Here is a 56,976-nt window from a genome sequence, read left to right as displayed (position 1 = left end):
ATCCAACGGAAGACCGGCCAGTTCGCAGCCGACGCGTGTGACCTGTCCCGTTGCATCCAGGGCACCGAGCTGCTCTAGCTCGGCGCGAGCGCTGTCGAGCGCGTGCTCGGCGGGCGTGTCCACGAACTGCAGGTCTTCCACCCGCCGCCCAAGCGCCGCGCTCGTCAGCACGAGAGGGACCAGGCTTTCCCTGCGGATCTCTGGCGGCGTCAGCGCCTCGAGCACGGCAGCGGGAGACCAGAGCCGAAAAGCCACCCCAGGCCCGGTGCGTCCGGCGCGCCCCGCGCGCTGCTCCGCGGAGTCGCTGGCGATGGGGGCCAAGCTCAAGAAGCCACGTCCAGCGTGATAGCGAGTTCGCCTCACTAGCCCGGAGTCGATCACCACCCCCACACCCGGGATCGTTAGGCTGGTCTCAGCGACGTTGGTTGCCAGGATAAGCTTGCGCCGCTCGCTCGGCTCGAACACCCGCGCTTGATGTTCGAGACTGAGGCCACCGTGGAGTTCGACCAGCTGATAGCCGAGATCTCGGCACTCCGCGCCGATCGCGGCGATCTCCGCCTTGCCAGGCAGAAACACCAGGATGTCGCCTGCAAGTGACTCAGCACGCTTCAACGCCTCGCGAACCCTTACCTCCAGGCCTCCACGTTCGGGCAAGGGCTCTCGACCGGGGAGGTACTCGACCCTCACGGGAAACGCTCGGGAAGTCGCCTCGAGTAACGTCGCGCCTAGCGCTTGAGCGAGGCGCTCCGCCTGCAGCGTCGCGCTCATAACTAGCAGATCCGCTTTTGTTTCCTCGCGGTATAAGGCGAGCAAGAGATCCACGTCCAACCGACGCTCGTGAAACTCGTCGAGCACGACACTCTCGAAGGATTCGTAAGCACCGAAATCGTTGAGCACCATGCCCGGTGTCGCAAACAAAAGCCGCGTCCGTGGCCCACGCCGCACGTCGTCACGTACCGCGTACCCAATCTCGGCCCCAAGCTCCACGCCCTGCAGGCTGGCTACGCGGGCGGCAAGGCTACGGCAGGCGACTCGGCGCGGCTCCACGACGAGCACCGAGCCAGGAAACCAGCGCGGAACCTCGGTGCTCTTACCTGTGCCTGTGGGGGCGCTGAGCACGATCCGCGCCCCGCGCCCCCCTCGCCGCGCCTGCTCCACGCTGGCGTCGAAGGCTGCTCTGACCTCGTGAATAGGTAGCCGTTCGTCAGGCACGCCCCTGTTTGCCCAGGGCGCGCGCGCGGCGCAAGCACCCGGAAACGAGCACACGTCGGGGTTTGCGGTAAGTTCTGCGGATGTCCTCCCCCATCGACGCGCTGGTCGACCAACTCCGTACCTCCCTGCATGCGCAACGCAGAGACACCGCGGCGCGAGTCGAAGCGATTCAGAGTGCCGCTCAGGCGTACCTCTCGGCGGTCGAGCAACAGATCGTACGCGACTTCTCCACCAGCCATGGCTTTGGCAACGCCCCGGGCGGTGCCTCCCCCAAGCAAGCCGCTGAGCGCCTGCTGAGCGCGGTCCGCCAGCTCCCAGAGCTCAAAGATGCGCCCACGGCACCGGTAGACCCGACGCCGAACGTCGAGCCCAAGCGAGCTGCAGCGCGCCTCACCCCCGAAAAGAATCCTCCGGCCGCCAGTTCGCTGGCCCCCAAGATCGAAACCAAGGAACCAGCGAGCAAGCCTCGGCTCGCCCTCCTCGCGCTCACCGAGCAGCGTCCCTTGGTTTTGGTGGGTCGCCTTGGCAAGAAGGAGCGGCTGGAAGCGCTCGCGTCGGAGTTACCCAAGCAAGTCGAGTGGCTCGACACCAACCAGCATGGGATGGCGGCTATCGGCAACTTGGACAGACGCCTCCGCGAGCGCCGCGTCGGAGCGCTGGTGTTGATGGAGGGCTCTCTAAGCCACAAGCACACGGAGCCACTCGTTAGTGCCGCACGGCAACATGGGATTGCTTTCGCCTACGCCAACAAGGGCGGAAAGCAATCCATCTTGCGTGCGCTTGATGAACTGGAGAAACAGCTCGCCTCAGGTTGAGGCAGAGCCCTCTTCCCGCTTGTTCAAGAAGTCCATCAGCGTTTTCACGAGTTCATAGGGGGGTGTCACCTCCGGCGCCTCGACGGAGTCTTTCTCGTGCTCGAAGCGCAGAAGGTCCATTTCGGCGAAGGCAGCGCGCACCTTCGGCGTCAACAAGCCAAGCCGGCGAAGGTTCGGGACGATCTTCGAGAACATCATCTGGCGGAAGCCCTTCTGGATCGGTGTGTTCGTCATCCACGGGACCCACACGTCGGGGTCCCAACCCAGGCGCTCGAACACCTGACGGTTCAACAGCCGCGTGCGCAGTAGCCGAGTCGCTTCGATCACGAACTCCTCGCGTTCCGCCAGTTCTCGCGCGCTCATTTCCTCGCGGTACACCTTCTCCAGGCTCATCACGCCGAAGGCCACGTGACGCGACTCGTCCGCCATGATGCGCGCCGTGATATCCTGAATCAACGGCTCGTTCTGCATGACCAGGCGCAAGGTGCCAAAGGCCGCAAGCGCAAGGCCTTCAACCAGGATCTGCATCCCCAGGTACGTGATGTCCCAGCGGGAATCCGACACGATTTGGTCCAGCAAGGTGCCCAAGCTCGGCTCGATCTCGTACGAGAGGCCGAGCTTCTCCGTGAGGTAACGATGGTAGACCTCCACGTGTCGAGCCTCGTCAGCCACCTGATTCGCGGCGTAGAACTTAGCCTCAGCCCACGGCACGGTCTGGACGATCTTCGCGGTGGCGATCAACGCGCCCTGCTCACCGTGCAGAAACTGAGACAACATGAAGGCGTTGGTGTGCAAGCGCAGCAGGATGGCTTCGTCCTGACTCAGCTCCCGAGGCGGCTGCATCACCTGGTTCATGAACACGTCGACGCCGGACTCGAGGCTGAGCTTCGCGACATCTACGTCCTGGGACCAATCAAGCTCGTTGGCGTTCCAGGAGAGCGCCTTGCCCTTTTCGTACAGGTGCATGAGCTTCTGCTCTTCGAGGGCGTACTGCCAGTCGAACACGGTCTTGATGGTGCCCTCTACCTCTCTGTAGGCGCCGGTGTCCGGTATCGGCAGCGGATTCTTCTGTTCGTAGTCCATCGTCCCTCCCAAATGTATTGGCGCTGCCAGCTAATAAAAGCCGCGTGGATTTATCGATGCACCCGTAGGTACGCGAGGATCACGCTCGTGAATTCCTCGACCAGCTCCGCATTGGAGAGCGCGCGTTGCTGCACTCGCACATCCCCAAGGATGGCCTTTTGCTGCAACACTCCGAACACCATTTGAAGTCCCAGCTCGAGCGCCTTCGCGGGCTCCGGATGAGTGATCTGATCCGCGTGACGCAGCCCAAGCTCGATGAAGTGTCGAGTCGCCTGACCGCGGAGCCTGCGTCCATCTCGCCAGACCTTCTGAGAACGAGCGGCGTGGGCCACGAAGGCTCTAAGCAACGGCCCGGCGTCGCTGTAGACCTGGACCATGACCTCGAGCAGACCGGCGATGGTTTGCTCGAGGCTCTTGTCCTCCCACCTCTCGGGGCGCGTCACCTCCTCGAGCAGCGACCCGACGCGCGCCAGGAAGCGCTCTTCGAGGGCACGCATCAGCGCGTCCTTGTCCTTGAAGCGACCGTAGAAGCCGCCGACGGACGACCCGGCGCGAGCGACGATTTCCGGTATGGAAACCTCGACGAGGCCTTGCTCCAGAATGAGCTGCTCAGCCGCGTCGAGCAGGCGCTCGAGGGTGCGCTGACTCCGCGCCTGCTTCGGGCGCGACACGCTGGAGAGTTCTTCAGCAGTGCGCTCCGCCTCACCGAGGTTGGAAGCACTCGAAATCATTGAAGATCGCCCCGAGACCGTCATATTGAGAACCAGAATGCGAATCTGATTCTAATTTTTGCAGCGCGTACGTCAAGCGCTGCGCCGGGCCACCGCAGCATCCAGCAGCAGCGTCCAAGCAGCAGAGTGCTCCGTTGCGCCGGGTGTTGGGCTCAGCCTTGGCGGCCGCGAATGTCGGCGAGGCGACCGTAGTGGCGGTAGCCGAGCTTGCTCAGTGCTTCCGCTGGGGCAAGGCCAATGTCGACCAACGTCTTGATGCTGTACGTGCCTGCCAAGACCGGCGGTGAGTACGCGCGGATCGATTCCTCGGAGGCACACTCATCGAGCGGCTTGAGGATCTGGTAGCTGTGAAGGTGAACGAAGTGCGCAGCGCTGCAGCGCGAGTACCCGGGAGTACCCGGCGCCGTGATCACGTGCGGTGTCGCGAGGAAACGACCACCGCTGAGGATCTCGAGTTGCTGTCCAACCTGTGCCACCAAGCAACCGGCAGGCGGAGTGCCCTTGATCAGCATGCCGTCAGGGAACTCGGCGCTCGGTCGAGTCCGCAGATAGAGCCCAGAGCCCTCATCGGGCCGCGGACAACGCACCCCGCTCGGATCGTGAAAGCGCCCGCCGGGGAGCAACGTGACGAGATTGAAGTCCGTGTGCTCCTCACCCCATAGGATGCCCTGGTCCACCTGCTGCTGATTCAAGGGGAGATAGCGCAGCAAGCGGAAGACGTGGGGCGCCCCTTGAATCCGCGAGGCAAAGGTATCGCGACTCAGACCGAGCGCAACAGCGCAGCCTTCGAGCAGCTGCGCCCCAACCCCGTGGACCTGTTTTCCGACCTCCAGGTACAGGCGCTCGAACTCCGCGTAGCCCTCCGGCCAGCGATTCTCCGCGTAGATCTCGGGATACTGGATCTCACACTCCGAGTCGGTCTCCACGGGTGCGGCGAAGTAGCACTCTTTGAAGTCCGGCTGTCCGCCAGCGATCACGGCCTTCTCCGTGTTGGGCGGCGTCCAGCCGCGCTGGTACCAGATGTCCCCGCTCGAGAGGCGTTCCTTCACCGCCGCGTCCTCAGCCGTGAAGCGTAAGAACTCGTCGTACAGGCGATGAACCGCCTCGATGTCTACACCGTGACCAGCGATGTAGATCAACCCGTAGTTCCCGAACGCCTCCGCAATGGCAGCTCGGGCACGCTCTTGAGCGGCGGAATCGCCTCCCAGATCACCTAGGTTCAGAGTCGGGATGTCTACAGCTTGAACGCCTGCGCTCGGGTCGATGGGAGTCACGGCCCAGCCATAGCAGGGAGTCGCCAGAAAGGCGACGCTCGCGGCCGTCAGCACGGCGCTGAAAACACTGCCGAATCAATATCCGTCTAGAGCTTGGGTCCGGCGGAGAGCGGCTCCGCGGCAGGCCTTCCGATCAGGTATCCCTGAGCGTACGTCACGCCGCGCTCACGAAACCATGCGAGCTCTTCGATGGCTTCAACACCCTCCACCACGGTGGCGATATCGAGGTGCGCCGCAAGCTCGAGAATTTTCGTGGCCACGACCGCTTTGTAGCTGTCCTCGTGAATGTCACGCGTCAGATCCATGTCGAGCTTGACGACGTCAGGACGCAATTGGTGCAGCAGGTTGAGGTTCGAAAACCCTGCGCCCACATCATCCAGCGCGACCGAGAAGCCAGCCGCTCGGAAGCTATCGAGTCTTTCGACGGTACCCGGCATATCCGCGATGCTCTCGGACTCGATCAGTTCGAGAACGACGCGGTCTGGGGCTACTCCCTGCGATAGACAGTCCTGTGTCACTCGCTCGGCAGTGAACGAGTCACGGGTGATGGTAGACGGAGTGACGTTGAGAAAGAGCCGCGTCTGGAGCTGACGCTCATTTGCCGCACGGAAAGCCCTTGAGATACTCAGTGTGTCCAGCACGCCCATCAGCTTCGCGTCGCGGGCGGCGGTGATCATGCGAAACGGAGGGATCAACCCGCCCTCGGTGTCGTGACCACGCATCAAGGCCTCGTGGGCGTAGACTCGGCGCGTGTCCTGCGCATCGACGATCGCCTGGAAGTGAGTGTCGAGACGGTCGTTGTTGAGGAGCTCCATCAGCCAACGGGCTCGCGCCTGAGCGATGAAGCTCTTGAGTGACTCCGCGCGGGGGATATCCATCAGCCCTGGCGCGGTTTGCCCGTGCATCAGTAGCACCTTGGTCGACTCGAGCTGAGAGTCGTTGTGGGCGTGCCGCAGGCGATCCAGCAGCGCGACGATGCAGTTGTCGTCCACCGCTACCGTCATACAGCGCGCGAGTTCGAGCACGTCGTAGTGCACCTCAGCAGCTTCCAGCTGCAGAATCATGCTGGGCGCGTCTGCCCAGTTCGCGGGCCAAAGGTAGAGCTTGCCGACCCCAGTCAGTGGACTGGGCATCTGTAGACTCACTTTCGCGGCGTTCAGATGGCGCATAATTCTCCTAGCTCTGGAGTCGAACGGCCCTCCCGCGAAAGACTTGAGCCCTTTCCCTGATCGCGGGTTGGATGGGCTCGACCAGAAGGCGCCCGCCTCGCTTATGTCGCGCCACTTTTGCGCGTCTACTCTGGTGTTAGGCTGCCTTCCGGAACCTCATGTCACGCTTTCGCGTCACAAGCTTCATGCAGGCCATGCAGAGCCGCACCTGGCCCCTTGTCGTTGCTGCGGCGACCGCCTGTGCCAGTGGCCTCACACCAGCGCCATCGCCGCGTCCGCCCCCGGAACAACCGCGCCTGGCGCCGAGTGTGTCGAGCACCCCGTCAGTCGCACCGCCAACGGAGGTTGCCGTTCCGCCCGATCCGGGAGAGCCGCTGCGCGTACCGTTCGCCAAGCTCAGCGAAATCGAGCAGGCCATCCAGGGCAGTATTGACCGCGGGGAAATAACAGGCGCGGTAGTCGAGCTCGGGCGCCACGACGGAGTGCTGGCGCGGCGCGCTCTCGGGCGCATCCAGACCTCCCCGCCCCGTTGGTATCTACCCGAGACGCGGTTCGACCTCGCGTCGCTCACGAAGCCCTTCACGGCTTTGACCTGTCTCTTGGTCATGCAGGAGCAGGGGGTGAGGCTCGACGCCCGAGTCGCCAGTTACCTCCCAGAGTTCGCCGCCCACGCTAAGGGTCAGATCACCATCCGAGATCTATTGCTCCACCAAAGCGGCCTACCGGCGGCGAATCCGCTGGGAGATCTACGCGGCGACGAGGCGACACAGCGAGCACACATCTTGGGCATCGCACCCAGCGGAAAGCTTGGCGATTTCGTCTACAGCGACGTCAACTTCATGGTGCTTGGACTATTGACCGAAAAGCTCGGCGGGGCGCCGCTAGACCAGGTGATGCGCGCCAAGTTGCTCGCGCCCCTCGGGCTCGAAGAAACCGGGTTTCGCCGTCCAAGTGAGAAACCTGGGGAGGCCGAGCGATTCGCGCCCACTGAGATCGCCAACTTAATCCCCACGGATCCGTCGAGCCCGAAGGTGCGTCTTCAAGGGCTTGTGCATGACCCTCGTGCACGCGCGCTGGACGGCGTCGCGGGGCACGCCGGGTTGTTTTCCACAGCAGCAGACCTGGGCAAGCTCGCGCGCGCACTGCTCAACCACAGCGGTCCGCTCAGCCAGGCGCTCACGAACTCCATGCTCGAGCCAAAGCGCTTCGGCAAAAAGGTGCGCGGCCTAGGCTGGGAGCTACGGGCAAGCGATCCGCGCGTGTTCGGCCACTATGGGTTCACCGGTACCTCGCTCTGGGTAGACCCAGCGCGAGATGGCTATGTGGTGGTACTCACGAGCCGCCTGTATCCGAGCGGCAAAGGTACCGCTGACCCACTACGTGGCGCCATTCATCGCTTAGCCCATGGCGCCTACGCAGCCGACTTGGGTAAGCACTTCGAGCCCGTAGTGGGCGCTGACGCGCTACGCCTCGCGGACTTTGCGCCACTGCAAGGCGCAAAGGTGCTGCTACTCACCAACGAATCAGCACGTTTGCGGGACGGCCGCACCAGCATCGAGCTATTTCGAGACGCGCCGAACGTCGAGCTCGTCGCGCTGCTCAGCCCGGAGCACGGAATCGACGGACGACACTCGGGGTTGGTGAAGAACGCAGTCGATCGCTTCACGGGTCTCCCGGTGCGCTCGCTGTATGCGGATCCAAAGCTCGACGTCGATCCGAAGCAGCTCGCTGGCGCGGACACCATCGTGTTCGACCTGCAAGACGTCGGAGTGCGCTTCTACACCTACTTCTCGACGCTGCACTCGGTGCTACGCGCTGCAGCCAAGACCAAGCAGCGCGTGGTGATCTTGGACCGCCCCAATCCCCTTGGAGGCAAGACGGTCGCCGGCCCCATTCAGGACTTCCGCAAGCCGACGTTCGTGCACCACTTGCGGCTACCGCTGATCCACGGACTGACAGCCGGAGAGTTCGCGGGCTATGTCGTCGAGCAAGAACGACTCGACGTGCGCCTCGAGGTGATCCAGCTGCGAGACTGGCAACGCAGCACGATTCTCAGCCAGGCCCAGAGTTGGGCGCCCCCGTCGCCTAACTTGCGCACGCGGAACGCGGTGCTGCTGTATTCCGTGCTGGGTCCTTTCGAGACCACCAGCCTCTCAGTTGGCCGTGGGACGGACACGCCCTTCGAAGTCATCGGCGCGCCCTACATCAATCCGTCGGTGCTGCTCGGCGACCTCGGCAACACTCCGGGGCTGCACTTCGAGATCGTGAGCTTCGTCCCCCGCGCGAGCACTCAGCGTGGGAAAACCTGCAAGGGGCTCGCGCTCAGCGTGGTCGATGCGAGCCAGTTCAACGCCACAGACACGTTGATCAAGCTCGCTCACGCGCTGCTCAAGTCGTACCCCCAGGTCGACCCCAACCGTTTGGACGATCTGCTCGCGAACCGTCAGGTCGTGGAAGAACTCAAGACGGGCCGCGGCTTGAACTGGTTCGAGATGCGCTGGAAGAAGGACCTCGACGAGTACCAGGATCGGCGCCGCAAGGTCTTGCTCTACTGAGGCTCAGTTCACGGGCTCGCCAGCCAGCAGCTTATCTAGGCGAGGCAGAATGTTCGCCGTCGCACCCGGCCCTTTGATCGATCCCGAGATGCGCTGCTCGGTCCCTCTGCCTGCGGCGTCAGGCAGCGCGAACAACGGGATCATGCGACTCGCGTAGCCAGCGCTGGCGAGCGCATCCCGATCCTGATCGAGGTCGAACTCGACGAAGGTCACGCCCTGAAGCTCGCGGTCGAGTTTCCCCTCGGTAACGGCTTGATGGAAGTACTGGCACGGCTCACACCAGGTCGCGCCGACATAGACCAGCACGCGGGTGTACCCCCCCTTGCCCGCCTTCTGCGCAGCGTTCGCCTCCGTAAGCTTCTCCCGAACGAAGCTCGAGATGTCCGCGCCTCCCGTGGGACCGCGTAGGAACCGCGGCGGTGCGCCAACCTCCACCTTGGCCGTCGCGCTGGCGCTCGCGGGCTCCGGCTTGGCTTGGTGCTCAGTGGAGTCGCAGCCGAAGAGCACGAGGCAGGGCAGGGTGAGCAACCAGGCGCGACGCATCAACCACAGCTACCAGCCGCAACGGGTCGGAGCAAGCCAGCGCTGATTCAAAGCAGGCACGGGCGTTGTTGATCGGCAGGGTGTTGTTTCAACACCGCGCTAAGCCTCCAGCAGCCCGTACGGCGGAGCGGGGTCGTACTGAATCGCCCGCTGCACGCCCTGAGCAAATTCCGGTGACTCGAGCTGACCCACGAGCCACAGCGCGGCGTCGATCCCTGCGGATACCCCAGCAGCGCTGAGTAATCTGCGCTCACCCCGCGGCCCACACGCGAGATCATCCGCAACGTAGCGCACGTCGCCGCGCACCTTCAGGTCGCTACCAGCGCGCCGCTGGAGCTCGTCGACGAAAGCGAAATAGGTGGTCACTTCTCGGCCGCGGTTGACACCGCTCGCAAAGAACAACAGCGCGCCGGTACAAATCGAAAAGCTCCAGCTCGCACCGGCAGACTGCCGCGCCAGAAACTCCAGCAACGCCGGGTCCTCCGCGCCCCGTCGGGTCCCCTGACCGCCGGGCACCACGAGCACGTCGCACTCTCCTGCCCCCGCAAAGGTTTGATCTGGACACACCCGCATGCCCTTCGCGGCGCGCACGGGCTCGAGCGTTGGCCCCACCAGCTCGCACGTCCACTCGTCCCGGTCCGCTGGCAAGAGCCGCGACGCCATACGCAGCACTTCCCACGGCCCCACCAAGTCCAGTTCCTCGAAGTCCTCGAACAGCACAAACCCAAACTTCATCGCCGGCTCCCTTCGCTGTGCTCACAGGCTGCACCAAGGCGCACTGAGCAGCACGGACCTTCACGCCACACGCTCGGCCAAAAACACGGCCCACCTAGTGTCCTGTCTCCGTAGTTCGCTACAAAACTCCCGCGCCCCCTGAGGGTGTGGGCGCACGAGTTTTGCGCCTTCGTACTACTCTTGAGACGAGGAAACGCTGTGTTGACTTGTTCAGCGAATCACAGATTCGCCTCACTAGCAGGTTGTTGTTCATTGGCAGGGTGTTTTTCAACACCTTGCTCGTGAGGCGAATACGGAGACAGGACACTAGCGAGCTGACTCGTGTCAGAGTGTGGGAGATGCGCCGCTCGGCTCTGCTGCTCTGTGTCCTCCTGTGTGCCGCATGCGCGCCATCCGGCGCTGGGGACTCGACACCGCGGCAGATCGAACTCGAAGGCGACATGGGTTTACTGGAGCCGTTCCGCGCCATCTCCCCGAAGGAACCCGTGCCCCACTTCATGGTGATGGATACCGAAGGCGGGGTGCACGACTCCCGCAGGATGCTCGGCCAAGGCCCGATTCTGATCAACTTCTTCGCTTCCTGGTGCGAATCGTGCGCGGCCAAGGCGCCGTTGGTCAACCAAAGCCTGAAGAACGCGCCGCCTCACACTACCGCCCTCGCCGTCTCCCTCGACGACAATTCTACCTGGAAATATGTGGAGAACTACGTCGACGATCACGGTCTCGACTACCCAGTGATCCGCGGGGCAGAGTTCGCCAAGTTCGCCCTGGCATTCGATCCAGTGCAGGCGGTCCCCACCCTGGTCGTCGTCGGTGTCGATGGCTACGTGGTGGACTTCCAGGTTGGGCTGCGCGCTGGCGACGCCGAACGCCTACCGCGAGCGCTTCAGCGCGCCGCAACGCCCGCGGGGCACCCGACGGCGGACCTCACCCCCCACCCGACTACCGCCAAGGGCGCTTCCGCGAGGTAATTGGCAGACGCGACGTTCAGGGACTCAACGCAGCTCGTCGTCGTGCCCTGGGCGTTCTGAGTAGGGCTCGAGCGCATCTCTGCCGGCGCGCTCGCGTAGCCCGTTGACCAACTTCAAAACTCGCGGCTTGAACAGCAGGCGGCGCTGCAGCGCTCGCTTACCTGGTAAGTCCAGGAGCCCGAGGGCGACGATCAAGGTGAGCAGGCCCTGACCAGGACCGACCAGCATGATCAAACCGGCAACGAAGAGCGCGAAACCGATCAGGTTCTTCAGTAGCCGCAAACCGAGCCGCAGCGGCGAGAGCCCCCTCCAAGGTTGAGGCGGGCCAACCAGCAGCGCGGCTGGAGCCCGCGCGAGGTACCAGGGGATCGCGATGATGCACACCACGAAGCTCCCCACGGAAACAAGCGTAAGCCAAACCCAGGTTGGGTGCTGCTCGAGCCACGCCATGGATCACATCAAGCCGAGCAAGATACTCTCGAAGTCCTCCGGCAAGACGCCAGGAGCGAACCACACCACCTTGCCCTGCTTGTCGAGCAGCATGTTCACTGGTGTCACGCCGAGACTCAGGAACTGCAGGGTGTTGCTCTGGGGGTCCACGTACACCGGATAGCTCAAGGTGAAGGAATCCCGCCAGGTGCGGCAGAACTCTGGTCCAGGCAGAAAGCCTTCGGCGTCTGCGTACATGAATTGCACGACGTTCAAGCCGCGTGACGAGTAGCGGTTGTACAGGTCCTCCATCACGAGCGCCTCCTGCTGGCAGGGCTCACACCAACCCGCCCCGATGGACACCAGGGTCAGCTTGGACTCGCAACGCATCTCGTCGACGGTGATGGTGTTGCCGTCGCAGTCGAGGAGCAAGATGTCCGGCAGGCTCTCGCCGAAATCTGGATCGGTTCCGTACGGTTTCGCCGCCTTGGGGCAGCTCGGCTCGGCGTCACGCACGGGCACATCGGGGAAGCTCCCATCCCAGCCAGGCAAGCCGCCGCTGTCACTCTCGGGGATCGGCGAAAACCGCTCCTCCTTGCCGCTACAAGCGCCCGTCAGCACGAAGGCAGCCAGCGTGCAGACGAGCAGCCACGCAACGCGCCGCCCCCGTCGGAGGCTGTGACTGACCGAACTGAAGGACACTGCTGGGAGCATAGCAGGCCGCGCGGGCGCGTCAGGCGGACGCCGACTTCGCCTTGGCCGCTTCCACCCGCTCCTTCAGCGCTTGATTCACGCGGGAATAGCCGACTTCGAGCTGCTTTTTCATGCGCGGCCAGAGCAGCGGCACCACCGGCCCCCGAAACTGTTCCCCGTGCACGAACACGCAACGCTCCTCGCCGGCTTCTGCTGCCCCGGCGGTGAGCGTTCGCAGCGGCTCGAGGCTGAAGTAATGCTCCCCGCCCATCACCTTCGCCATCAGCGAGCTCCGTGGCCCGCGCCAGCGGAAGTCGTGAAGCGGCTCGACGCGGTGCATGCGGCACGGGATCGGAACCGCGAGCTTGCCCTGGCGGATCTTGATGTCGACGTTTGCGCCTGCCCGCAGGTCGCCCTTCACGCTCACGATCACCGGATTCCACTCCGGGTAGCGCGCGAAGTCGGTCAGTACCTCCCACACTTCTTCACGGGAGGCAGCAATCTCGATCTGGGTTCGCACTTCTCGCATGGCGCGTGGATCTTCGCCTCGACGCCGCGGAACGCAACCAACAAAAACCATCAGGCCCTGCGCTTCCGCGTTCAAACGGAACTTGCAGGGCCTGCCTCTGAGCTTTTCTTTGGGGGGAGAGGAGCGCTACACGCCCACGATGAAGGTGACACTCGTGGTGCCGCTACCACCGATGTTGAGAGTCGCGAAGTTCTTCGCGCCTTCGACCTGGTAGTCGCCAGCCGTCCCGGTGACCTGCTTGTAAGCGTCGAGCAGCTGGCGCACGCCGGTTGCCCCCACGGGGTGCCCCGCGCCGATCAAGCCACCACTTGGGTTGATTGGACACTTACCGCCGATTGCAATCACGCCTTCCTCAACTGCCTTCCAGCTCTCACCGGGCTTCGTCAGTCCGAAGTGATCGATCGCCATGTATTCGCTGGTGGTGAAGCAGTCATGAGTCTCGATGCCGTCGATGCCGCTGACATCTGCCATGCCGGCGCGCTTGAACGCATCGGTGACGGTGGAGCGCACATGAGGCAACACGTACTCCGAGTCCTTGCTCTCAAGGACCTTGTCTTCGAAGCGTAGCCGCGCCGTGTGGTGTCCCCAGCCTTTGATGCGCGGGATGCTCGCGAGGGGGATCCCCTTCGCCTTGGCGTACTTTTCCGCGTAGCTTTTCGAAGCCAGGAAGACGGTGGCTGCCCCGTCAGTGACCTGGGAGCAGTCGGAGATACGGATCCGACCACCGACGGCGGGGTTGTCATCCGTGCGGCACATCGCGTGCCCCTGGTTCATGTACCACGTGCGCGTCTGCGCGTTGGGGTTCAGCTTGGCGTTCGCGTAGTTGATGGCGCTGATCCCTGCCAGGTGCTCGTCCTTCAGACCGTAGCGCTTGTCGTATTCGTCGCCGAGCTTGCCGAATAGCTTGGGGAACGGGAACTCGATGCCCGCTGCCTCGAGCTCATACCACGCGGCTGTGCCGAGGAAGTCACCGCCAGTCGCCGAGTCGACGGTCTTCATCTGCTCGATGCCGACGACCGCGGTCACGTCGTAGCGACCCGCTTCGATCTCCGCGCTGGCCGCGAGGAGCGCGATGCTTCCGGACGCACACGCTGCCTCATGACGACCTGTCGGCAGCCCACTGAAGAGCGGGTGGGTCTCCACGAAGAACGCACCAAGGTGCCCCTGCTTGCAGTAGAGCTCCGCCGCGAAGTTGCCGACGTGCCCGGTCTGGATGTCCTTGGGCTCGAGGCCGGTGGTCTCCAGCGCGCCGCGCACGACCTCGCGCATCATGGCGGAGAAGTGCTTGTTTTCCTTGCTCCAGTTCCGCGCGAAATCAGTCTGATAGCCGCCGAGGATATATACTTCTTGTGACATTGGCTGTGTCTCCTGTTCCTGTGCGACGGTTCAGCGCGCGACGAAGAAGCGCCCGACGTTGACGGTTGGATGGTTGAAGAAGCGCTGCCCGGGTAGTGCATCGGCCAAGAGCTTCGGCACGGGCACTCCCGCTGCCTTGAGCATGTCCACCGTGCGGGAGACGCCGATGGTGTCCACCAAGACGCTCGGCGGCGCCCAGTTGAAGCCGGTGCCCATGATCAGATCGATGCCGGTGATCGCCTCGGTGCACTCACCGGCGCGGTGGAAGCCGTAGCTGATGTAGCCGGCGATGACCTTTCGAGCGAGCGCAGCCTCGTCACCCGGTGCGCTGACGAAGGCCGCCATCGCTTCCTCATAGCGCCCCATGCGGTGCAGCGTGGCGATCTCTTTGATGAAGCCGAGGTTCGGGAGCTTCACCTCTTCGAGCGGCGTGTACTCGCCAGTCTTTGGGTTCAGCACGAGCTTCTTTTTGTCTTTGGTGCGCTGAAAGAAGCCGCCGCCGGTCTTGTTGCCAAGCGTGCCCTTGTCAATCAGTCGCTGCATGTAGGCGGGCAGCTCGAGCGTCCCGTGTGCCTCGTCCTTCGTCAACTTGTAGATATTGTCCACAATTGCCTTGTGGATATCCCAACCGACGAGGTCGATGGTGCCGAGCGGCGCCAGCGCACGGCCGGTGTAAGGCCCTACCAGCTTGTCCATCAGCGCCGGACCGTGCTCTTCCGCCAGCTGGGCGACCTCGTTCAGCACCTTGAAGCCCACTCGGTTACCGGCAAAGCCGGGGGTGTCTGCCGTGCGGATCATCGTGCGCCCGAGCAGCTTCTCGCAGTAGGTCTCAACGAAGTCGAGCAGCTCTGCGTCGGTATCTTTGCCCGCAACCAACTCGGTGCCAACGATCACGTTCGGCGGGTTGAAGAAGTGGATCCCCATGAAGTGCTTGCGAAAGGACTCACTGCGCCCCTCCGCCAGCTTGTTGATCGACAACCCGGAGGTCACCGTACCGATGATGCTATCGGCGCGCCTCGCCTTGTCGATGCGCTCGAAGAACTGCTGCTTCAGCTCGAGCTGCTCGGTCACGGCTTCGAAAATCAAGTCAGCGCTGGCTACCGCCTGCTCGAGGTCATCCTCGTAGCTTCCGCACTCCACGCGGTCCGCTACCGTGGGGGAACGAACCTGACGGATGGCCGCCTTCAGGCCGTCCTCCGCCTTCGCCTTGGTGCGCGCCAAGAACGTCACCTTGGGGACCGCGTGGGTGAACAACGCACCGCTTCCGAAGCCCATGGTTCCGTTCGCTCCGAGCACGACCACGTGCTCGATGCGCCGCTTGCCCAGGATGTCGCTTGCCTTGCCGCGTGCGCCTTGGGTTGCCAACTGATTCATCGCCTCGCTCCTTGTGGGCGTCGACTTGTGTGCTGCAAGGGCGCTGGCCGGTCGTGGCTCGCACGTTTACAGCTTTACATTCAACGCGCTGCGTAGCTTGACTTGCGTAAGCGTCGAAATCAACGTTCGAACGCTGCGCTGCTCGATTTTGGCACGGGAATTTAAGTGATTCGAAGCAAATCAGCGCTTTGTTGGGGCGTTTACAGCATCATTTACAACGTAAACAGCTGGCGGCGTCCAGGCACACGGGACTGGCGCTCTCGAGCAGCGCTTGGGTGCGGGGATGAGCGAAGCGCTTGGAGCGACCTGGAAGCGCCGGTAAGCGCGCTGCCATGAGTGAGACCGACGCGCCCCATAGTCCCCCTGCCTGGCAACCCGAGTTGCCCAAACTAGGAGGCGTGATCGGAGAAGCTCCAGAAGACTTCGAGGTCGAAGAAGTGCCGCTGTACGCCGCGAGCGGTGCTGGCAGCCACTGGTACCTGTGGGTGGAGAAGCGCGGGCTCAACACGCGCGAGGTGGTGCGATTGTTCGCCGAAGCCGGCGGCGTCGATGAGGGCGAGATCGGCACGGCAGGGCTGAAGGACAAGAACGCGGTAACGCGCCAGTGGGTCAGCGTCCCCGAGTCGGCGAAGGCACCAGAGACCTGGCAGCTCCCAGACGGCGTGCGGATCCTCGAGGTAACACGCCACACGAACAAGCTACGCACCGGGCACCTTCTTGGGAATCGTTTCCAGTTGCGGCTATTGGGCTGCGACCCGGACTGGCAAGGTCGCTGGGGCGCGCTCAGCGCGGCGCTCGGCTCACACGGCTACTTCAACTACTTCGGCCCCCAGCGCTTCGGTATCAACGGGCAGAACCTGGGGCGCGCGCTTTTCTGGTTGAAGAAGGGCGCCAAGGGCCGAGGTTTTCAGCCACGCCTCTACGCGAGCGTGCTGCAGTCGGAGGCCTTCAACCGCTACTTGAGCGCGCGCCGCGAAGTCGGCTTCGAACAAGCGCTGCTCGGGGAGGTGGTTCGCCTGGCGAACACCGGCAAGCACTTCAGGGTCGCCGATGTCGAGGCAGAGCGTGAGCGCTGGGAGACCAAAGACATCCTGCCCACGGGTCCGATGGCTGGCCCCAAGATGGTCGCGGCAGACGCGGCCGCGGGCGAGCTCGAGCAACAGGCGATCACAGCGCTCCGCCTCGACTCCCCACCCCGCGCATTCGTCAAGCTCGCGCCTGGCACTCGGCGCGACCTCTTGGTGTTCCCCGAGAACGTCAGTCTGGAGCTGGATGGCGACGCGTTGCGCCTCAGCTTCGGTCTGCCCTCAGGTTGCTACGCCACTGAGCTGGTGAGCGCCCTGACCGGGGCGATGGCGCGCCCCAGTCCACACCGAGACGCGGTCTAGGGGAGAAGCCCAGCGCAAAAGTTCAAGGCGGCCACAAGGGCACTGCCTCGCAGCGCTACAACAGCGGCGAACGAGGCCGGAAAGGCATTGGTGTCCAAGGCGGCCTCGCTATACTCCCGCGCCATGGCGCACACCGATCCAGCCTTCGTCCGTGACTTCGACGACCCGAAGCTCGAGGCGCTCACCGAGATGATGTTCTTGGCCGCCTTCGCTGACGGGGAGATGAGCGATGAAGAGCGCCAGCACTTCCAGACCAGCGTCGAGTCGCTGACGGATGGGCGCTTTGGCGGTGCGAAGTTCGATCTGTTCTTCGCCAACATGCAGCAAAAGCTCGAAGCAGAAGGTCGGGAAGCCCGCCTCGCCAGCGTGAAGGAGCGCCTGACGGATCCCAATGTGCGGCGCGTCGCGCTCAGTCTCGCGGTTCAAGTCACCGCCGCTGACGGCATCATCCGCACCAGCGAGCGTGAGCTGATCATGGAGACGGCAGAGGCCCTCGACATCGACGTGGACGTCGCGGCAGACATCGTCGCCGAGGTTGAGCGCGGTACCAAAGCCTAAGCCGAGCTGGCGCGGGCTCCCGTCAAGCGGCGAAGTCTCCGAAAAGAACGAAGCCCCGCGGAAACACCCCGGGGCTTTTGTCGTTCGAGCGCTCGCGTGAAGAGCTCAGCCGAGAGCGTTCAGACGATCGCGCGCTTCGCGCATGCCTTGCTTCAGCTCCCGCATGACCTCGGCGACAGGCTTGACCTCGTTCATGCGACCGACGATTTGCCCGACTGGCTGCATCAAGAGCGTGGTGTCCCCGGTTGCCTCCACGTGGCGATGAATGCGCGACTGCGCCTCAGCGATCAGCATGAACTGTAGCGGCATGGGTAGCGGCTTGGGATTTTTCGGATCTTCCCAAGCGTCGGTCCACTTGGTCTTGAGCTGCCGCGCGGGCTTTCCGCTCACCGCCTTGGAGCGCAAGGTGTCGTCGTAGCCGGCGTCGAGCAGCCGTTGCTTCACCGGTGCCGACTCCATGGCCTCCGCCGTGGTCAGCCAGAGCGAGCCGAGCCAGCAGCCTTGTGCGCCCATGGCTAGAGCAGCCGCAACTTGCGAACCGCTGCCCACACCGCCCGCCAGCAACACCGGTGTCGGGGCCAAAGCCTCGACCACCGCTGGGGTGAGCACGAAGCTCGATACCTCGCCGGTGTGACCACCCGCCTCCGTACCCTGGGCGATGATGATGTCGACGCCCGCTTCGACCTGCTTCTTGGCGTGCTTCACCTTGCCGGTGAGGGCCGCCACTTTGACGCCGTGCTGATGCGCGAGGTCGATCACCTCCTTCGGCGGCGGGCCCAAGGCGTTGGCAATCAGCTTGATGGGATACTTCAGCGCGATATCGACCTGCTTCTTGCTGACCTGATCGGTCCAGCCTTGCATCGCCTGAGCCGCCGTGGATCCCTCCGGAAGCGGCGGAACGTTGTGCTCGGCGAGCAGCTGATTGAGGAAGTTCCGGTGCTCCTCCGGCAGCATCTGGTGATACTCCGCGGCGCTCGCCATGCCTCCGCTGTCTGCTCCAACGAAGCCCGCTGGCATGACCACGTCGACACCGAACGGCAACCCATTCAGCTCCTTGTGGACGAGCTCGATGGTCTCGGCGAACTCATCCGTGGTGTAACCAATCGCGCCCAGCACACCGAGCCCGCCGGCGCGTGAGACCTCGATCACCACCTTGGGGCTGCGCGTGAACGCAAAGATCGGAACCTCGATCCCCAACTCCTGACACAGCTGCGTCTTCATCCGTCCTCCAGTACCCGCGATCCCGCGGAGACCAGCAAAGTAGAACGTGTTCTACTTCGGAGACCAAGGGAATGTGCGACGAAACCCCGCCCCGGAACTCAGGGGCGGGATTTGCGGGTATTCGCGCCCGGGAGGCGAGAACAAACAACAATTCACTTGGTGCAGCGTTGGCCGAACGCATCCACGGACTGCTTGAGCACCTTCGCGTACTCGGCGTCGGACATCGTGCCCTTGAACTGGGCCTCGTAGTACTTGGTGTACCACTTCTTTGCGTCGTCACACTTGCCGGCAGCTTGGAGGCACATCGCAGCCTGGCTCAGTACGGCGTTGGCGGTTGCGCGCGGGGGCAGATGCTTCGGCATCGGAAGCGTGGGGATCAGCTTCTCGATGGCCTCTGCCTCCTCGATGCAGCGCGCGGTCTCGCCCCGCTGCTGAGCCTGTCCGATGGCGCTCATCGCACGGGTGATTTGCTCTTGGGGGGTGCCACCGCGAGACGCCGGACAGTAGGTGTTGGCGGAGCCGCTCACCTGCTGATCCAGCTCCTTGTCCGTCTTCTTGCGTCCCGTGTCTTGTGCCGCGAGGAACTCACGCATGTGCTTCTTTCCGGTCTCGCACATGCCAGCCAGCATCTCGCACACCGCCTTGGTGTACTCCGCGCCCTTGTCGGCGCCGTGGGGGTCGAGCTTGTCGGCGCGCTCCAGGTCCGCCAAGCAGCCTGCGCCATCGCCGTTGTCGCGCTTCTTGTTGGCTTCGAAGCGTAGAGTGCGCGCCTGACCTTCCGGAGTCTGGTCGACCGGCGGTGGAGCCGGGGGTGCCGCAACCCCGAGCTTCGCGTCTCCCGCCTCCGCACCGGCGCCAAGCTCTTGGAGCACCACGCGGATCGGCACGCGACAGGCGCGCTGCGCCTGGGTTTTGCAGTCTTCCATCTCGCCGCCGCGCTTCAGGTTCTTCTCGTCGCGCTTGTGCTCTCCACCGCCCCCGATGTTCCCCACCCCAACATCGGCGGACGCTTCAGTCGACTTCTGGCTGTCGAGCTCGAAGGCGCCGAGGTTGTAGCTGGAGACGAAGTGCGTCGCCTGAGCGCACTTCGGGTTCGCTTCAATTTCCCCACGGCTTATGCTCTCACGAGAGGCGCTTGCAGTGCCCGTAACGTAGTAGTTCAGCTTCAGGCTCTCACCCATGGACAAGCGTCCGCCGAACGTTGCGACGCCCAGCGGGAGCTTCGCATACAGCTCGTCCTCGTTCTTGATCTCGAAGCCCTCGAGGGTACCGCTGGTGAACTGCGGTGGCTGATACCGCCCATACTTGCCGGGGACGCCAGCATCGCTGCAGCCTTCGAGCACCGTCAGCTCGCAGCCTTCGTACTTCACGAACACGATGTCGCGCGCCGCCTTGGCCTCGAAGCTCGCGAGGTCCGTCGCGTCCCACTCCACGATGAACGGGCGCAATTGGTTGGTCGCGGCATCCGCGCAGCGGTTCTTGCCAATCGCCGTCGAGTCCGCGAGGTTGCCCTGCTGGCCGTTCTGCGCGCCGCCACACGCGCTCACTCCGAGCACCAGCACCGAGCCGAGCAGCGCGCCGGCCCCGAAGCGCCGTACGCCCTTGGATAGCGGCGAACGCGGCACCTCACCCCCAAACCGAGGGGAGCGAGACGATGTGGAAAGCCTGGATTGGGATTCTACGGAAGCAACGCGCGATTGTGACATGGGAAAGACTCCTCGGGAGGCGCCGCGAAGGGTCGGCGAAGGAGTCGGTCCCGTCAACGAGGATCTCTGCGGGTCGTTTTCAGCGCAGCGTGACCAGCTCTTCCGAAGCGGTTGGATGGATGGCGACGGTGCGATCCAGGTCGGCTTTGGTTGCTCCCATGCGCACCGCCACAGCAAAACCCTGAATCATCTCGTCGGCACCCATGCCAATCACGTGGATACCTGCAACCTTCTCCCGAGCGCCGACGGTCACGACCTTCATCGCCGTAGCACTTTTCCGCTCGGTAATGGAGTGATACATATTGGTGAAACGCGCGGTGTAGCAGCGCACGCCGCTCAATCCGTATAGCTCGTGGGCGCGCTCCTCGGTCATGCCAACGGTGCCAATGGGCGGATGGCTAAAGACCACCGTCGGGATGTCCTCGTACTCGAGCCGCGCCTCCGGTTGCCCGCCGAACAGCCGATCGGCCAGGCGCCGTCCAGCGGCGATCGCCACGGGGGTCAGCTCCCACTTACCGGTGATGTCTCCCACGGCGTAGACCCCAGGCACGCTCGTGTTCTGGAAGTCATCCACCGGGATGACGCCGTTCGCCTCGACGGCGACTCCCGCGGTATCGAGCCCGAGGTCGCCGGTGTTCGGATCGCGCCCGATCGCCCACACCAGTTGATCCATCCCGCCAAGCTCTTGTCCTTCGGAGCCCTTGAGGTCGAGCTTGCCGCTCGCGTTCTTTTCAACCGACGCCAGGTGGATGCAGGTCTCGATGTTGACGCCCGCCTTCAACATCTCTTCCATCAGGGTGTCACGCAGCATCGAGTCAAAGCCGCCGAGCATTTGTTCCCTGCGGATCAAGAGGGTAACTTCCGACCCGAGGGCGTTGAAGATCCCGGCGAGCTCCACCGCGATGTAGCCAGCGCCTACGACGGCGACGTGCTTCGGGAGTTCTTCGAGTTCGAAGAAACCGTCGCTCGTGATCCCGAGTTCTTCGCCGGGGATGCCAGGGAGCCGCGGACGCCCGCCTGTGGCGATCAAAATGTGCTTCGCCTTCAGCACCTGGCTGCCTCCGGCCGACTCGACGACGACCTCGTTCGGCCCCTGCAGGCGTCCCCAGCCGTCAAACAAGCTCACGCCATCGTTATCGAGATTCCGCGCGTAAATTCCGTTCAGTCGCTCGACGTACGCGTCTCGCTTGCGCTTGACCGCGCCCCAGTCAATCTCAGGAACTTCGCCGAGAGCGAACCCGTAGTCGTTCGCGTCGTGCAGGGCTTCCGCCACGCTGGCGGCGTTCCACATCACCTTCTTCGGTACGCAGCCCACGTTGACACAGGTGCCTCCAAGGCGGCCAGCCTCTACCAGCGCCACCTTGGCCCCGTGCTTTGCGGCCCTCCGAGCGGATGCCAGTCCTCCGCTGCCGCCACCGATCACCACATAGTCGAAGCTCTCCACGTCTGCCCTTCTCCGCACACCAATCGCGGCGCGGTTACGCGGTGGATAGTGCTGCAGGCCGGCTAGCGCAACCAACCCGCCGCCTAAAGCCATGGGCAGCCGCGGGAGCTTTTGAGTAGGGTGTGGGCGATGAAACGGCTCGGTCTCACGCGCTACATCTGGCCCGCGCTGCTCCTGCCAAGCGCGCTGTTCCTGCCGAGTTGCGGGAGCCCCCCTGTCCCCAAGCCGTCGGAGACAATCCCCAAGGCGAACCCGGCGGGCTGGGCGTGCCCGTTGTGGCTGCCAAAGGACGCGGGGGCAGGCACGAGCAACGAGCGACTCGCCCAACTGCTGAAGCAGGAGTTCGAGAGCGAGCTGAAAAGTGACCCGCTGTGGGCGAGCGATCTGGGCGTGACAGAGCTGCAAGCGGAGCTGCCGGACCACTCCCGCGCGGCCCTAGCCGCCTGGCGCGGACAACAGCGTTCGTTCTTGGCTGAAGCGCAGAAGCTCAAGGATGATGAGCTCTCGCCCGAAGACAGGCTAACGAAGCGCCTGTTCGTCGAGATGCTCTCAACCCGCGTCGCGGGCTTCGTGTGCAAGTCTGAGTACTGGTCCATCGACGCGCGCAGCAACCCGCTGGTGAACCTGAATCGGCTGCCGGAGCTAGCGAAGCTCACCTCCCTCGCGAGTGGGAAGGATCTGCTGGAGCGCTACCGCGGGGTGAGCGGGCTCGTCGATCAAGAAATCGCGAATCTCAAGGTGGGGCTCAACTTGAACTTGGTCACGAGCCGCGCCATCCTGGAGCGGGTCATCAAACAGTACCGCACGGAACTCGCCAAGCAGCTCGACACGTGGCCGCTCTACAAGGCCGCCGACGAGCTACCGGAAGAGTGGCCCGCTGACGAGCGGGCTGAGCTTGGACGAAAGTTGCGGCACGAGGTGGAGCGGCAAATCCGCCCTGCCTACACGCGCTTCGTGACGTTCCTGGAGCGAGAGCTGTTGCCCAAGACGCGCGACGGACAGCACGAAGGCATCAGCGCGCTGTCCGTGGGCAAGGTTTGCTACGAAGCGGAGATCCGCCGCCATACCACGCTGGAGCTCAGCGCCGACCAGCTCCACCAGCTCGGCAAAGACGAGCTCAACAAAATCCACAAAGAAATTGTCGAGCTTGGAGGCAAGGTCTTCTCCGACCAGGCAAAGCCGGAAGACATCAACCTCGCCTTCATCCAAGGTAAGCTGCGGGACGACCCAGCGCTCTTCTTCAATAGTGCTCAGGAGATCCAGGACGCAGCAAACGCCGCCCTGAAGCGCGCTCAGGCGGAGGTGCCGCAAGTTTTCGGGCGGCGGCCGAAGGCGCCTTGTGTGGTCAGGCCGATCCCTGACTACGAAGCGCCGTTCTCACCCATCGCCTACTATCGCCCCCCGGAACCGGGAGGCGGCAAGCCGGGCGAGTACTTCGTGAACTTGCTGAACCCGCCCACACGCCCCCGCTATGAGGCGGAGGTGCTGGCGTTTCACGAGTCCGTGCCGGGCCATCACCTGCAGATCGCCATCGCTCAAGAGCTGCCGGAGCTGCCGGCGTTTCGCAAGCACGCCTACAACACCGCGTATGTCGAAGGCTGGGGGCTCTACTCCGAGCGGCTGGCAGCCGAACTAGGGCTCTACTCCGACGATCTCTCGCGCCTCGGGATGCTCTCCTTCGACACCTGGCGCGCGTCTCGCCTGGTGGTCGACACCGGGCTCCACGCCAAGGGCTGGACCCGCAAGCAAGCCGAAGACTTCATGTTTGCGAACACGATGTTGGCAAAGAACAACATCGAGAACGAAGTCGACCGCTACATCAGCTGGCCGGGCCAGGCGTTGGCCTACAAGGTGGGGCAGCTGCGCATCCTTGCCCTACGGAAAGAGGCGGAGCAGGCGCTGGGCGCGAAGTTCAAGCTCAGCGAGTTCCACGACGTGGTACTGGGTGAGGGCCCCCTGCCGCTCCCGGTGCTGAGCGAGCAGGTGCACGCCTGGATCACGAAGGAAGCGGGAGCCACGGCTCCCGCCTCCAAGTAGCGCTGCCTCGTCGCGCGCTACTCCGCGGCCCCGACCGCGGCGGGATCGTCCACCTGCTCCAGACTCTCAATCAGGCGTGCACCGGTGGTCGTGACTTCGTCGTGCATGAAGCGCACGCGAGTCTCTGCGCGGTCCAGGAAGCGCTCGAGCACCTCGGCTCGCTCCGGATCTTGCTTGGCTTGACTTAGCAAGATCTCGGCGACGGCCTCGTCGACGAGCACCCGGCACAGGCGTTCCGCGTGAAGCATCGCAAAGCGGAAGTCCCGCTTCGGATCCCAGCCGTCGAACAGCGTGCTCGGCCACTCGCTGACCGGCTTGCCCACCAGCGCGCGGAACTTAGCACCCGCCGTGCGAGCCAGTAGGTGCTGTTGCACTCCAAGGGACAGCTGAGTGAGCTTCGCGACGCGGCGCTCTAGTGGGTCACGCGCCGACAGCGCCTTCCAGCGGACCTGGGCGACCCGGCGCACGAACTCCTGGGGGCTCTTGATGATGCCCATCAGCGTGTCCTTCATCGCCATCAGGCTCTGGATTTGGCTCGTGCCTTCATAGATTGGCAGCACCATGGCGTCCCGCAGCAGCTTCTCCGCGCCGTACTCGGTGATGTAGCCATTTCCGCCGTGGATTTGGATGCAGCGCCGCGCGTGCTCGACGGCCTTCTCTGCGGCGATGTACTTCAAGAGTGGCGTCAGGCGGCGAGCGATACGCTGGTGGTGCTTCGCCTCACGCTTGAGGCGCTGCTGCTCGAGCTCGTCGCGGGTCAGGTTGGGCAGCACGCGCTCGAGCTTGGTGCCCATCTCCTCGTGAAAGCCAGCCGTCATCGCCAACGCGCGCACCGCCTGGATGTCGGTGCGCATCTCGTCCAGGTAGTCCGCGATCATCTCGTGGCGGTCGATGCTCTTGCCCATCGACCTGCGCTCCTCGGCGTAGGCGATGGCCTTGCGGTAGGCCGCCTCCATCAGGCCGAGGCTCTCGAAGCCCACGCCGACGCGAGCATTGTTCATCAACACCAGCATGTAGCGGAAACCGTCCCCCGGCTTGCCAACGAGCTGTGCCGGGGCGCGCTCGAAGCTCAGGCTGGCGGTGGCTGAGCCGTGGTGGCCAAGCTTCTCTTCCAGGCGGTCGATGGTCACCACGCGGGTGCGGTTGCCAGCTTCGTCCTCGTGGTACGTCGGGACCAGGAACATGCCGAGCCCATCGAGGCCGGTCGTCGGATCCCGATCCGTACGGGCGATCACGAAGTGGTACTTGCCGTGCCCCGAGGTGATGAAGATCTTCTGCCCGGTGACGAACCAGTTTCCGGCGGCATCTTGCTCAGCGTAGCTCTTGAGCGCGGCCATGTCGCTGCCCGCGTCGGGTTCGGTGATATCCATGCAGCCCCAGGCCTTGCCCGAGCTAATCTCCTCAATTTCCTTCTGGAAACGCGTGCTCTTGATCACGCCTTCCTCCGGATCGAACTCCGTGGTCCCTTCGACCATGCTCAGCACCAGCATCGCCATGGCGATTCCAGCGTGAAAGCCGTGGTGAGTCATCATGCTGGTGTCACCGCGGCCAAATAGCTCGGCGTTGATGTAGTAGAGCAACATCGGCGCGTTCTGTCCGCCAAGCTCCCGCGGCGTCACCAAGCCATGTAGCTCCAGATCTGCAATCTGGCTGAACAGCGCCTCGAGCTCGGCGGGCACCTTGGCCTCACCGTGCTCGAGCTCCACGCCTTGAGCGTCGACCTTCGCCGCGATCGGCGGGATCTGCTCGGCGACGAACTCGCCGACCATCTCGGCGACCTGACGGTAGAACTCCGTCGCCTCTTCCGTGGTCTTGAAGCCGTCGGGGCTCTTGAAGTCGTTCTCAGTGACCCGAACCAGGGACTCCCAGTCGATTCCGCGCTCGAAGTAGTACGCGAGGTCGGCGTTGTCTTTGAAGTAGTTGGACATACTCACTCCGTTTCACGTGCGGCGCTCTTCGGCGCTCGCGAGGCTCTTGGTTTGGACTTATTCGTGCGTTTCCCCGAGGCAGTAGCATTTACGGGCGCAGGACTCGACCAAGTCAGTTCGTTCGGTTGCTGCGTCCGCGGTTGAATCAAGCTCGACTTCCCGATCCTGAGCAGCTCTCGCGTCAGGCGCTCCGGGGCTGGTCCTCGCTTTTTTCCGTCGGGCATCAGGCGCTGGAAGCTGTCCGCGAACGCGACACCACTGATGAACAGGTTGATCGCATGAAAGACGTACGCCTCCGCGTCCACGTCGGCGTGAACAACCTTGCCTCGCCCGCGCCGGATCAATTGCGCGAGGCTCCCGACCACGGGCACGACCAGGCGGCTGAAGCGCTCCTGCATGTCCTCAGGCCGGTCCAGCGCCTCACGGACGAGCAGCCGCGCGCGGTCAGGGTCGGTGCTGAAGAAGCGCACGATCTCCCGCGTGACCGCGTCGAACTGATCTTCGCCTGCCGCCGCCGCGAGCACGAGACGCGGCAAGAGCTCGTTCCAGTGCGCGAGCTGTGCATCGAGCACTGCTTGGCGAAGCAGGTCCTTGGAGGCAAAGTGATGGATCAAGCTCGGTTTCTTGATCCCCACGGCATCGGCGATCGCCTGCAGGCTCGTGCCGTCATAGCCGTGCCTCGCGAAGAGCCGGGTCGCCTCGACCAGGATCTTCGCGCGCATGGGTAGGGGGTGAGGGGTCGCCACCATCAGCTGTCCTAACGCTCGGATGGCTGTTCCCTACCACTTGGTAGGGAATAACGCAACGCGACATCCGACCACGGCTCCCGGGCTAGCCGACGAAATCCAGCTATTTCCGCTACTTGTCTTCGCGGTCGGCGCTGTGTTCCATGGACACGCCGAGGCGCTCTGCGCGTTTCGCTTCGCTCTTGCGCTTCGCCTGGTAGAGCCGTTGCCCCTGTTCCGTGATCTGCCCCACCGCGGGAGCGCTCGGATCTTGGAAGCGCTCATCGGGCTCTGGGCCCTGAGGACGCTGGGAGTGCTGGCCAGCTAGCGTCTCCGCGCAGCGCGCCTCGAAGTCACGCTTCCAATCATCGAGGCTGGTGAAGCGGAAACTCGGGTCGCTCTCGTCCTTCAGGATGCGGAGCACGATCTGATCGCGATCGACGAAGACCGGCGCCAGCTCAGCCGGGTCGTAGCCGTTGCCGCGGTCGAACAAGCCACCGCAGATCGTGCGTAGGCTGCAGTGCCCGCAGTCTTCCGAGTAGATGTGCTCCCAGTCTGTCTGCCGCACGGTCTGCTTCTGATCGAGGAAGTGCACGATGCGCTCCTCCCCCTTGACGATCTTCCGAGTCTCCGTGCTCGCCCAGGCGAACTCCGTCATGTAGCAAAGTGGCACTTTTTCCACGCGGAATGTGCGACCGCTGCGATGCAGGAGCCGTAGCGCTTTGAAGAGGCTGACCTCGAAGTCGCGCAGCCGCGGGGTGAACTGTGCTTGATTCACCTCAGCACGCCCCATGGAAGGGTCCAGGTTGTTCCAGACGAAGTGGCGAATATAGGGGTGGTTCTCGATCCAGTACTGGATGTTCTCGTGCAGGTGGTCCGCGTTCAAGCGGTTGATCACGCAGTTGATGTTGACCTCGACGCCATGCTCATGCGCATTCCGCACGGCAGCAAACGCCTTCGGCAGTGTGCCGTCCATGCCCCGCAACACCGACTCCACCTCAGGGCGCACGCTGTACACAGAGACGTGGACGAGCTGCAACCCCGCGTCGCCCATCTGGCGAGCGAAGTCTGGATCCGCCAGGCGCGAGCCGTTCGTGATCATGCGCACGTGGAGCCCGCTGTTGCGAGCGTACTCGCAGATACGCGGCAGCTCTGGGTGCAAGGTCGGCTCGCCGCCGGTGAGGATGACGCCGAAGTAACCTCGCTTCACGAAGTCGTCGACGAGCACCTTCATGCTGTCGAAGGTGTGGGTATACGGCGTCGTCGGATTGGAACAGAACCCACAGAAGTGGTTGCAGTGTCGAACGACCTGGATGTACCCGATGTTAGCCAAGCGCTGCGGTGCCTCGCTGGCAATCTAGCAAAGCTTGCCTCATGGCGCAGCACGGCTGCCTGCCATACTCTGGCTGACCCGCCCTCACCCCCAAAACCCCCGCGTCCCCGATGTCGGACCTCAAGCGACTCATCCAACAGGCCATGCATGAAAACATGCTGGACGAGCTCTACGTCGGCTACGTGGAGGAGCTCTTGCTGCGCGAGGATGATGCGTGGCGGAGCTGTTGTGGGCGAGACTGCGAGCCGTGCATGCGACAGCTGATGCGGGTAGTCGATCGGGTTCGGCAGCTACAGGAGCAAGCCTAGGCGCCGTGCCGAAGGCGATCTGGATCGTGGCTCTGCTGGCCTTCGGCTGCGGTGTGGCGCCTCCGCGAGTGCCAGCATTCAAGGCAGGTCAACCTGCCCTGGAGCAGCGAAAGGGAGCGCTTGCCATCCTCGGGGATACGCAGAGGACGTCGTGGTTCGAACGCGTCGTGCTGTGTCGAGAAGACAACTCCGAGCTGCAACCAAAGTTGATCGCTGACCTGGTCGCCAAGGATCCCGCAGCACTCGTCCTGGTGGGAGATCTGGTGTTCGATGGTGGCTCGAACTCCGACTGGGAACACTTCGACCAGCTGTTTGCGAAGCTCCCGCGTACGACGCCGGTGCTGCCAATGTGGGGTAACCACGAATACTGGCGTTTCAGCTCAGAGCGCACGACAGAGCAACAGCTCGCTGCGCGCTTTCTGGGGCTGGACGGGCAACGCTACTACTCACGTCAGCTAGGGCACATCGGGCTCGTGATGCTGGACAGCAACCTGTTCATTTCCCCAAGGCAACGCATCAAGGGGCTCAAGCCACTCCCCGCACCGCGCCTGCGCCGCCGCGGATCGAACCAGACGACAGACCTGGAGGACTTCTACGACGCGCGGTGGGAGGAGCAGAAGTGCTTCTTCGAGAGTGAGCTAGAGCGCTTCGAGGCCGATCCGGGTGTGAACCAGGTGTTCGTCTTCTCCCATCACCCGGTTTACTCTCTTGGGCCGTGGGGGCACCCAGAGCCGCGCCTGCAAGAGCTGGTGAAGAGCTTCCTCAGCCATGGCAAGGCGCGAGCGTGGTTCAGCGGTCACGCTCACGGCTATGAACGCTTCGGCTTGAAGGACGGTGAGCGCGGAGCCCACGGAGACAAGGCGTTCATCGTCACCGCCGGTGGAGGCGGCCCGAGACCGGCTGCGCTGGAGCTCAGGCCGAGCCCGCTGGCGCCAGCGCGTCGTGGAGAACGCCCTCTGAACTACGTGCTTGCTTCGGAACAGCCTGGGGGCGTTCAGCTACTCGTCCGCGGATTGCTGGGAGACGACCGAGCTGGCGAGCTGGAGCGCGTTGTGCTTAGTTCCCCAGGGAACTGAACCCAGGTCCAGCAGTTCTCAGGGTGTGGCTTGAGCAGCTGCGGCCCGCGCCTGGCTGTCGATGAACGCTTCAACTCGCTCAAACGGGATGTGTTCGCCGATCTCTGGGGCGTAGTAGACGTCGCGGATCACTCCACCCGCATCAATCAAGAAATCCGCAGGCAAGCGAGTGACTGTGCCGTCCGGGACGCCTGGTACGAAGCCGGCGCGAGCGGCCTCCATTGCCTTCTTCAGGTTCCGCGGTGCTGCGAAACCGAGCAGCGAGTTGCCCAAGCCATAGCGGGCGTACAATCCCTCTTCAGGGTCGGCGATCAACGGAAACGGCGGAGCCTGCTTGCCGACGTACTCCGCCATCTTCTCAGCGGGCGACTGGAACACGGCCAGCACTTGTAGCCCGCGACTCTGGTAGGCATCGAAGCGCTGAATCATCTGGTGCACACGGAGATTGCACAGCGGACACGCGGCGTAGCGAAAGAAGGCGAGCCACACAGGCTTGCCCCGCAGGACCTTCAGCTCAATCGGTTGATCGTCCCACGTGCTTGCGAAGAACAGTGGCGCGTCTTGACCCGGAGAGAGCTTCATCGCAGGTGCCTACGCTAGCGGCGGCGCAACGGTTTCAGAAATCCTGGCGACCCCGCGATTCGGGCAGGTGGTAGTGGGCACGGAGGATCTCCGCGGTGAAACGCGCACGCAGGTAGAAACCTTTAGGGTTTGCCAGCAGTCGGGCGCCATCTGCGTCGTGAGCCAGACGCCTCACGCCACCATGAGCTGCTTTGGGGCGCACCTGCAAAAACTTTCCGAGGTGCCCGGTGATGGCCTCGATCTCGCCACGCGCGATGTACAAGCACAGCTCTTCCCAGTCATCTCGCAGCGCCGACAGCTGCGCCTCGCTCGGGCTCCACAAGAGCGGCGTCCCGACGACGCGCGCAGCGAGCGGGATGCTGCGAGTACCCTGAACGGGTACCCAGAGTACGCGAGAGAGCTTGCGCACCACGCGGGACCGCTCGAACTCCACATCCCCAATCTCGAGCAGCGGGATGCTGGTCACGAACGTGGACTCACACGGCAGCCCCCGCTGATCCACCGGCAGCGTCTTCAGCTCGACCCCGAGCTCAGGAAAGTCCGCGTCCGCCTTGGAACCCGCGCTCGCGCCGAGCAGCGCCTCCATCAAGCTCCCCACCCAGCCCTTGTGCCGACGCAAATCCGGTGGCGGCTCGACTTCACAACGTGCCGCAAGCTGCGCAAGCGTCTGGCCCGCCAGCGCCTCAGCGCGAGCCGCTAGCTCGCTCTCGGTTTTTGGGGGTGAGGCCCAGCGCACAGGCCCTGCTTCACACGAGGGCCGCGCAAGGGCAAGCGCCCTGTATGCGCCGCTCGGCCGCCGCGTTATGAACACCTATGGACTTCACGCTGAGCGAAGAGACCCGCGCCGTCCGCGATGCTTTCACCCGCTGGGTGAAGGAGGAGCTGATCCCCCTCGAGACGAAAGAACAGCTAGATCCGGACCAGGGGATCCCGACGGAGATCGTCAAGCGGGTGCGCAAGCAAGCGGCGGATCTCGGCTTCTACTCGCACCACATGCCGGAAGAAGTCGGCGGCGGCGGCTTCTCGAACCTGCAGTCATCGGTGCTGCGCGAGGCGTGCGGCAGGAGCGGTAGCTTCCTCGCGAGCTACGCCATCGCTGGACCCGAAGGTCCTTCTCCGATGCACCTGATGTTCAACGCCGAGCAGCGTGAACACTACCTGACCCCGTTGATCGCGGGCGAGACCAGCGCGTGCTTCATGTTGAGCGAGCCTGGAGCAGGCTCCGACGCGCAGCACATCAGTACCCGCGCGGAAAAACGGGGTGACAAGTGGATCCTCAACGGCACCAAGCACTTCATCACCAACGGCAAGCACGCCGACTGGGGCGTCGTGTTCGCCACCAACGATCCGAGCAAGGGTGCGAAGGGCGGCATCAGCGCGTTCATCGTCGAGCCTGGTATGTACCAGGTCGGACGCGCTCACCGGGCGATGGCGGGCTTCGAAGGGCAAACAGAGATCGTCTTCGAGGACGCTGAGGTGCCAGCAAAGAACCTGGTCGGGCAAGAGGGCATGGCGTTCCTCACGGCAATGACCTTCCTCGGCATCGGGCGCTTGCAGATAGCAGCGAACTGCGTCGGGGTTGCGGACTACCTGTTGAGCCTCGGAGTGGACTACGCAGGTCAGCGCCAGGCTTTCGGGCAGCCGATCGGGGCGCGTCAGGGCGTGCAGTGGATGCTCGCGGACAGCGCTACGGAGATCTACGCCGCGCGCAACATGGTCTACCACACGTCGTGGCTCGTTGACGCAGGCGGTCAAGACCCGACGCGGGAACTTTCCATGTGCAAACTCTACGCAACGGAGATGGTCAACCGTGTGTGCGACCGGGTGCTGCAGATCCACGGTGGCATGGGCTGGATGAAAGACTGCCCAACGGAGCGCTATTTCCGCTCACTGCGGGTGCTGCGTATCGTGGAGGGCACCTCGGAGATCCAGCGCATGGTGATCGCGCGCACGCTCCTCGGAAAGACAGCTCGATAGGGCTCGAGCAGGGAGAGCGCAGCTTCTTCGACAGCGCAGCTTCTTCAGGAGGCACGCTGGTCGCCACGCCTATCGCGACGAGCAGCCTCGCTTGGTCGCTGTCTCGAAACGCGACCTGTGGCATCCTTCGAGTCCCCCTCACTCATGACCTTCCACGCTCCGGATTGGGAAGCCCCAATCGACCCTCAGCTGTACATCGAGAAGGCGTCGCCGCTGGCGACTGCCAAAGGGATGTTCTTCGCAATGGTGCAGCGGGAGCTGAAGAAAGCCGGCAAGCTCAACCGAGTCGCGCGGGCCGAACCCACGTATCGCGCTTTCAAAGACTACCCGTACGTCGATCTGCTGAAGCTCGAAGTGGAAGCGTGTCCTGAGCTGTACCCCAATGCCTCGCTCCGTGAAGGCTTGCGGCGTCTAGGGCACTGCGTGTTCCCGATGTTTCTGGAGCAGATGATTGGCCGCGTGCTGTTCGGCGTCGTCGGTCGCGACCCACAGCAACTGTTGCGCTTGGCGGCGAAAGGCTATGCGATTGCGGCGAGCCACGGCACTGGAAAGGCGCTCGAAGTGAACGGCACGTCGGGTATCCTGCGACTCGAGAATGTGTGTAATTTCCCCACGGCATTTCACGTCGGAGTCGTGGAGGGTACGCTCAAGCACCTCGACCTGCGTCGCGAGGTGGAAGTCGAAGAGCACGCGCTGTTTGACGTCGACATCCGCGCCAGCTGGCGCTGAGGAGCCGCGCGCGCTGCACGGCTCCCCGCGGGATGCTCAGTTGGGGAAGGCGTGCTGATACACCGGTGCGAAGGACAACCAACACGCGAAGTCCGAGCGTCTATTGAACAGCCCCTTGTGGAAGGCGAACTCACCCCCCGCCCTGCCCGCGAACGTGGTGATGACTTGACCGTTGTCCGCGCGACGGACCACACCGTTCAACGTCGGGAACTGCTCCATGATGAAGAACACAGCAGTGCCGATAGTCGAGTCGTCGAGGAACGGCGCGTAGGGCACGCTCTGGGAGGCGCTCATGTCGACACTGAGCTCAACGCGGTACTCGCCGTTGTCGGCGATCATCCAGGTCTTCTCTGGCACGCACTGCTTGGCTCGGCCATCGAAGGTCCAGTTCGGATGGAACCAACCTAGCTCTCCACGGCTCGGGCGGAAGCGCACGTTCCGAGGTTGACCGTTTTCGTCCGGAAACGCGATGTCGAAGTAGTCGATGGTGGTCGAGCGATGGTAGGTCTGGAACATCGTCTGCACCCGCTTCTGGGTGTCGCTGAAGACTGCGAAATCCCAACCATCGAGGGAGAGCAGGTAGCGCCCGAAGGAGTTCTCGCGGTAGCCGCGCGCGTTGATCGGGATCAACTGTCCCGTCGCACGCTCGACCATCGTGCCCTGCACATGGGTGCGCGGCCACACGGCGTCGACAGTCCAGTTCTCCCCCGGTAGGAGCCCCACGTCATCGCCCCGTACGGCCGAGAACGCGGCGTCCGGGCCGACTTCCTTCAGCGGGAGGTACTCTTCGAAGTCCGGCGTCACCACCAGATCCCACTCGTAGTCCGCACTGCGCCCCGTTAGCGCCAGCGCCGGATGGGCGCTGGTGGCGCCAGGGGCAGGCTCGATGTTCGCGAAGTGATCGGAGCTGGGATCGCTCACGTACATCACCTTCTCGGTGGTCGAGGCGAAGGTGTTGGCCAAGCCGTAGGTCAAGAACTCGGCGCTGGCGGATTGGCCCGGGCGCATGCCTGCGACGGCGATGTTCCCGCCTGCGGGGACCAAAGCAATGCCGCCTTCACCAGATCCTCGAGGATCTGCGATCACGTAGCCGATGATGCCAACGAAGCTGTCGTCTTCGTTCTGAATCGTGAAGTACTCCCACTCGTAGCTCGCCAAATCGAGGGGATCCGTAGCCTGGTAGTCAGGCCCCAGCACCTCCCAAGGCCCGAGAGGATCTCGCACCTCCGCAGACGCGAGATTCGTGATCAGTCCACAGCTCACCAGGCCCAACAGCACCGCCAGCTTCTTCATCAGCGCCTCCAGTCGAGTGGTCCTATCGCGCACTGCCGCCTACACGTGTGCGCCGCGCGCCTTCGATCTGAAGGCGCGCACGAGGGGTAAGAGTAGAAAGTGCCACGCCTCACTTTAAATGACTAGAGGCAATTGCGTGACGCGCCGAATACCGTGTGCGCGGAATCCGACTCGCACCGTATCGCGTCCGCGTGGAAACGCTTGCTCACATCTAGGTGCGTTCAGCCAAACGCCTATTCGGCGCATGATTCCTTTCGCCTTCCGCCGCATGATGCCTTCCGCCGCTTGAAGCTCGCGCGATCATTGGGACGAAGCGCTTGCAACCGCGTCGAAACACTTACGGTGTGCTCCACTGTCAGAGCGTGGTTCCCATTCCCACACCTAACATTCGCACCGCCAGGCTTCGACCGTTCGCCGTCTCGTGCTTGGTCACCACGGGCGGCGAACTCACGAGGGACCGCGCGGTCCCTGATCCCCGCTTGTCGCCGCCAAGCGGCTCTCTGATACTCGGTACGATGCGACGCGTTTTAGCCGCGCTTGTGCTGATTGCCGTCGGCTGTTCTTCAGGCGGGACTGAGGCGTCTCCGACGACCTGTCAGCGGGATTCAGACTGCGGCGCAAACAGCGTCTGTCGATGCGAAGGCGAGCAACTCCCTGAGTGCGTGACCCTCTTAGAAGTTGGCGAACTCTGTCGAGGGCGACAGAACGACTGTGTGCCAGGCGCATACTGCGACGAAATCAACTCAGGGGAGTTTCGGTGTCGGCCTAGGCCAGTGGCTGGCGAGCCTTGCGATGCCGAAACGCCCTGCGAGGCGTCCCTGCTCTGCCAAGACGTGTGTTCCGTAGGGGCGCTTCAGCAGCATGCGCGCTGCGAACTCGACCTGGAGTGCACCCCGCCGATGTTCTGCAACCTGGACCTCGTTGACTTGCCTCAAGTGGGCACCTGTGATGTGCCCGCCACCCGAGGCGAGGCGTGTGCCGTCACTGCGCGCGAGCGTTCGAGCTGTGAGCCCAACTACTACTGTCACACCGGGCTGTGCGAGCCGGTTCGCGGTGATGGCGAGACCTGCCAGTTCGATACCGAGTGCTGGTCGCAGTGCGAGCACGGCGTCTGCGGCGGCAACTCGAGTTGGCAATGCTTCTGAGCGAATTCACCTCACCGTCAAGGTGGCGCCGGGCAGCGCTGTTTTCCCCACAGCGGCTTCATCAACCGCTCGAACTCCGCGCAGCCACCGCTATCGATCGGGCTCTGAGTGCACTTGAAGGCAGCCTCCGAATACTGGGGGCCGAGAGTGCCCGCGGCGCGAAGCAAGCCTCGGCGCGGGCTGAGGAACTCCTCCACGACGATGCGACGGTAGCTGTTTCCGCGGTCACAGACTGTGCGGTCGGGTCTCCAGCGGGAGCGTCCGAGGTCGCTTGCTGCGAGCCACTGATAGTGGGTGACGTCCAAGATGCTGCGAATATGTGGAGCGACCACGACATGACGTGACTCCGCTTGCGGCTGCATGGGAAATGGCAGCGTCACCGCCACCGCTGGTCGGTAGCGCAGCAGGGAGGGCACCGCCTGCGCGACCCAGAAAGCCTCCGCGAGTTCGCCGCACGGGATATCCCATTTCCACGCGGTACCTCCGTACTCGACCCAGAGTACCTCACCTGTCCCGAGAGAGGCCGCAATGAACGCACTCGGGTGCCTGCTCTCGTCGTGTCCCACGAAGTAGCCGCGCGTCGGAACCATCGGCAGACTCACGTCCGCGTTCGATCCGGGCAAGTCCCACCTAGGAGCTCGGGCGTCATCCATGCAGGCGTACCACTCGGAGAACTGGTCCTCGCGATCGGCTTCGGCCGCATGCGCAGCGCACTTTGCTTCGTTCCCCTCCTGACATGAATCGAGGGATGGCATCCCCACGAAGTTGTCGACACTCAAGAACAAGGCCATCCGGCGCAACCAGCGCTGTACCGAGACGCCGCACTGAACCCAGGAGCCGCACGACCTCATCGGTGAACTCTCGATCGCCGTGCGGTTGGGCTGCGAAGTCCTTGGGAACTTCACCTCAGCGCCCTGCTCCGCGACCAGCTTCCCCAAGGAACTAGCCTGAAGAATCGTTTCGCGCAGATCAGCATCTAGCTCCAACTTGCCTTCGAGCGACTCCAGGTGGCGGCAACACCCGTGCACCTTGCATTCCTCCAGCAGCAAATCGACGTCTTCACTCGCGAGGGCTGCCGCGGAGTACTCCACGTTGAAGCACATGGCACTCTCCCCCCAATCCCGGTCCCTGGTCGCGACAACGGAGCTTCCGGAGACGGTGAGATCGCCCGCTTCTGGTGCCCGAACAACTGCTGGCTGGTCTACTCGCATCGGGGCACTGCTGCAGGCCAGTGCTGCTACGCCGACGAGCGTCGTTCGGAGTCGCGCGCAGCGGGTCACCATTTTCCTCACGGCAATTTTCGGCATACCTGCTTACCCCACAGCGGCTTCATCAGCCGCTCGAACTCCGCACAGCCATCGCTGCCGACTTTGCTCGCGGTGCACTTGAGGGCAGCGAGTGAGTACTGGGCGCCGAGCTTGCCGGCTTGGGTCAAGCTCTCACGCCGCGGCCTGAGCAGGGCTTCCACACGCAGCTTGCGGTAGGCCGTGGTTGCTTCGCAGGCGCCGCGACCCTGCACCCACCGCGTCTGCCCGACAGCGCTTGAAGCGAGCCACTGATACGGGATCTCGTCCATTACTGGGCCTCGCCTGGGTGAAGCTGGATAGCTGCGATGGGCGATGGGCAACATCGGTTCCGGCAACGCGACGCTGCGCGCAGCGCGCCGGGGGGACAGCGCGCCGACGACGTGGCTCACCCACAACGCCTCATCGATTTCCTCACAACCGACCTCCCATTTCCACACGGTTCCATCGCGATCCACCCGCAAGGCCTGCTTCGTGCCGAACAGCGCCGTACTGAAAGCGCCCGGATTGGCGAGCTCATGCGCCAAGAGGTAGCCCTGCTGCGGGCGCTTCGGCGCTCCCAGCTCAGCCTCGGTTCCCAGCTCCTCCACATTGAAGGTCAGCGGGCGCGCCCCGTCGATGCACTGGTACCAAGCGCTGAAACGGTCTGCTTCGGGCAGCTTCGCGGCGGCTTCGGCGCACGCTTCGTCAGTTGGCGTTGCGCAGCTCTCCGATAGCGCTGGGTGTGTGAGCGCGACGCTCAGGCGGCTCCGCCAGCTGCGCACGAAGTAGCCACAGGCGGACCAGCTACCACAGGAGTGGATTGGGGTGCTCTCCTCGGTGCTCCGACTCTCGAGGCGCGTCGCGGGAAACACGACGTCGAACTTCGCGCGCCCCCGTGCATGCAGGTGCATCGCTCTACCCATGGAGCTCGCTTGGAGTAGCGCTCGGCGCCAATCGGCGTCGGCGAGAGGCGTGCCCTGCAGGCCACGCAAGTGGTTGCAGCAACCCATCGCCTCGCACTCGGACTGCATGAGTTCGCTGCTTTCACTCGCAAGCGCGTCTGGAGAGTACTTCGCGTTGAAGCACATCGCGTCTTCGCCTAGTCCACGCGGCTGTGTCAGCTCCTCGGGCTCGACACTCGCGGATGCGGTCGGCGGAGGCTTAGGCGCATCGACCAGCGCCGCGGGCTCTGGCGGCTTGGAGGCGCTACAGCTCAACATCGGGCTCACGACGAGCACGCCCAACGCGGATCGTATCCTCACGGTAACCTCGGACAGCGCTGGGGACCCCACCACGGCTTCATCAGGCGCTCGAACTCGGCGCTGGCGCCAGTGGCAAGCTCGCGGTTCGCGCCGCGCTCGGTGGCTTGAGCCAGCGCAGAGGTCACTCGACCTACGAACCGCAGATCGGCTCTGGCGGGTAGCAAGGCGAGGAGCAATAAGCCGCATTGTGCAGAACAAGTCATTCGGGAGCGCGCTGAGACACGCCGTATGGCGCCAGGTTCCAGAACTGATTGAACTGAACTTCAAAGTCCGCGGCGCTTGTATCTTTTCAGCGCTGCTTCCGGCAGGATCCAGCCCATGAAGGCGCTTTCCCTCACCGCCTGTGCGCTGCTGATCGCCACGTGGACAGCATGCAGCAGCGACCCCAAACACACCGGCAGCGTGGGCTCCGGTGGGACGTCAGGCGCCGGAGGCAACACCGACGCCGGGACTGACGCTCCAGCGGACGCCAACTCAGACGCGCCCGATCTGAGCGCCTTGGATCCCGCCAAGTGCCCGACCTACACCGCCCAGGATCCGCACGGTTTCGTGCCCAGCTACGCGCTGCGAAGCTCGAGCTCGCTGCTCCAGGACAAGGCTTTCTACCTCTTCACAGCCATCGAGGCAGAGCCGGCTCGCGTAAGCGCCCTTCAGAATGACAGCAGCCTGGCGAGCCTAGCCAGCGCGCGCGCCACCGCCATGACCGACAGCCTCACGAGCTGCACCGACGCGGCCTGCTGGGGTTTGGCCTTCAAGTGGTCAGACGCCGACTTGCAGGTTGCCTCCATGGCGCTTCAAGCGCTCGCGAGCGACGCCAGCATCGCAGCACTCATCACAAGCGACCTGCGCCCCAGCGGCACGTCGATCTTGCAGGCGACGGGGAGCGACGCAGAGCTCTTCGTGGGCGCCTGGCAGAAGGAAGCTGCCAACCTGAACAAGGCCTGGGACGACTACGCTCCGTCGCTCCCCACGGAAACGTTGAAGCCTCTGCTAGAGAGCGCCGCCGGGAGTGCCTCTTCGGAGCCCTTCTACGCGCCGCTCTTGCGCCTGCTGCCGAAGTTGCTGGAAGCGAACGATCGCCCCGAGCCCACCCGCTACGAGCCCCTGGCCGACGGCGAGAACTCCGCGGCGATCGCCAACATCCCGAACATCGACTTCAGCAAGTACCCCTTCACGCTGATCGTCGTCCCTGGACAAGGCCCAACGGATCTCGACACGCCCCTCGACCCTCGGGGCGCCGTCCGCGCCGATCAAGCCGCCGCGCGCTACGCTGCAGGGCTGGCACCGCTGATCGCGCTCTCCGGCGGCCATGTGCACCCGGATCGCACGCCCTACTCAGAAGCCATCGAGATGAAGCACTACCTGATGCAGCGATACTCCCTGCCGGAGAACGTGCTCATCGTCGATCCTCACGCGCGCCACACGACGACGAACCTGCGGAACGTAGCCCGCCAGATGTTTCGCTACGGGATCCCCACGGATAGACCCTCGCTGATCACCACGGATCTATTTCAGACGGCCTACATCGCCGGCGCAGGCCCCGACGAGATCTACGGCAAGCGTTGCCTCGCGGAGCTTGGCTTCCTGCCCTACCAGGGTCTCACGAACCTCGACACCCTGGATAACTGCTGGCTCCCCAGCGCCGAGAGCACCCAGCAAGACGCGAGCGATCTATTAGACCCGTAGCTCCAGCCGCGCAGCGCTAGGACGGGTTGGGGGTTAGGTCCGCCGCAGCCGCCACACCCCAATGTCCCGACTGGTCCGGGTGACATACACGGCGTACTGGGGCACGGCGTCCACGAGCTTCGGCCAGACGCGCGCCTTCTCCTCGTCACTCACACGCTCCGCCTTGGCTCGGAAAACCTCACCGTTCAGGTTTACCTCGCAGTTGGGGTTCGCCTGGAGGTTGTAGGACCAAGCTGGGTGGTTCTGCTGACCAAAGTTGCTGGCCACCGTGTACACGTCGGCCTTCGCTTCGGAAGAAGCCTCGGGATCATGGATGAAGGCGACCTGAACGCTGCGCTGCTTCCCTGACTTTCGGCCGGTGGTGGTGAGCACGATCATCGGAATCACCTGAGGCCCGACCGTAGTCAGCTTGCCACCGCTCAACTTGTAGAGCACCGGGTCCAGGCGCGCGACGACGGTGCGGGCGAAGGCGCGTCCCGGCGTGGTCATGGAAAACCACCGCATGAAATCGATATAGCGCTGACGAACTGACATGCTTTCTCTCCCGGCGGCAACGGCGCGCCTCTCCCCCAAAAAGCCAACAGAACGCTCCGTTCCCTTACGGAAACACGTGAGACGCTAGTTGCTCTGCCCGCCGTCTGCTTGGCCACGCTTGAACGCGACGAAGTGACCCGCGGTAGGCAGGATGTCTTCCAGCGGATAGCTGGCGAACGACTTATCGAGCTTCACCTGGGCTAGCAGCTCCTCCGCGTTGGTCGGCTGCCGCGGACGGTCGATCTCGATGTTGAAGCCCGCCTCCTCGATCAGCTTGCGATAGTCCACATGGCGCAAGCGGTTCTGGTAGTGGTCGGGCGGGTTGAAGCGCTTCCAGACGCGCTCGCTGTGCGCGAGGAAGCTGTAGTCGTTCAGCTTGCCGTCCCCGTGGCTGTAGTGGTCGCTGTAGTCGATCACTTGACTGAGCACGCCGTCGACCCGCAGCAGGCGGTAGCACTCCTTGAGGATCTTCGCGATGTCCGCCCGCGGGATGTGCTCCAACGTGTTGGTCGTGATGACCATGTCGATGGAACCGTCGGCCATGTCGACATCCCGCGCGTCACCCGGCGCGATGTAGTCGATCCCGTACACCTCACGCAGTTCCCTGAGGAAATGACGATGGGAGAGCTTTCGGGGCGGCTCACGCTCGAAGCCAGGCAGTGGGTTTGCCTTGAGCGTCGAGATGACGTGGTTGATCAGCTCGGGCTTGAGCAGCGGGTCGATATCGATCACGGTCTGGCGGTCGACGCCGCAGCACCAAGTGATGAGGTTTCCGAATAGGTCGCGACCGGCGCCAAACTCCAGCTGATGGCCCTTCGGGAACTCGGGGAACGCGCCCTTGAGCACCCGCGGATGCAGCATGTAGGAGTTCGCGACGTCACTCAGCGGCGTGAGCTTGCGAGGCAGCCCCTTCGTCAAGCGGCGCTGCGCGAAGTAGTGCAACTCCGCGCCCATCGGCACGTAGTTGAATCCCCAGAAGAACGCCGCTTTCAGCCGCCAGTCCATGCCTTGCACCTTCACTCGCTCACGTCGCCGAGCGGAGACACGGCGCGCTAGCTTCGGGCTATATGCGCCGCGTCAGGCAGGGTCAAGGCAGTTCGGGTCAGAGCCGCGAGAGCGCCGGCGTCACCGTCGCCCTGAAGGCAACAACGGAACCTCGCGTGGAAGACCGGACGCTAGTCCAACATCTTCGCGAGGTCGCCGCTCTCCTCCAGCTTCTTCAGATCCTCGAAGCCACCGACCAGCGTGCCCTTGATAAATACCATGGGGAAAGTCGGCCAGCCCGTCCACATCTTGAGTGCGTTCCGGCGCCTCCACTCCTTGAGGTAGCTGCCGTACTCCATGTAGTGAAAGTTCACGCCCTTGCTCTTGAGCAGCGCGCGCGCTTTGCGGGGGAAGGGGTTTTGGGCCATGCCCACCACCACCAGGCGATGCTTGGCGATCGCCGCCTTCACCTCTTCGACGATGTCGTGGTGGTTGGTCGCGATCTTCTCGCGGATGCCGGGGTGGATCTTGTCCTCTTCCAGGATTTCTCGCTGCATGGGTCGGGACCTAGTGCGCGGGGCAGGAAGCCGCAATGGGTTCGCCCAAGCCTTTGTTGGGCGTTGTTGGGCTCGGAAGCCAACAAAACGACGTGTTCCCCGGCGACTAGGGCCGCTTGCGGTTTGCGCGGAGCAGGGGCCGGATCTAGCGTGGGTGGATGGGACGCCCGGGACGGAATGTGCACTGGCTGCTGGGGCTGTTGGCCCTCGCCTGTGCCGATCCACCGGCTAGTGCGCCCGTCGAGGTCGCATCAGTTGAAGCCCCGACACCGCCACCAAGCGCCGAGGCAACCGCGGCGGAGCCAGGTGCTGGTGGCGCCGCGGGTGAAGCCGACGCGCCTGCCACCGCTTCCGACGCAGACGTGGATCCCCTAACCACGCCGCGACCTGCGCTCCCGACGGACGGTCACCACGTTTACCCGAAGACCCGCTTCGTTTGGATCCGTCCTCAACCAAACCCGGAGGGCTGGGTTGGCTATCTCTGGCTTGGGGGCAACGCGAAGTTGAAGTCCACGGAGCCCGTGGTTGGCCCCGGTTGCCCAGGACCCGAGAACAACAGCCTCTGGTACGCCATCGAACCGTTCGGCTACGTGTGCGTGGACGGCAAGGATGCGACGCTCGATCCGAAAGATCCCGAGCTCGTTCGCACGCTACCCTACGCGCCCCGCCTCGATAGCCCGTGGCCGCACCAGTACGGCGAGAGCCGCGGACTACAGAAGTACAAGCAGCTGCCGAATCGGACGGAGCAGCGTGGCCGAGAGTGGGACCTACCAGATCACGAAGCCGCCGTTAAACAAGCCCTCGCAAGCCCGGAGAAAGCCGCCGAGTTCGACGAGAAGCTCAAGGGCGTCGACCTCAGCATTCCCACACGGGAACCCATCGAGCTCGGTAGCTACCCCGCGACGCTGAACGAGCCGCGCAAGCGCTTGTTCCCCCTCTCCACGGTGGCTTGGTCCACCGAGGTGAACCACGACGGCACGCCTTTCCTGCTGACCGCGGATTTCATGTGGGCGCCGAAGTTTCGCGTCGCCCCCTACCCCAAGGTCACCTTCAAGGGCCTGGAGGTCGGCAAGGACATCGAACTCGACGCGGACGGCAAGCTGCGCATAGCGTTTTTCCGCGGGGAAGATCGGCCGCAATACAAGCAGGGCCCCGAGGGCTTCGTTCAGCAGTCCGGCACCTTCAAGCGGCTCTCCTGGGTCAAGCTGACAGGCAAGCGCGCCGAGGCGGACGGCGTCACCTACCTGGAGACCGTGGAGAGCGGGATCTGGGTCAAGCAAAAGGAAGCGGTCGTCCCCGAGTTTCGCGAGGAAACGCCCTGGGGCGCCGCCATGGGACAGCCGGACACCACCGGGCAAGCTCCCAAGGGGCGCGCCACCTGGATGGAAGCCAACGTGTGGAAAGGCTGGGTCGTCGCCTACGAGGGCACGCGCATCGTTTACGTAACGCTTATTTCCCCGGGGAGAGGCGGCACGCCAGCGCCTGGCATTCCAGCGATCGACACCGCAGCCACCCCCACGGGGAGCTTCAAGATCACGGGCAAGTTCGCCACCGCCACCATGGCGGCCCCTCAGGAGTTCATCCACTCCGAGGTGCCCTGGACGCAGAACTTCAGCGGTCCTCACGCAATCCACGGCGCCTACTGGCACGACAACTGGGGCGAGCGCATGAGCGCCGGCTGCGTGAACCTCTCGCCCCGTGACGGGCGCTGGATGTTCTACTGGACGGAGCCGCAGATCCCTGACGGCTGGCACGGCGTGCGCTGGCGCCCGTCGGAGGATCCAGCGACGCTGTTCATCGTGCGCTAGCGAATTCGTCACGTCGGACATAGCTCGACAGACCGCGCTGGATCACCTTGCTCGGCGCTGGCGCCTTGCCTACGACGGAGCCATGCAGCGCCCCGATCGAACCGAAGTCGAAGCCCTCATAGCGAGCGATCCGCTGCTCTGCGCAGTCCGAGCAGAAGTCGAGGCGCGTGCTGACGGTGACACAGCGCACGACATCGATCACCTGCTGCGAGTGGCGGTTTGGACCCTGCGCTGCGGTCCGGAGCTCGACCCGCGGAGCGTCATCGCAGCGGCGCTGCTCCACGACATCGTCAACGTCCCAAAGAACTCTCCCGATCGCTCTCGGGCGAGCGAGCTCTGCGCTGTCGAGGCGGAGCGTCTACTCACGGAGCTTTCCGCGCGGGATTTGGGGGAGAGGCTCCCCCCCACGGCGCTTCGAGACATCCACGACGCCATTCGCGACCACAGCTTCAGTCGCGGCGCGACACCGCGAGGTGCGCTCGGCCGTGCACTTCAAGACGCCGACCGGTTGGAGGCAGTGGGTGCCATCGGAATCATGCGTTGTCTCGGCACCGGTCCCCGCATTGGTGCACGGTATTTTGACCCCCAAGATCCTTTCGCAGACCACCGCGATCTCGAAGACACGCGTTTCAGCGTGGATCACTTCTTCACTAAGCTACTCGGCCTTTCGCGCACCCTGTTGACGCCCGTCGGTCGCGCAGAAGCCGCGCGACGAAGCCAGATATTGAAGCAGTTCATTGAAGCCCTCGCAGGCGAGCTCGAGCGCCCCTGCAATCGCTCGCTCGAATGACTCTGCCCGAGCGACCTGCTGCGAATAGCCACATCAGCTAGTGAGGCGATTCTGAGATTCGCCCGACGCAACACTAGAGAAGCGCGGTTCGAAGCGCTGGTTCCTGCGCGATCGAGCGGGCTTCATGATAGATCTACACCAGGCCTCCACTGCCGGTGCTTGGTCTCGCCTCATGACTCACGCCGACCGTTTGCTAGGGATTTACCCGGAGGCTCAGCTGCAGCCATCCCGGTGGATCACCCATGCCCGTCGGTGGTTCGTGGGCGCGCTACTCCTGAGCTGCGTCGGCTGCCGGATCCGAGACGACGTTCCCCCGGCCCCGAGCGTGTCCGCCAGCGTTGCTCCCTCCGCCCCACCAGCGCCCTCGGTGGTCATGGCAGCAGACGCATCGAGCGATGTCGGCGTCGAAATCCCAGACGCAGAGCCGCCGCCCGAGGGCTCGGAAGCGCTGGCGTTCGCGGGGCTCGGAACCACGACCGAGGCGGACGCAACGCTCCGCGACGCTATCCGTGCGGCACTGGCATCGCTGTCCACCGACGAGAACGCAGGCTCAGCGGCGGTCGCTGGGGTGGTCATCCTGGAGGATGACTCGAAGCTCAACGCCGGCACCGGCGTCAACCTGCGCATCGATGGTCGCACCGCCGAAGCCGATGCAGCGGTCATGGTGCTCGACACCGATGGCGTCAGCCACTTCGCGGCCGTCGCCGCAGTGGAAGGCGTGAAGAACCCGGTGCTCGTCGCCGAAAAGCTCCTGGGAGCGCCGACCCCCGTGCTCGCAGGGTTCTGGGCGCGAGATTTCGCCGCTCGCGTCGGCATCACGACCGAGCCGGTGGCTCAGGAAGCGCAGCGCGAATCTTACCGCACGGCAATGCTTGACGCACTAGCGGACGCCGGCGCACCCTGGAACCAGCTGCCGTGGGCCACCTACGTAGACCCTGCGCTCCGCGATGGAGGCCTGCCCCAACCCGACGCTGGTACGCCAGACGCAGCCGGAGCCGCAGACGCGGGAGCCGCAGACGCCAGGCCCTCTGATGCCGCCACGGAAGCGAGCAACCAGGCGGCGGACGCAGCCCCTGCCCCGTCGGCTACCGCAGCGCCCTCGAGCACCCCACCCGTCGGCACAACCGCAACTGCAGCGCCCAAGCCTACTGCAGCGCCCAAGCCTACTGCAGCGCCCAAGCCTACTGCAGCGCCCAAGCCTACTGCAGCGCCCAAGCCTACTGCGGCGCCCAAGCCTACTGCAGCGCCCAAGCCCACTGCAGCGCCCAAGCCCACTGCAGCGCCGTCAGCCTCCCCCACGCCGAACCCGGCGCCTTCGGATACGGTGGCCGTGCTGATTCGCGACGCCAATGATCGCTTCGCCGTGGCCGCCAGCTCCGGGGGTCCGCCGCTCTCGCTGCCTGGACGCATCGGCGATGTCCCCGTGTATGGGGCTGGGATCTTCGTCGGTCCCCATGGCGCGGTGGCAATCACCGGTCGCGGGGAGCTGATCGTCGAGCTAGGCCTCGCCCGCAAGGTGTATGAACGCCTCGCCCTAACTCATTCCGCACGGATATCCGCAACCTGGGGGCTCAAGCTGGTTCCCAAGGACGAGCAAATCGGTATCGCGGTGCTAGGCAAGCGGGACGCGTACGTCGCAAGAAGCGCAGCATTGGCCTGGCTCGGCTGGCGCGACGGCAAGTGGAAGGCACCGGAGGCCTCACCATGAGCTTGGCAGTCCTCTTGGTCCTGATCGTGGTGTTCTCCTTCGTGGTTGGACACCTGCTGCAGCGCTTCACCTCGCGCTTCGCGACGCTGTCTGCCGTCGAGTACATGGTGGTCGGTGTCGCGATCGGCCCCGCACTCGGCTGGTCCCTGCTCACCCGTGAAGCTCTGACGCACTTGCAGCCGTTCTTCAGCCTGCTACTTGGGCTGCTTGGTTTCGTACTTGGAATCCGCGCGGATAAAACGCTGCGCTCCAAGGGTTTCGGCCCCGCGGCGTTCTTCGCGTCGATCGCCGTCCTGGTTGGATTCACGCTGATGATCCTTCCGGTGCTCGACTGGCTCGTCCCCCAAGTCGGCACCGAGAGCGACTTCGTGATCGACAAGAGCGTGCTGCGCTACAGCGGTCGGGCGCTCGCGGTTCACGTCGAGTCCAACTCGCTCTGGCTCGCGCTGGGGCTTGCTGCTTGCGCCGTCGTGAGTTCGGTACAGGCGGTGCGCACGCTGCGCGGAAACCGCCCAGGGCGCGTGGGCGACTTCCTTCAAGCGTGCGCCCGCGCCAGTCAGATCACCGGCATCGTGGTCCTCGGCCTGGTGCTGGCCGCCACTCGCGCCACGAGCCAAGCCAACCGCTTCTCGATGACGGTGGTCGAGTGGAGCGTCGCTGCCGGGTGTCTCGGCATCATCTGTGGCTTGCTCTTCACGCTGTTCATTGGCAGGGAAAACGAGCCAAGCCGGATCTTCCTCGCCGCCGTGGGTCTAGTGATCTTCGCGTCGGGCGTTGGCTCCGCGCTCGGTATCTCGCCGCTGTTCGTCAACTTGCTCGCAGGCGTCGTCGTCGCGAACACATCGGACCACGCGGATGGCGTCCGGGAGCAGCTAGATAGGCTCCAGCACCCGCTCTTCGTCTTGGTGCTGATCTTCGCGGGTGCGCTCTGGCAGCCGGTGTCGGGTGCGTTGTGGGTCTTGCCTATCGCCTACGCGATCGGTCGCTGGTTGCTCCGGCGGCTCTTCACCCGGGTTGCCGCGCGGAGCGTGCTCGAACCGAAGCTCGAGACGTTGCGCCTGGGCAACGGCCTGATCAGCCACGGCAGCCTGGCGGTCGCGATTGCGCTCAATCTGGCTCAGCGCTTCCCAGAGTGGGCAGCCGTGGTGCTGAACACGGTGTTGATTGGCACGCTCGTCAGCGACCTATTCAGCCGCCGCGCGCTCACCGCGCTGCTGACTGACGCTGGAGAGCTAGTGGTCGGTCTCGCGCCGAGCAACGCGCCCCCACCGCCTGAAGGAGAAGTCGATGGGGCACCGCCGAGTGCTCAGGACACTGGGCAGCGGCCAACCTCCCACGAGGAGGAAGCCGGATGAGGCGCGCGCTCGTACTGTTCGTGCTGCTCGGGCTAATGCTCGGGCTGAAGGCGCTCAAGACGGATCCACCGGGCGTCAGCGATCCGCTCACCCTGGCGGCGATTGGTTTCGTCGTATTGGCCGCCTTCACGATGGCGGAAATCGGCTCCGCGCTCTCGTTTCCCCGCGTAACCGGTTACATCATCGGTGGCGCGCTGCTCGGTCCTTACGTGTCGAACATCCTCTCCGCGCGAGTCGTGGAGGACATGACGATGTTCAACAACCTGGCGCTGGGCTTGATCGCGCTGAGCGCCGGTTTGGAGCTCGACGCCAGGCAGATAGGCAGGATCTGGAAGACCCTCGCCGCGACGATCGTGGTCAAGGTACTGCTCGGCGTGGTGCTGGTCGGCGGGACGCTGTACGCAGCTCAGCGCTGGCTCGGCTTGCTTCAAATAGACAGCGGCAAGCCACTCGTGGCGCTCGCCCTCATCATGGGCACCCTCTCGATCGGGACCTCGCCGGCAATCGCGCTGGCTATCATCAACGAGAACCGAGCGAAGGGCCGGCTCTCGGACATCGTCCTCGGCGCCGCGGTATTGAAGGACCTGGTCGTCGTCGTCAGCCTGGCGGTGGCCATGGGTGTCGCGAAGGGACTGCTCTCCCCTGAGGCAGCCAGCGATTCCAAGGTGCTGCTGCATATCGCCGAGGAGCTAGGCATCGGCGCGGTGCTGGGACTGGCGCTGATCCTCTACATCCGGTTTATCCGCGCGGAGATGCTGCTCTTCGTCGCCGGCATGATCGTCGTGGTCGCCGAGGTGCTCAAGCAACTACACCTCGATCTGCTGCTGGTGTTCATCGCCGCGGGCTTCGTCGTCCGTAACTTCTCCCGCTATGAGCACGACCTCTTGGAGGCCGTGGAGATGGTGGCGCTGCCCGTCTTCATCGTGTTTTTCACGATTGCTGGTGCGCGCATCGACCTCTTGGTTACCTACAAGGTCTTCCCCTTGGCGCTCGCGCTGTGCGCTGCGCGCGCGGTGACCTACATCATCGCGGCGCGCTTGGGCGGCGCCATCGGCGGCGAGAGCGACACCGTACGCAGTCAGGCATGGCTCGCCTACCTCCCTCAAGCCGGCGTTACGTTGGGTCTTACGGGAGTCGCAGCGAACGCGCTCCCTGAAATCGCAACCAGTGTGCGCGGCACGGGCATGGCCGTCGTCGCGGTGAACCTGCTGCTCGGTCCCATCACCCTCAAGCGCGCGCTCAAAGCCGCGGGTGAAGTCGGAGCCACACCGGGGGCCACCGCGGAGCTCCCCGCGACCGGAACTCTGGCAGAGACGGCGTTGCTGCCCGCTGGGGAAGCGCGCGAGCGACTCCGCGAGGCGCTCAACGCGATTGGTGCTGAAGCGCTGGCGATCCCCGCGACGCATCTCTACTCCCAGCTCGAGAGCTTGGGCCGCCACTTCCGCGAGACAACGCTCGCGGAGTGGGCCGAACAACAGCTGGCGCGTTCTACCGCCAAGCTGGCGGACCAGGACCACGAGGCTCAAGACGAGGAAGCGCTATTTCCCGCTGATCGCAAGGCGGAGCTCTTGGGCGCGCTCTTCGCGGAGTTCCGCAACACGTTGCGAGATCTCCCCGAGATGGTCGATGCCGCTCTGTCGCGCCAGCACGTCCAGCTAAAGAAGGAAGACCCCTGGCTGCTCAAGTTGCGGCGGGTGCGCAAGCGCGTGGCCGTCAAACTGCGCTTGGTCACGAACTCCAGGCGCGTCCCGCTCCAGGCCGCCGCCCGTGTGGCCCTGGAGGCCCGCCTTGGGACCTTCGTCGCAGAGCAACTCGCGGCCTGGTCCCGCTGCGAGCTCGGCATCCTGGCCGAGATCGAGGCAGTATCCGCAGGGAAGCAAGACACCGAGGGCGCCCACCGAGAGATCGAGTTCCGCATCCAGATGGCTCGCCAGAGCTTCGACTCGGAGCTCCACTCGGCGCTGGTCGAGGGTGTTGAGCAACTGGCGGATATGCTGCGCAAAGCCGGCGGCCCAGAGCTACCGGCCGCGAAGATCCGCGTGTCCGCGGTGGACGGCCCGGTCAAAGAGGCGCTGCGGGTCCTCGAGCGCGATCCTGCAGACTGGGGGCGCCTAGCCAAGCTGTGTGAGGCGGAGGTGGAGCTCGCGCGGCGTGTCCAGCACCTGCGGAAGGTCTACGAGACGTCGCTTCAGGATTCGGTGATCGATCCGGCAACTGTTTCCCTGGGCGGCGTCGAACAGGTCCTGGCCGCGGTCGAGCGGCGCCTGACCGAAGTGCGCCGCCGCACCGAGGAGGTCGACTTCGGCGACGCAGAGCGGCAGAAGCTCGCCGTGGCCGCCCGCGAGGCCTTCGACGACGACGAGCAAGCGGAGCTCGAAGCCTGCGCCGCACGCTTTCGCGCGTCCGCGTCGATGCACACTGTAGCGCTCGAGCTCCGCGCGGAAATAGACAAGCTTCCGACCGAACTCGAGATCCCGCGCACTCGCTTCGACCCGAATCGGCCGTACTCGCCCAGCGACTCACGAGGTCGCCGCTTCGCGCTCCAGCGAGAGACGCGCTCCACCCTGCTCCAAGATCTGCTGCCGAGCTCTGACGCGAATCTGCGTGAGGTCGCGGCTACGGTGGTCGACACGGCCGCTCGCCTGCGCGAGGCGCGGGAAATCGCGCTCGCGGTCTTGGAAACGGAAGAGGCCGAGAGCCAACACGCAACCCTCGAGCAATTGGATCGCGCCCTCCAGCGCCTGGAGGGGCAGCGTAAGGCCCTCGAGCGGGACATCACGTCCGCACGCGATGGCCTCGAAGCGCTCGCAGAAAAGAGCTTCAACCGCCTGCTCGAGCGCTCGGGGATGACCACCGCGAGCGTCGAGTCCCAAGCGGGCAAGCTGCTCCTCGATCGCCTGCAGCAGGTAATTGCGCCGGCGAAGCGCAAGCTCCTCGAGTGGAAGGAGCGCGCTCTAGAGGTCTATCGCGAGGCGCTCGGGAGCCAGCTCGGGCGCGATGTCCGTGCGCGCTATCAGGATGAGAACTTCGATGCGGCGGCGATCAAGGACTACGCCTCACGCTGGCGTCCGGCGGAGCACCTGCCCCACGAGTACCAGCGCCTGTTCTCCACCGCACCGACGACGGAGCATCGACTCTTCACCGCTTACCGCGCGGAATTACAAGAGGCCCTGAAGCAGGAGAGCGAGTGGCTCGAAGGCTCGCCGGGCAACCTGCTCCTCGTCGGCGAACACGGTTCCGGACGCACTTCGCTCTTGAACCTGCTCGAGCTCGAGCTGCACGCCCCCCGCATCATCCGACCGGAGCCGCTCGAGTGGCGCCGCGCCGTGGGGATCTTCGGTGCGCTGGCGATCGAGCTTGGTGTGAAGCCGAGCATGGGCCCCCTCGGGGCGGCGCTGGCGCGCGAGCGCAGCACCGTGCTGATCGACGACCTCGAGCAGTGGTTCAAGGCAGACGCGGAGGGTCTCAGACAGCTGGATAGGTTCCTCGACTTCGTCGTTCGGACTCGCTCCCACACGAACTGGGTGATGTCCATCGAACGCGGCGCGCTGACGGTCCTTCAGGAGCTCGTGCCCATCCCGCAAGTCGTACGCCGGATCATCCAGCTGAAGCCCCTGAGCGGGAAGGAACTCGACGAGGCGATCCTGCGTCGCCACGCGTTGAGCGGCCGAGAGGTGGTCTACCCAACAACGTTCGCCACGCGCTGGATCGCCCGTGTGCAACGCACCAACGAGCAAGAGGTGTACTTCGGCATGTTGGCCCGCGCTAGCGGCGGCAACATCGGTCGGGCGGTGGCGCAGTGGGCCCACGGTTGTGAGGTGACGCCCAGCGGTAGCGTCAAGCCATCCATCGACCTCGGCTTGAGTCTTGGCCTGCCGTTCATCCAGCGCATGGAGCCTACGGAAATCGCCACCCTGGTTCAGGTCATGCGCTTTGGGCCTCAGGATGAGGCCGAGCTCGCCCGCGCGCTCACCTTGAACCGCTCCGAGATGGCGCGCCACGTTCATTACCTCACGGCAGCGGGCCTGCTCGAGCCGCTGAGCCACCCCACCTCACCGTTGGGGATCCCGCAGTCGGTCCGCCCAGCTGTCATGCAGGCGCTCGAACAACTCGGAGCTCGTTCATGAGGCGCGTTCAGACGCAGCTTCTGTGGTCAGGCGTGCTGTTCGCCAGCCTCCTCCTCGCTGGGTGCTCAGGCAGCGGCACCGGTGACACCGCGACGCTGGAGCTCGGCGACGCCATCGTGCGCGAGGTTGGAGAGCTACGTGGCCTGCTCGGCCTGAATAGTCTGATCTTCAGCGGCATTGGCCTCGCCCTGGTGTGGGTGACGTTGCGCGGGATCCGCCGCGCGGTGCATGTCGTGTGGCGTCTCGGCCTCGACAGCTCACGCCGCCTAGAGACGACCGCCACAGCGATACGCGTGGCCCTCGTCGCGCTGGTCGTGCTGTTCGTGCTGCGCCGGATCGCGAGCCTCGCGCCCGTCCTGCTCACCTTCACGCTGCTCGCTGCCGTCTTGCTGCTGGGCGCTGCATACGCCCGTCAGCTGCCAAGTGTGCTGGTTGGCCTCAGCCTGCTGCTGCGGCGCCGCCTGCGCCACGGCGACCGCATCCACATCGCAAACCACAGCGGCACCGTGCGAGAAGTCGGCCTGGCGCAGCTCCACCTACGTCGCGGCGACGGCGCAACGCTGTTCGTGCCCAATCGGCTGCTGATGGAAGAGGTGCTGACGGTCGAGCACGCCAAGAACAGCGAGCCGGTGCGCGTGCGCATCCCTTCCGCTGCACCCCAGCACCGGGATCAGCTGGAGCTCGCACGGCGCGTCGCGTTGCTCTCGCCCTACCGCGTGCCCGGCTCACCCGTCGAGCTAATCGAAGACGACGTCGAGAATCGCCGCTACTGCATCGAAATCCACACCTGGTCTGTCCGTGCGGCAACGGAAGCGCGGGAGCACCTGGAGCAGACGCTGGACAGCGCGCTAGCCGCCCAGGCCCGCGCCCGGGAGTGAAAGCTGCTCAGCCGATCACCTTCACGACGTGTGTGCGGGTGGCGTCGTAGATATCGACGGGGATGACTCGGACAACGAGCCCGCCCGGCAGCGAATAGTCGCCGCGCTTGACGGGGATCGCCATTAGCGCCTCTCGATCGGGGGGTGAGAGCACGAGTCCCTGGGGGTCGTCGGGATGCGGCTCTGGGAGCAACCCCGCTTCACCCTCCGGCCACGTGAGCAAGAGTCCGCGACCGTGCCCCAGCCTGTTCCGCATGGCTCGCTGCAGATTGTCTAACGCAGATGCTGCGACTCCCAACACTGAGGGCGGACCGGGCTCGAAGCTGCCATGAGTCATCATCAACACGCCTTGAGATGAACCGTCTTTCTCGACTCCAGCTTCCACGGCAGCCCGAAACGCAGGCTGCTCGAGCCATGAGGTTCTGTGTTCATCCGTGACCAAGGCTGGATTGCGCGGTCGCGCCAGCTCCAGGAGCTTGTCCGCATCCCACTCGCGGGCGGCGTCGTACTCATCCTGAGTCAACCCGACCAATTGCAGAAACTCTACGTCACCGTTTGGAGTCGAGATCGGTGGTAGCTGCGGATCTTCGGCAAAGACAGCGGCGACAAGTGCGGTGTCCGTTCCGTCGTGAATTGGTCCATTCGCCGGGACGCTGTGTCCCACAGCAAAGACATTTCCCGTACGAAAAACATAACGCGCGACGTTCTGCAGCAAGTTGAAGACCCACATCGGCGGCTCGTCGCTCGCGTCGACGACGCGCATCGTCATCTCGAACCCAAAGCCGCTGTACTCCGGATCTTCGCTCTCCTTCTGCCACAGTTCCGTGTAGCCGTAGGTGACGAAGTGCCAATGTGGAGTACCGCCGAAGCCGCTCCGGTAGGCGCTGATCCCATGCAACGGGTCGCTCCCGCCGAGCATTGGCGGAAGCATGGGGGCCATGTGACGCGGCTCTTGCTCTCCATAGATTGGCTTCAGCGCAGCATCGATAGCGGCCCAGCCGGGAGACTCGTCCGCGTCACTCATCTCGGTGCACCGTGGACGGCGCAAACGCTGGCAGGCACACGGCGATGTACTCTGCGCCCTCGTCGCCGGGTGTCGAGTAGCGGATCCACTCCCCAGCCGGTGTGTGAACGGCTTGACCGGCGTTCACATCCAGCGCGCCGCCCTCGAACTCGACTCGCAAGCAGCCCTTGATCACGACCGTAAACTCGTCGAACTCGGGTCGCTGCCCTGGCTCTACCCAGCCGCCAGGGGAGCGCATGTGCGCGACGCTCAAGCGTGACTCGCCGCTGTTCACGTGCCCGATGTATTCGTCGATGAGCTTGGGCTTGTTCCCGGCGGCTTCAATCCGTGTCGGCTTCTCAATCAGCTTCGGCATGCTACAGAGCATCCCCTCGGGCGAAACGGATGGCTACGGCGGAGTACGCCTTTCAAAGGTCGTCCCTCTCCCCCCGAAAAAATCAGCAGATCGTGCAGGAAGAAAGCGACAACTCTCAACGACCTGAGGCGTCCGCCACAGCCCCAGCGGGCCAGCAGGATAGCGCTCTAGAGCAAGCGGAGTTCGTCCACCGCGAGGTCTGCTATCGCTGCCACAAGCCGGCTGCGCTCTGCGTGTGTGAGGGGCTCACCAAGGTCAAGAACCGCACACGCATCCTGATCCTGCAGCACCCACGGGAGCGCTTTCATCCGATCGGCACTGCACGCTTCGCGGAGCTTGGCCTGGCAAACGTGAGTGCGGAAATCAGCTGGTCGGAGACTGGACGTAGCATCCGGCGCGAGCTCGAGGTCGAACCGGGCACTGGCCTTCTGTACCCGCACCCCAACGCCAAGCTGCTTTCCGAGCTGCCCCTAGCAGAGCGCCCCTCACAGCTGATCGTGCTCGATGGGACGTGGCACCACGCGCACACCATCTACCGCGAGAACCCTTGGCTCCACGCGCTGCCACACTACGCACTACGCCCCGAAGAGCCGAGCCGCTATCGTATCCGCAAGGAACCCAGGGCAGAATGCGTCTCGACCCTCGAAGCCATCACCCAGGCACTTCAGCAACTAGAGCCTGAACTCGAAGGCCTCGAAGGCTTACTTGGCTCCTTCGATCAGATGATCGACCAGCAGATCGCCTACGCCAAAAAAGGCGGCGGCAGGCGACGCAAGCGGAAGCGCAACAAGGCGAGCCGCGCCATCCCGCGGGCGCTCCTGGAGCAATACCCGCGTCTCGTGGTGGTGTGTGGCGAGGCGTCGGCTCCACCTCCAGAGTTGATGTGCGCCAAGGCTGTGCCGCCGGGTTGGAAGAACCAGCTGCTCTACTGGGTAGCCTGTCGACCCGCGACGGGAGAGGTGTTCAAGAGCTTGGTGCGGCCTCGAGAGCCGGTCGCGGATCAACACCTCGAACACCTCGAGCTCGAGCGAGAGAGCTTTGCCGACGCGCCGGACCTCTCGGAGATGCTATCCGCTTGGAATACCTTCACGCGCCCAGGCGACGTATTTGCCGCATGGAATCAAAGCACCTGGGACATCCTGCACGAGGCAAGTGTCGACGCGGGCACCCTGAGCCCGCTCGCCAAGGGTGCGGACGCAACCCAGCCCAAAGGCCCCCAGCAACAGGTTGGCTTCGTCTTGCTCAAGGCGGTGTACTTCAACGTCCACCGCGACGCTCCACGGGGAGACCTCGAGCAGATCCTCGAGCGCGAAGGTCTGGCAACCACGGACCTCGGGCTCGCTGGTCGAGCAGGGCGGCGCCTCGGCAACGCCCTGAGCATCCTCGAGTTCCTGCGACATGGCTCGGAGCCCGGCGCCAGTGCCGAGGGCTAACGTCCCCGCTCCAGCAACTCAGCGTTCAACGTTCCCCGCGGAATCGTCCCTCAGCTTGATCTCGACGTCACGTGCACGGCGATCCGGCCGGCGCGTGAAACGGCGCACCAACAGCCCAAACGCGATCACCCCAACAGCGACGTAGGTGAGCCAAGTGGAGTTTGCATCGACCCAGGCGGTGAAGGTCGCAATGGGTCCGGCGAGGGACTTTCCAAACCCGCGCAGCACCAGCACCAGGCTCAGCGTGCCGAGGAAGTTGAGTCCCCAGAAACGCTTGAGCGACATGCCCGAAGCTCCCGCGAGCAGGCAAACGATTCCGTAGGGAGATAAGAACACGAGCAGGCTGCCCCAGCGGCTGAACGCGCCTTCGAGCAAGCGCGAATAGGCAGACCAGCGCCCGGCCCGGCGCTCGGCCCATTGCACTCCGTCTACGCCGAACCAGCGCCCCATGGCGAAGTAGAGCGGATCGGCGAGCATCAAGCGCAACACCGCCACCCCGATGAATGCACTCCACTCCGTCGCTGGCGCAACGGTGATCAGATGCGGGATGCTGGGGTTCATGGCGATCAACAGCAGCGGCTGATGCGCCAGCAGGCTTGGCGTTAGCGCGGCGCCCGTAGTGGCGACCACCCCGAGCGCGACCATCCCGAAGAGCAGCAGACTGAGTCGCCCGCGGCGCCCTGCAGCGAACCCCTGCTCGTCCTCCTCGAGGCTCAGTGCACCGCTGTCAGGCCCCGCCATCCCTTGAGGTCTAGTGCCCGGCCCGGGCTTCGGCAATCCTTCAACCAGTGGGCTGGTCGCTCGCTGTGTCGCGCCGCGGCCGACTGCGCTCCAAGCTCACTCGACGCGCAAACTCGGCGATACGCTCCTCGAGCAGCTCGCGATCGAGATCCATCGTTGCCAGATGGTAGGAGTTCGGGAGCACTAGCTCTTCGCCCCAAGTACCGACGAGGTCGAGGATTGCGCGGGAATTCGCCGGGGGCACGCTGTGATCTTGAGGCGCATACGCAACCAGCACTGGCAGGTGAAGCTGGGGCAGTTGGCGGCGGATCCGCCCAAGCTGACTCAAGAAGGAGTTGCCGGCCGCAGCGGGCACGAACGCATACGCCTTCTCGTCCACACCTTCTCGAGCGGCGTCATTCTCCACCAAACCAGCAGCCTTGGCGGGCGCGATGGGGACCAGGTACTGAAGCACTGGAGCCAGCTTGGCGAGCAAGCCCTCGCGTTCCAGCACTGTGGCGTTGATCGCGACCACCCCAGCCAGCTCCCGCTCGAACTCCCACGCCACATCGAGGGCGATGGTCCCGCCCATCGACAGGCCAGCGACGATCACGTGGTCGGTACGCGCCTTGAGTTCGTGCAGTGCTTCGACGAACCCTGCACGCCAGTCGTCGTACGTGGTCTTGGCCATGTCTCGCCAGTGCGTTCCATGGCCGGGCAGGCGCGGCAGCTCCATCGCGAAGCCGCGCGCCGCGAGCCGCTCACCGAGCCAGCGCATGCTGCTGGGGTTCCCGGTGAAGCCGTGGCTGAGCAGGATACCAATGCGCGCGTTGTCGCCCGAGCCAGGGCTCGACCAGGGTTCGGCGCCAGGAATGATGGGTCGGGTGTTCTTCCTCAACATATCGCACTCTCTCGGGGTCTCTCAGGGTGAGGTCGCGATGCGCGACCCCGCGCAAACTGTGTGATCAGGGTAGCGGCACATGAGCACTGACGCGCTTGACGCCTTGCTCGACCAGGCGCATCAGGTGCAGCGCCCGTGGTTCCGCAGGGTATTCCCGAACGTCGGGCACCTCTTGTGGAAGGCGAGCCGCAAGGTCACCCACGGTCTCCATCACGAACTCGTCTTCGTGACTGCGGATGAACTCCAAGAGGCCGCGTAGCCGCGCGATGTTGATCAGGTTCTTGTGGCCGCGCCGCGCATGAATCGAGTCGATGTGAAAGAACTCGAATGAGTGAGTCACGAACGTCACGTGGCGGATCCCCCGCGCACGGCAGGCGCGCAGGGAGTGCATCATCTCCGCCAGGCTGACCGCCATCACCTGCAGGTGACGATACCCCCCGCTCGGCTGACGGAAGTTGGTAATGGGCAACTCCCATACTCCTTCAACTTCCGTACGGAACAATCCTGCCAACGCATCAGGGCTGCGCATCTCACAGTTGATGTCGAAGTAGCAGGGGTTGTAATTGCTCGAGAGCGTCAACCCCGCCTTGGCCATGGCCTGCCACGTCAAGTTGCTCGCCCCAAAGTTGCCAGCTCGGTAGGAGCGGAT

The 56,976-nt window shown here is 64.3% G+C and carries 50 protein-coding genes and 1 pseudogene (2 of these 51 running past the window's edge); 20 read left to right on the top strand and 31 right to left on the bottom strand.

Annotation, left to right across the window (positions count from 1 at the left end):
* Window positions 1-1,212, bottom strand: partial view of an ATP-dependent RNA helicase gene (locus H6718_18820; GenBank protein MCB9587461.1) — the 5' portion only. The gene continues 1,191 nt to the left of window position 1, outside the view; 1,212 of the gene's 2,403 nt are visible here — the first part of the coding sequence; it begins with the start codon at window positions 1,210-1,212; its stop codon lies beyond the left edge, outside the window.
* An 80-nt stretch (window positions 1,213-1,292) separates the two neighbouring features.
* Here H6718_18820 and H6718_18815 point away from each other — a divergent pair, with 80 nt between their 5' ends.
* Window positions 1,293-2,027, top strand: a complete 735-nt coding sequence (locus H6718_18815; protein MCB9587460.1) for a hypothetical protein — start codon at window positions 1,293-1,295, stop codon at window positions 2,025-2,027.
* Here H6718_18815 and H6718_18810 read toward each other — a convergent pair.
* The 4 genes from H6718_18810 to H6718_18795 form a co-directional block, all read right to left on the bottom strand.
* Window positions 2,019-3,110 (bottom strand): ferritin-like domain-containing protein, encoded by a 1,092-nt coding sequence (locus H6718_18810; protein ID MCB9587459.1) that lies wholly within the window; start codon window positions 3,108-3,110, stop codon window positions 2,019-2,021. The genes H6718_18815 and H6718_18810 overlap by 9 nt on opposite strands.
* A 50-nt stretch (window positions 3,111-3,160) precedes the next feature.
* A complete protein-coding gene (locus H6718_18805) occupies window positions 3,161-3,841 on the bottom strand; it encodes a TetR/AcrR family transcriptional regulator (protein ID MCB9587458.1) in 681 nt (226 codons plus the stop codon).
* A gap of 152 nt (window positions 3,842-3,993) precedes the next feature.
* The gene (locus tag H6718_18800; GenBank protein ID MCB9587457.1) at window positions 3,994-5,106 is read right to left on the bottom strand and encodes an isopenicillin N synthase family oxygenase; all 1,113 of its coding nucleotides are present in this window, start codon (window positions 5,104-5,106) and stop codon (window positions 3,994-3,996) included.
* A 95-nt stretch (window positions 5,107-5,201) separates the two neighbouring features.
* Window positions 5,202-6,248, bottom strand: a complete 1,047-nt coding sequence (locus H6718_18795; protein MCB9587456.1) for an EAL domain-containing protein — start codon at window positions 6,246-6,248, stop codon at window positions 5,202-5,204.
* A 194-nt stretch (window positions 6,249-6,442) separates the two neighbouring features.
* Between H6718_18795 and H6718_18790 the strand changes: the two genes are divergently transcribed.
* Complete coding sequence (locus H6718_18790; protein ID MCB9587455.1) at window positions 6,443-8,839, top strand: DUF1343 domain-containing protein; 2,397 nt, start codon at window positions 6,443-6,445, stop codon at window positions 8,837-8,839.
* 3 nt (window positions 8,840-8,842) lie between these two features.
* Here the strand turns inward: H6718_18790 and H6718_18785 are convergent, their stop codons facing one another.
* On the bottom strand, window positions 8,843-9,382 hold the full coding sequence (locus H6718_18785) for a thioredoxin family protein (GenBank protein MCB9587454.1): 540 nt from the start codon (window positions 9,380-9,382) through the stop codon (window positions 8,843-8,845).
* 99 nt (window positions 9,383-9,481) lie between these two features.
* On the bottom strand, window positions 9,482-10,117 hold the full coding sequence (locus tag H6718_18780; protein ID MCB9587453.1) for a DJ-1/PfpI family protein: 636 nt from the start codon (window positions 10,115-10,117) through the stop codon (window positions 9,482-9,484).
* Window positions 10,118-10,455: 338 nt separating this feature from the next.
* Between H6718_18780 and H6718_18775 the strand changes: the two genes are divergently transcribed.
* Window positions 10,456-11,088 carry a TlpA family protein disulfide reductase gene (locus tag H6718_18775; GenBank protein MCB9587452.1) on the top strand — a complete coding sequence of 211 codons (633 nt, stop codon included), beginning with the start codon at window positions 10,456-10,458 and terminating at the stop codon, window positions 11,086-11,088.
* Between the two features lie 24 nt (window positions 11,089-11,112).
* On the opposite strand, the gene H6718_18770 is transcribed toward H6718_18775, so the two are convergent.
* From H6718_18770 to H6718_18750, 5 genes are all read right to left on the bottom strand, one after another.
* Window positions 11,113-11,538, bottom strand: coding sequence for a hypothetical protein (locus tag H6718_18770; protein MCB9587451.1), 426 nt, complete (start codon window positions 11,536-11,538; stop codon window positions 11,113-11,115).
* Window positions 11,539-11,541: 3 nt separating this feature from the next.
* Window positions 11,542-12,219, bottom strand: coding sequence for a TlpA family protein disulfide reductase (locus tag H6718_18765; GenBank protein ID MCB9587450.1), 678 nt, complete (start codon window positions 12,217-12,219; stop codon window positions 11,542-11,544).
* Between the two features lie 31 nt (window positions 12,220-12,250).
* Window positions 12,251-12,739: an SRPBCC domain-containing protein gene (locus tag H6718_18760; GenBank protein ID MCB9587449.1), complete on the bottom strand. Its 489-nt coding sequence runs from the start codon at window positions 12,737-12,739 to the stop codon at window positions 12,251-12,253.
* Window positions 12,740-12,865: 126 nt separating this feature from the next.
* Entirely contained in the window at window positions 12,866-14,095 is a 1,230-nt protein-coding gene (locus tag H6718_18755; protein MCB9587448.1) for a thiolase domain-containing protein, read from the bottom strand.
* 30 nt (window positions 14,096-14,125) lie between these two features.
* A complete protein-coding gene (locus tag H6718_18750; GenBank protein ID MCB9587447.1) occupies window positions 14,126-15,469 on the bottom strand; it encodes a 3-hydroxyacyl-CoA dehydrogenase family protein in 1,344 nt (447 codons plus the stop codon).
* A 332-nt stretch (window positions 15,470-15,801) separates the two neighbouring features.
* On the opposite strand from H6718_18750, the gene H6718_18745 reads away from it, so the two are divergent.
* Entirely contained in the window at window positions 15,802-16,857 is a 1,056-nt protein-coding gene (locus H6718_18745; protein MCB9587446.1) for a tRNA pseudouridine(13) synthase TruD, read from the top strand.
* A gap of 123 nt (window positions 16,858-16,980) precedes the next feature.
* Window positions 16,981-17,415: a TerB family tellurite resistance protein gene (locus H6718_18740; GenBank protein MCB9587445.1), complete on the top strand. Its 435-nt coding sequence runs from the start codon at window positions 16,981-16,983 to the stop codon at window positions 17,413-17,415.
* Between the two features lie 105 nt (window positions 17,416-17,520).
* On the opposite strand, the gene H6718_18735 is transcribed toward H6718_18740, so the two are convergent.
* The 3 genes from H6718_18735 to gor form a co-directional block, all read right to left on the bottom strand.
* On the bottom strand, window positions 17,521-18,636 hold the full coding sequence (locus tag H6718_18735) for a nitronate monooxygenase (GenBank protein ID MCB9587444.1): 1,116 nt from the start codon (window positions 18,634-18,636) through the stop codon (window positions 17,521-17,523).
* 152 nt (window positions 18,637-18,788) lie between these two features.
* Complete coding sequence (locus tag H6718_18730; GenBank protein MCB9587443.1) at window positions 18,789-20,261, bottom strand: hypothetical protein; 1,473 nt, start codon at window positions 20,259-20,261, stop codon at window positions 18,789-18,791.
* A gap of 160 nt (window positions 20,262-20,421) precedes the next feature.
* Entirely contained in the window at window positions 20,422-21,879 is a 1,458-nt protein-coding gene (gene gor / locus H6718_18725; GenBank protein MCB9587442.1) for a glutathione-disulfide reductase, read from the bottom strand.
* 36 nt (window positions 21,880-21,915) lie between these two features.
* Between gor and H6718_18720 the strand changes: the two genes are divergently transcribed.
* Window positions 21,916-23,823, top strand: coding sequence for a DUF885 domain-containing protein (locus H6718_18720; GenBank protein ID MCB9587441.1), 1,908 nt, complete (start codon window positions 21,916-21,918; stop codon window positions 23,821-23,823).
* A 17-nt stretch (window positions 23,824-23,840) separates the two neighbouring features.
* Here the strand turns inward: H6718_18720 and H6718_18715 are convergent, their stop codons facing one another.
* From H6718_18715 to H6718_18705, 3 genes are all read right to left on the bottom strand, one after another.
* Entirely contained in the window at window positions 23,841-25,751 is a 1,911-nt protein-coding gene (locus H6718_18715) for an acyl-CoA dehydrogenase family protein (GenBank protein ID MCB9587440.1), read from the bottom strand.
* 2 nt (window positions 25,752-25,753) lie between these two features.
* Window positions 25,754-26,473, bottom strand: coding sequence for a TetR/AcrR family transcriptional regulator (locus tag H6718_18710; protein ID MCB9587439.1), 720 nt, complete (start codon window positions 26,471-26,473; stop codon window positions 25,754-25,756).
* 136 nt (window positions 26,474-26,609) lie between these two features.
* Window positions 26,610-27,809: a radical SAM protein gene (locus H6718_18705; GenBank protein ID MCB9587438.1), complete on the bottom strand. Its 1,200-nt coding sequence runs from the start codon at window positions 27,807-27,809 to the stop codon at window positions 26,610-26,612.
* 110 nt (window positions 27,810-27,919) lie between these two features.
* Between H6718_18705 and H6718_18700 the strand changes: the two genes are divergently transcribed.
* Window positions 27,920-28,117: a hypothetical protein gene (locus tag H6718_18700; GenBank protein MCB9587437.1), complete on the top strand. Its 198-nt coding sequence runs from the start codon at window positions 27,920-27,922 to the stop codon at window positions 28,115-28,117.
* Window positions 28,118-28,122: 5 nt separating this feature from the next.
* Window positions 28,123-29,193: a metallophosphoesterase gene (locus tag H6718_18695; GenBank protein ID MCB9587436.1), complete on the top strand. Its 1,071-nt coding sequence runs from the start codon at window positions 28,123-28,125 to the stop codon at window positions 29,191-29,193.
* 18 nt (window positions 29,194-29,211) lie between these two features.
* On the opposite strand, the gene H6718_18690 is transcribed toward H6718_18695, so the two are convergent.
* Window positions 29,212-29,775, bottom strand: coding sequence for an AhpC/TSA family protein (locus H6718_18690; GenBank protein MCB9587435.1), 564 nt, complete (start codon window positions 29,773-29,775; stop codon window positions 29,212-29,214).
* Window positions 29,776-29,809: 34 nt separating this feature from the next.
* Window positions 29,810-30,511, bottom strand: coding sequence for a DNA mismatch repair endonuclease MutH (gene mutH, locus H6718_18685; GenBank protein ID MCB9587434.1), 702 nt, complete (start codon window positions 30,509-30,511; stop codon window positions 29,810-29,812).
* 77 nt (window positions 30,512-30,588) lie between these two features.
* Here mutH and H6718_18680 point away from each other — a divergent pair, with 77 nt between their 5' ends.
* Both H6718_18680 and H6718_18675 read left to right on the top strand, forming a co-directional pair.
* Window positions 30,589-31,752, top strand: coding sequence for an acyl-CoA dehydrogenase family protein (locus H6718_18680; GenBank protein ID MCB9587433.1), 1,164 nt, complete (start codon window positions 30,589-30,591; stop codon window positions 31,750-31,752).
* A 144-nt stretch (window positions 31,753-31,896) separates the two neighbouring features.
* A complete protein-coding gene (locus H6718_18675) occupies window positions 31,897-32,481 on the top strand; it encodes a DUF2378 family protein (GenBank protein MCB9587432.1) in 585 nt (194 codons plus the stop codon).
* Window positions 32,482-32,517: 36 nt separating this feature from the next.
* Here the strand turns inward: H6718_18675 and H6718_18670 are convergent, their stop codons facing one another.
* Window positions 32,518-33,774: a hypothetical protein gene (locus tag H6718_18670; GenBank protein ID MCB9587431.1), complete on the bottom strand. Its 1,257-nt coding sequence runs from the start codon at window positions 33,772-33,774 to the stop codon at window positions 32,518-32,520.
* 773 nt (window positions 33,775-34,547) lie between these two features.
* On the opposite strand from H6718_18670, the gene H6718_18665 reads away from it, so the two are divergent.
* On the top strand, window positions 34,548-34,919 hold the full coding sequence (locus H6718_18665) for a hypothetical protein (protein MCB9587430.1): 372 nt from the start codon (window positions 34,548-34,550) through the stop codon (window positions 34,917-34,919).
* Between the two features lie 17 nt (window positions 34,920-34,936).
* Here the strand turns inward: H6718_18665 and H6718_18660 are convergent, their stop codons facing one another.
* Both H6718_18660 and H6718_18655 read right to left on the bottom strand, forming a co-directional pair.
* The gene (locus H6718_18660) at window positions 34,937-36,022 is read right to left on the bottom strand and encodes a hypothetical protein (protein ID MCB9587429.1); all 1,086 of its coding nucleotides are present in this window, start codon (window positions 36,020-36,022) and stop codon (window positions 34,937-34,939) included.
* Between the two features lie 185 nt (window positions 36,023-36,207).
* Window positions 36,208-37,467 (bottom strand): hypothetical protein, encoded by a 1,260-nt coding sequence (locus H6718_18655; GenBank protein MCB9587428.1) that lies wholly within the window; start codon window positions 37,465-37,467, stop codon window positions 36,208-36,210.
* A 318-nt stretch (window positions 37,468-37,785) separates the two neighbouring features.
* Here H6718_18655 and H6718_18650 point away from each other — a divergent pair, with 318 nt between their 5' ends.
* On the top strand, window positions 37,786-39,153 hold the full coding sequence (locus tag H6718_18650; GenBank protein MCB9587427.1) for a YdcF family protein: 1,368 nt from the start codon (window positions 37,786-37,788) through the stop codon (window positions 39,151-39,153).
* A gap of 33 nt (window positions 39,154-39,186) precedes the next feature.
* On the opposite strand, the gene H6718_18645 is transcribed toward H6718_18650, so the two are convergent.
* From H6718_18645 to H6718_18635, 3 genes are all read right to left on the bottom strand, one after another.
* Window positions 39,187-39,687, bottom strand: a complete 501-nt coding sequence (locus H6718_18645; protein MCB9587426.1) for a nitroreductase family deazaflavin-dependent oxidoreductase — start codon at window positions 39,685-39,687, stop codon at window positions 39,187-39,189.
* Between the two features lie 84 nt (window positions 39,688-39,771).
* Window positions 39,772-40,692: a class I SAM-dependent methyltransferase gene (locus H6718_18640; protein MCB9587425.1), complete on the bottom strand. Its 921-nt coding sequence runs from the start codon at window positions 40,690-40,692 to the stop codon at window positions 39,772-39,774.
* A 170-nt stretch (window positions 40,693-40,862) separates the two neighbouring features.
* A complete protein-coding gene (locus tag H6718_18635) occupies window positions 40,863-41,228 on the bottom strand; it encodes a glutaredoxin (GenBank protein MCB9587424.1) in 366 nt (121 codons plus the stop codon).
* Between the two features lie 158 nt (window positions 41,229-41,386).
* On the opposite strand from H6718_18635, the gene H6718_18630 reads away from it, so the two are divergent.
* The 7 genes and pseudogenes from H6718_18630 (at window position 41,387) to H6718_18600 (ending at window position 51,894) form a co-directional block, all read left to right on the top strand.
* The gene (locus tag H6718_18630) at window positions 41,387-43,036 is read left to right on the top strand and encodes a L,D-transpeptidase (GenBank protein ID MCB9587423.1); all 1,650 of its coding nucleotides are present in this window, start codon (window positions 41,387-41,389) and stop codon (window positions 43,034-43,036) included.
* An 82-nt stretch (window positions 43,037-43,118) separates the two neighbouring features.
* On the top strand, window positions 43,119-43,826 hold the full coding sequence (locus H6718_18625; GenBank protein MCB9587422.1) for an HD domain-containing protein: 708 nt from the start codon (window positions 43,119-43,121) through the stop codon (window positions 43,824-43,826).
* A gap of 373 nt (window positions 43,827-44,199) precedes the next feature.
* Window positions 44,200-44,640 (top strand): annotated as a pseudogene (locus tag H6718_18620) (isoaspartyl peptidase/L-asparaginase).
* A 54-nt stretch (window positions 44,641-44,694) separates the two neighbouring features.
* Complete coding sequence (locus tag H6718_18615) at window positions 44,695-45,534, top strand: isoaspartyl peptidase/L-asparaginase (GenBank protein MCB9587421.1); 840 nt, start codon at window positions 44,695-44,697, stop codon at window positions 45,532-45,534.
* The gene (locus tag H6718_18610) at window positions 45,531-46,889 is read left to right on the top strand and encodes a hypothetical protein (GenBank protein MCB9587420.1); all 1,359 of its coding nucleotides are present in this window, start codon (window positions 45,531-45,533) and stop codon (window positions 46,887-46,889) included. The genes H6718_18615 and H6718_18610 overlap by 4 nt, the downstream gene beginning before the upstream one ends.
* Complete coding sequence (locus H6718_18605; GenBank protein ID MCB9587419.1) at window positions 46,886-51,016, top strand: cation:proton antiporter; 4,131 nt, start codon at window positions 46,886-46,888, stop codon at window positions 51,014-51,016. The genes H6718_18610 and H6718_18605 overlap by 4 nt, the downstream gene beginning before the upstream one ends.
* Entirely contained in the window at window positions 51,013-51,894 is an 882-nt protein-coding gene (locus H6718_18600; protein ID MCB9587418.1) for a mechanosensitive ion channel, read from the top strand. Before H6718_18605 ends, H6718_18600 begins: the two co-directional genes overlap by 4 nt.
* Before the next feature lie 7 nt (window positions 51,895-51,901).
* Here H6718_18600 and H6718_18595 read toward each other — a convergent pair whose 3' ends face one another.
* On the bottom strand, window positions 51,902-52,918 hold the full coding sequence (locus H6718_18595; protein MCB9587417.1) for a suppressor of fused domain protein: 1,017 nt from the start codon (window positions 52,916-52,918) through the stop codon (window positions 51,902-51,904).
* The gene (locus H6718_18590; GenBank protein ID MCB9587416.1) at window positions 52,911-53,273 is read right to left on the bottom strand and encodes a cupin domain-containing protein; all 363 of its coding nucleotides are present in this window, start codon (window positions 53,271-53,273) and stop codon (window positions 52,911-52,913) included. The genes H6718_18595 and H6718_18590 overlap by 8 nt, the downstream gene beginning before the upstream one ends.
* 92 nt (window positions 53,274-53,365) lie before the next feature.
* On the opposite strand from H6718_18590, the gene H6718_18585 reads away from it, so the two are divergent.
* A complete protein-coding gene (locus tag H6718_18585) occupies window positions 53,366-54,706 on the top strand; it encodes a DTW domain-containing protein (GenBank protein ID MCB9587415.1) in 1,341 nt (446 codons plus the stop codon).
* Window positions 54,707-54,724: 18 nt separating this feature from the next.
* On the opposite strand, the gene H6718_18580 is transcribed toward H6718_18585, so the two are convergent.
* The 3 genes from H6718_18580 to H6718_18570 all read right to left on the bottom strand — a co-directional run.
* Window positions 54,725-55,447, bottom strand: a complete 723-nt coding sequence (locus H6718_18580; GenBank protein MCB9587414.1) for a VTT domain-containing protein — start codon at window positions 55,445-55,447, stop codon at window positions 54,725-54,727.
* Between the two features lie 40 nt (window positions 55,448-55,487).
* A complete protein-coding gene (locus H6718_18575) occupies window positions 55,488-56,327 on the bottom strand; it encodes an alpha/beta fold hydrolase (GenBank protein ID MCB9587413.1) in 840 nt (279 codons plus the stop codon).
* A 64-nt stretch (window positions 56,328-56,391) separates the two neighbouring features.
* Window positions 56,392-56,976: the 3' portion of a hypothetical protein gene (locus H6718_18570; protein MCB9587412.1), read on the bottom strand. The gene runs 555 nt beyond the window's last position; 585 of the gene's 1,140 nt are visible here — the last part of the coding sequence; the start codon falls outside the window, past its right edge; the stop codon is at window positions 56,392-56,394.

Source organism: Polyangiaceae bacterium (assembly GCA_020633205.1).
Lineage (GTDB): Bacteria > Myxococcota_A > Polyangia > Polyangiales > Polyangiaceae > JAHBVY01.
This window is presented reverse-complemented; position numbering and strand designations above follow the sequence as displayed.

What these genes read in the sequence shown, in the direction of transcription:
- H6718_18815 (MCB9587460.1), top strand. Translation starts at nt 1,293, where the DNA reads ATGTCCTCCCCCATCGACGCGCTGGTCGACCAACTCCGTACCTCCCTG.
- H6718_18810 (MCB9587459.1), bottom strand. Translation starts at nt 3,110, where the DNA reads ATGGACTACGAACAGAAGAATCCGCTGCCGATACCGGACACCGGCGCC.
- H6718_18805 (MCB9587458.1), bottom strand. Translation starts at nt 3,841, where the DNA reads ATGATTTCGAGTGCTTCCAACCTCGGTGAGGCGGAGCGCACTGCTGAA.
- H6718_18795 (MCB9587456.1), bottom strand. Translation starts at nt 6,248, where the DNA reads ATGCCCAGTCCACTGACTGGGGTCGGCAAGCTCTACCTTTGGCCCGCG.
- H6718_18790 (MCB9587455.1), top strand. Translation starts at nt 6,443, where the DNA reads ATGTCACGCTTTCGCGTCACAAGCTTCATGCAGGCCATGCAGAGCCGC.
- H6718_18785 (MCB9587454.1), bottom strand. Translation starts at nt 9,382, where the DNA reads ATGCGTCGCGCCTGGTTGCTCACCCTGCCCTGCCTCGTGCTCTTCGGC.
- H6718_18780 (MCB9587453.1), bottom strand. Translation starts at nt 10,117, where the DNA reads ATGAAGTTTGGGTTTGTGCTGTTCGAGGACTTCGAGGAACTGGACTTG.
- H6718_18775 (MCB9587452.1), top strand. Translation starts at nt 10,456, where the DNA reads ATGCGCCGCTCGGCTCTGCTGCTCTGTGTCCTCCTGTGTGCCGCATGC.
- H6718_18770 (MCB9587451.1), bottom strand. Translation starts at nt 11,538, where the DNA reads ATGGCGTGGCTCGAGCAGCACCCAACCTGGGTTTGGCTTACGCTTGTT.
- H6718_18760 (MCB9587449.1), bottom strand. Translation starts at nt 12,739, where the DNA reads ATGCGAGAAGTGCGAACCCAGATCGAGATTGCTGCCTCCCGTGAAGAA.
- H6718_18755 (MCB9587448.1), bottom strand. Translation starts at nt 14,095, where the DNA reads ATGTCACAAGAAGTATATATCCTCGGCGGCTATCAGACTGATTTCGCG.
- H6718_18750 (MCB9587447.1), bottom strand. Translation starts at nt 15,469, where the DNA reads ATGAATCAGTTGGCAACCCAAGGCGCACGCGGCAAGGCAAGCGACATC.
- H6718_18745 (MCB9587446.1), top strand. Translation starts at nt 15,802, where the DNA reads ATGAGTGAGACCGACGCGCCCCATAGTCCCCCTGCCTGGCAACCCGAG.
- H6718_18740 (MCB9587445.1), top strand. Translation starts at nt 16,981, where the DNA reads ATGGCGCACACCGATCCAGCCTTCGTCCGTGACTTCGACGACCCGAAG.
- H6718_18735 (MCB9587444.1), bottom strand. Translation starts at nt 18,636, where the DNA reads ATGAAGACGCAGCTGTGTCAGGAGTTGGGGATCGAGGTTCCGATCTTT.
- gor (MCB9587442.1), bottom strand. Translation starts at nt 21,879, where the DNA reads ATGGCTTTAGGCGGCGGGTTGGTTGCGCTAGCCGGCCTGCAGCACTAT.
- H6718_18720 (MCB9587441.1), top strand. Translation starts at nt 21,916, where the DNA reads ATGAAACGGCTCGGTCTCACGCGCTACATCTGGCCCGCGCTGCTCCTG.
- H6718_18715 (MCB9587440.1), bottom strand. Translation starts at nt 25,751, where the DNA reads ATGTCCAACTACTTCAAAGACAACGCCGACCTCGCGTACTACTTCGAG.
- H6718_18710 (MCB9587439.1), bottom strand. Translation starts at nt 26,473, where the DNA reads ATGCGCGCGAAGATCCTGGTCGAGGCGACCCGGCTCTTCGCGAGGCAC.
- H6718_18700 (MCB9587437.1), top strand. Translation starts at nt 27,920, where the DNA reads ATGTCGGACCTCAAGCGACTCATCCAACAGGCCATGCATGAAAACATG.
- H6718_18690 (MCB9587435.1), bottom strand. Translation starts at nt 29,775, where the DNA reads ATGAAGCTCTCTCCGGGTCAAGACGCGCCACTGTTCTTCGCAAGCACG.
- H6718_18680 (MCB9587433.1), top strand. Translation starts at nt 30,589, where the DNA reads ATGGACTTCACGCTGAGCGAAGAGACCCGCGCCGTCCGCGATGCTTTC.
- H6718_18675 (MCB9587432.1), top strand. Translation starts at nt 31,897, where the DNA reads ATGACCTTCCACGCTCCGGATTGGGAAGCCCCAATCGACCCTCAGCTG.
- H6718_18670 (MCB9587431.1), bottom strand. Translation starts at nt 33,774, where the DNA reads ATGAAGAAGCTGGCGGTGCTGTTGGGCCTGGTGAGCTGTGGACTGATC.
- H6718_18660 (MCB9587429.1), bottom strand. Translation starts at nt 36,022, where the DNA reads ATGTGCTTCAACGTGGAGTACTCCGCGGCAGCCCTCGCGAGTGAAGAC.
- H6718_18650 (MCB9587427.1), top strand. Translation starts at nt 37,786, where the DNA reads ATGAAGGCGCTTTCCCTCACCGCCTGTGCGCTGCTGATCGCCACGTGG.
- H6718_18645 (MCB9587426.1), bottom strand. Translation starts at nt 39,687, where the DNA reads ATGTCAGTTCGTCAGCGCTATATCGATTTCATGCGGTGGTTTTCCATG.
- H6718_18640 (MCB9587425.1), bottom strand. Translation starts at nt 40,692, where the DNA reads ATGGACTGGCGGCTGAAAGCGGCGTTCTTCTGGGGATTCAACTACGTG.
- H6718_18635 (MCB9587424.1), bottom strand. Translation starts at nt 41,228, where the DNA reads ATGCAGCGAGAAATCCTGGAAGAGGACAAGATCCACCCCGGCATCCGC.
- H6718_18630 (MCB9587423.1), top strand. Translation starts at nt 41,387, where the DNA reads ATGGGACGCCCGGGACGGAATGTGCACTGGCTGCTGGGGCTGTTGGCC.
- H6718_18625 (MCB9587422.1), top strand. Translation starts at nt 43,119, where the DNA reads ATGCAGCGCCCCGATCGAACCGAAGTCGAAGCCCTCATAGCGAGCGAT.
- H6718_18615 (MCB9587421.1), top strand. Translation starts at nt 44,695, where the DNA reads ATGCTTGACGCACTAGCGGACGCCGGCGCACCCTGGAACCAGCTGCCG.
- H6718_18610 (MCB9587420.1), top strand. Translation starts at nt 45,531, where the DNA reads ATGAGCTTGGCAGTCCTCTTGGTCCTGATCGTGGTGTTCTCCTTCGTG.
- H6718_18605 (MCB9587419.1), top strand. Translation starts at nt 46,886, where the DNA reads ATGAGGCGCGCGCTCGTACTGTTCGTGCTGCTCGGGCTAATGCTCGGG.
- H6718_18600 (MCB9587418.1), top strand. Translation starts at nt 51,013, where the DNA reads ATGAGGCGCGTTCAGACGCAGCTTCTGTGGTCAGGCGTGCTGTTCGCC.
- H6718_18595 (MCB9587417.1), bottom strand. Translation starts at nt 52,918, where the DNA reads ATGAGTGACGCGGACGAGTCTCCCGGCTGGGCCGCTATCGATGCTGCG.
- H6718_18590 (MCB9587416.1), bottom strand. Translation starts at nt 53,273, where the DNA reads ATGCCGAAGCTGATTGAGAAGCCGACACGGATTGAAGCCGCCGGGAAC.
- H6718_18580 (MCB9587414.1), bottom strand. Translation starts at nt 55,447, where the DNA reads ATGGCGGGGCCTGACAGCGGTGCACTGAGCCTCGAGGAGGACGAGCAG.
- H6718_18575 (MCB9587413.1), bottom strand. Translation starts at nt 56,327, where the DNA reads ATGTTGAGGAAGAACACCCGACCCATCATTCCTGGCGCCGAACCCTGG.